The organism is Aminobacter sp. Y103A, assembly GCF_030294925.1.
Taxonomy (GTDB): domain Bacteria; phylum Pseudomonadota; class Alphaproteobacteria; order Rhizobiales; family Rhizobiaceae; genus Aminobacter; species Aminobacter ciceronei.
The window spans coordinates 4,725,001-4,779,888 of record NZ_AP017986.1; the positions used below are offsets into that span (position 1 = coordinate 4,725,001).

The 54,888-nt window shown below is 63.8% G+C and carries 59 protein-coding genes and 1 tRNA gene (2 of these 60 cut by a window edge); 25 read left to right on the plus strand and 35 right to left on the minus strand.

Annotated features, from left to right (window positions below):
* A protein-coding gene (locus Amn_RS23085; RefSeq protein WP_067957839.1) for a M23 family metallopeptidase crosses the window boundary here: on the plus strand, positions 1–1,102 show its 3' portion. It extends 869 nt beyond the left edge of the window; only the last 1,102 of its 1,971 coding nucleotides appear in the window; its start codon lies off the left edge, out of view; the stop codon is at positions 1,100–1,102.
* Between the two features lie 93 nt (positions 1,103–1,195).
* On the opposite strand, the gene Amn_RS23090 is transcribed toward Amn_RS23085, so the two are convergent.
* Positions 1,196–2,716, minus strand: coding sequence for an MFS transporter (locus Amn_RS23090; protein ID WP_286292235.1), 1,521 nt, complete (start codon positions 2,714–2,716; stop codon positions 1,196–1,198).
* Between the two features lie 281 nt (positions 2,717–2,997).
* On the opposite strand from Amn_RS23090, the gene Amn_RS23095 reads away from it, so the two are divergent.
* The 3 genes from Amn_RS23095 (at position 2,998) to Amn_RS23105 (ending at position 4,607) form a co-directional block, all read left to right on the plus strand.
* On the plus strand, positions 2,998–3,678 hold the full coding sequence (locus Amn_RS23095; RefSeq protein WP_154386169.1) for a glutathione S-transferase family protein: 681 nt from the start codon (positions 2,998–3,000) through the stop codon (positions 3,676–3,678).
* A gap of 123 nt (positions 3,679–3,801) precedes the next feature.
* Positions 3,802–4,140 carry an ArsR/SmtB family transcription factor gene (locus tag Amn_RS23100; RefSeq protein ID WP_154386168.1) on the plus strand — a complete coding sequence of 113 codons (339 nt, stop codon included), beginning with the start codon at positions 3,802–3,804 and terminating at the stop codon, positions 4,138–4,140.
* Positions 4,137–4,607, plus strand: coding sequence for an SRPBCC family protein (locus Amn_RS23105; protein ID WP_154386167.1), 471 nt, complete (start codon positions 4,137–4,139; stop codon positions 4,605–4,607). Before Amn_RS23100 ends, Amn_RS23105 begins: the two co-directional genes overlap by 4 nt.
* A gap of 20 nt (positions 4,608–4,627) precedes the next feature.
* Here Amn_RS23105 and Amn_RS23110 read toward each other — a convergent pair whose 3' ends face one another.
* The 10 genes from Amn_RS23110 to Amn_RS23155 form a co-directional block, all read right to left on the minus strand.
* Positions 4,628–5,122, minus strand: coding sequence for a GNAT family N-acetyltransferase (locus Amn_RS23110; RefSeq protein WP_067957822.1), 495 nt, complete (start codon positions 5,120–5,122; stop codon positions 4,628–4,630).
* Positions 5,123–5,182: 60 nt separating this feature from the next.
* Positions 5,183–6,031, minus strand: a complete 849-nt coding sequence (locus tag Amn_RS23115) for a phosphotransferase family protein (RefSeq protein ID WP_154386166.1) — start codon at positions 6,029–6,031, stop codon at positions 5,183–5,185.
* A 102-nt stretch (positions 6,032–6,133) separates the two neighbouring features.
* The gene (locus Amn_RS23120) at positions 6,134–7,510 is read right to left on the minus strand and encodes a L,D-transpeptidase family protein (RefSeq protein WP_067957813.1); all 1,377 of its coding nucleotides are present in this window, start codon (positions 7,508–7,510) and stop codon (positions 6,134–6,136) included.
* A gap of 177 nt (positions 7,511–7,687) precedes the next feature.
* Positions 7,688–8,050: an MmcQ/YjbR family DNA-binding protein gene (locus Amn_RS23125; RefSeq protein ID WP_154386165.1), complete on the minus strand. Its 363-nt coding sequence runs from the start codon at positions 8,048–8,050 to the stop codon at positions 7,688–7,690.
* 67 nt (positions 8,051–8,117) lie between these two features.
* Positions 8,118–10,724, minus strand: coding sequence for an ATP-dependent chaperone ClpB (gene clpB, locus Amn_RS23130; RefSeq protein WP_067957806.1), 2,607 nt, complete (start codon positions 10,722–10,724; stop codon positions 8,118–8,120).
* Positions 10,725–11,037: 313 nt separating this feature from the next.
* Complete coding sequence (locus Amn_RS23135; RefSeq protein ID WP_083948486.1) at positions 11,038–11,811, minus strand: DUF4167 domain-containing protein; 774 nt, start codon at positions 11,809–11,811, stop codon at positions 11,038–11,040.
* A gap of 334 nt (positions 11,812–12,145) precedes the next feature.
* The gene (prmC, locus tag Amn_RS23140) at positions 12,146–13,000 is read right to left on the minus strand and encodes a peptide chain release factor N(5)-glutamine methyltransferase (protein WP_067957801.1); all 855 of its coding nucleotides are present in this window, start codon (positions 12,998–13,000) and stop codon (positions 12,146–12,148) included.
* Positions 12,993–14,072 carry a peptide chain release factor 1 gene (gene prfA / locus Amn_RS23145; protein WP_154386163.1) on the minus strand — a complete coding sequence of 360 codons (1,080 nt, stop codon included), beginning with the start codon at positions 14,070–14,072 and terminating at the stop codon, positions 12,993–12,995. Before prfA ends, prmC begins: the two co-directional genes overlap by 8 nt.
* Entirely contained in the window at positions 14,069–16,345 is a 2,277-nt protein-coding gene (ptsP, locus tag Amn_RS23150; protein ID WP_154386162.1) for a phosphoenolpyruvate--protein phosphotransferase, read from the minus strand. Before ptsP ends, prfA begins: the two co-directional genes overlap by 4 nt.
* A gap of 76 nt (positions 16,346–16,421) precedes the next feature.
* Positions 16,422–17,696 (minus strand): aspartate kinase, encoded by a 1,275-nt coding sequence (locus tag Amn_RS23155; protein ID WP_067957796.1) that lies wholly within the window; start codon positions 17,694–17,696, stop codon positions 16,422–16,424.
* A gap of 293 nt (positions 17,697–17,989) precedes the next feature.
* On the opposite strand from Amn_RS23155, the gene ubiG reads away from it, so the two are divergent.
* Positions 17,990–18,736, plus strand: a complete 747-nt coding sequence (gene ubiG, locus Amn_RS23160; protein ID WP_067957794.1) for a bifunctional 2-polyprenyl-6-hydroxyphenol methylase/3-demethylubiquinol 3-O-methyltransferase UbiG — start codon at positions 17,990–17,992, stop codon at positions 18,734–18,736.
* 25 nt (positions 18,737–18,761) lie between these two features.
* Here the strand turns inward: ubiG and Amn_RS23165 are convergent, their stop codons facing one another.
* A complete protein-coding gene (locus tag Amn_RS23165; RefSeq protein ID WP_067966147.1) occupies positions 18,762–19,277 on the minus strand; it encodes a flavin reductase family protein in 516 nt (171 codons plus the stop codon).
* A 14-nt stretch (positions 19,278–19,291) separates the two neighbouring features.
* The gene (locus Amn_RS23170) at positions 19,292–20,416 is read right to left on the minus strand and encodes an LLM class flavin-dependent oxidoreductase (protein WP_154386160.1); all 1,125 of its coding nucleotides are present in this window, start codon (positions 20,414–20,416) and stop codon (positions 19,292–19,294) included.
* Between the two features lie 112 nt (positions 20,417–20,528).
* Between Amn_RS23170 and Amn_RS23175 the strand changes: the two genes are divergently transcribed.
* The 3 genes from Amn_RS23175 (at position 20,529) to Amn_RS23185 (ending at position 22,060) form a co-directional block, all read left to right on the plus strand.
* A complete protein-coding gene (locus tag Amn_RS23175) occupies positions 20,529–21,107 on the plus strand; it encodes a winged helix DNA-binding protein (protein WP_286292261.1) in 579 nt (192 codons plus the stop codon).
* 103 nt (positions 21,108–21,210) lie between these two features.
* A complete protein-coding gene (locus Amn_RS23180; protein WP_286292263.1) occupies positions 21,211–21,552 on the plus strand; it encodes an MmcQ/YjbR family DNA-binding protein in 342 nt (113 codons plus the stop codon).
* Between the two features lie 130 nt (positions 21,553–21,682).
* Positions 21,683–22,060, plus strand: a complete 378-nt coding sequence (locus tag Amn_RS23185; protein ID WP_286298140.1) for a VOC family protein — start codon at positions 21,683–21,685, stop codon at positions 22,058–22,060.
* Positions 22,061–22,134: 74 nt separating this feature from the next.
* Here the strand turns inward: Amn_RS23185 and Amn_RS23190 are convergent, their stop codons facing one another.
* From Amn_RS23190 to Amn_RS23210, 5 genes are all read right to left on the minus strand, one after another.
* Positions 22,135–22,728, minus strand: coding sequence for an endonuclease V (locus tag Amn_RS23190; protein ID WP_286292267.1), 594 nt, complete (start codon positions 22,726–22,728; stop codon positions 22,135–22,137).
* A gap of 107 nt (positions 22,729–22,835) precedes the next feature.
* Positions 22,836–23,261 carry a DUF1178 family protein gene (locus Amn_RS23195; protein ID WP_286292270.1) on the minus strand — a complete coding sequence of 142 codons (426 nt, stop codon included), beginning with the start codon at positions 23,259–23,261 and terminating at the stop codon, positions 22,836–22,838.
* Positions 23,258–24,121, minus strand: coding sequence for a carbon-nitrogen hydrolase family protein (locus Amn_RS23200; protein ID WP_286292274.1), 864 nt, complete (start codon positions 24,119–24,121; stop codon positions 23,258–23,260). The genes Amn_RS23195 and Amn_RS23200 overlap by 4 nt, the downstream gene beginning before the upstream one ends.
* Positions 24,122–24,136: 15 nt before the next feature.
* Positions 24,137–24,400 (minus strand): glutaredoxin 3, encoded by a 264-nt coding sequence (gene grxC / locus Amn_RS23205; RefSeq protein ID WP_067957776.1) that lies wholly within the window; start codon positions 24,398–24,400, stop codon positions 24,137–24,139.
* A gap of 26 nt (positions 24,401–24,426) precedes the next feature.
* The gene (locus tag Amn_RS23210; RefSeq protein WP_067966144.1) at positions 24,427–25,212 is read right to left on the minus strand and encodes a ComF family protein; all 786 of its coding nucleotides are present in this window, start codon (positions 25,210–25,212) and stop codon (positions 24,427–24,429) included.
* Between the two features lie 56 nt (positions 25,213–25,268).
* On the opposite strand from Amn_RS23210, the gene Amn_RS23215 reads away from it, so the two are divergent.
* The gene (locus Amn_RS23215; protein ID WP_182575195.1) at positions 25,269–26,141 is read left to right on the plus strand and encodes a methyltransferase domain-containing protein; all 873 of its coding nucleotides are present in this window, start codon (positions 25,269–25,271) and stop codon (positions 26,139–26,141) included.
* Positions 26,142–26,266: 125 nt separating this feature from the next.
* Here the strand turns inward: Amn_RS23215 and Amn_RS23220 are convergent, their stop codons facing one another.
* The 6 genes from Amn_RS23220 to Amn_RS23245 all read right to left on the minus strand — a co-directional run bounded on the left by Amn_RS23220 (position 26,267) and on the right by Amn_RS23245 (position 29,725).
* On the minus strand, positions 26,267–26,428 hold the full coding sequence (locus Amn_RS23220; protein WP_083948485.1) for a Flp family type IVb pilin: 162 nt from the start codon (positions 26,426–26,428) through the stop codon (positions 26,267–26,269).
* Between the two features lie 102 nt (positions 26,429–26,530).
* Entirely contained in the window at positions 26,531–26,845 is a 315-nt protein-coding gene (locus tag Amn_RS23225) for a hypothetical protein (RefSeq protein ID WP_286292281.1), read from the minus strand.
* 110 nt (positions 26,846–26,955) lie between these two features.
* Complete coding sequence (locus Amn_RS23230) at positions 26,956–27,369, minus strand: (deoxy)nucleoside triphosphate pyrophosphohydrolase (protein ID WP_154386154.1); 414 nt, start codon at positions 27,367–27,369, stop codon at positions 26,956–26,958.
* A gap of 1 nt (position 27,370) precedes the next feature.
* Positions 27,371–28,144 (minus strand): GNAT family N-acetyltransferase, encoded by a 774-nt coding sequence (locus Amn_RS23235; RefSeq protein ID WP_286292284.1) that lies wholly within the window; start codon positions 28,142–28,144, stop codon positions 27,371–27,373.
* Position 28,145: 1 nt separating this feature from the next.
* Positions 28,146–29,387: a bifunctional glutamate N-acetyltransferase/amino-acid acetyltransferase ArgJ gene (gene argJ / locus Amn_RS23240; RefSeq protein ID WP_286292286.1), complete on the minus strand. Its 1,242-nt coding sequence runs from the start codon at positions 29,385–29,387 to the stop codon at positions 28,146–28,148.
* Between the two features lie 104 nt (positions 29,388–29,491).
* Positions 29,492–29,725 (minus strand): putative antibiotic biosynthesis monooxygenase, encoded by a 234-nt coding sequence (locus tag Amn_RS23245; RefSeq protein ID WP_286292288.1) that lies wholly within the window; start codon positions 29,723–29,725, stop codon positions 29,492–29,494.
* A 97-nt stretch (positions 29,726–29,822) separates the two neighbouring features.
* Here Amn_RS23245 and Amn_RS23250 point away from each other — a divergent pair, with 97 nt between their 5' ends.
* Together Amn_RS23250 and Amn_RS23255 are read left to right on the plus strand one after the other, a co-directional pair.
* Entirely contained in the window at positions 29,823–30,422 is a 600-nt protein-coding gene (locus Amn_RS23250; RefSeq protein WP_286292290.1) for a TetR/AcrR family transcriptional regulator, read from the plus strand.
* 6 nt (positions 30,423–30,428) lie between these two features.
* Positions 30,429–31,355 (plus strand): glycosyltransferase family protein, encoded by a 927-nt coding sequence (locus tag Amn_RS23255; RefSeq protein WP_286292292.1) that lies wholly within the window; start codon positions 30,429–30,431, stop codon positions 31,353–31,355.
* An 84-nt stretch (positions 31,356–31,439) separates the two neighbouring features.
* Here Amn_RS23255 and Amn_RS23260 read toward each other — a convergent pair whose 3' ends face one another.
* Entirely contained in the window at positions 31,440–32,354 is a 915-nt protein-coding gene (locus tag Amn_RS23260) for a peptidylprolyl isomerase (RefSeq protein ID WP_286292294.1), read from the minus strand.
* Between the two features lie 240 nt (positions 32,355–32,594).
* Between Amn_RS23260 and secA the strand changes: the two genes are divergently transcribed.
* On the plus strand, positions 32,595–35,318 hold the full coding sequence (secA, locus tag Amn_RS23265; protein ID WP_286292296.1) for a preprotein translocase subunit SecA: 2,724 nt from the start codon (positions 32,595–32,597) through the stop codon (positions 35,316–35,318).
* A gap of 59 nt (positions 35,319–35,377) precedes the next feature.
* Here the strand turns inward: secA and mgtE are convergent, their stop codons facing one another.
* Both mgtE and Amn_RS23275 read right to left on the minus strand, forming a co-directional pair.
* A complete protein-coding gene (mgtE, locus tag Amn_RS23270) occupies positions 35,378–36,766 on the minus strand; it encodes a magnesium transporter (protein WP_263006046.1) in 1,389 nt (462 codons plus the stop codon).
* Positions 36,767–36,994: 228 nt separating this feature from the next.
* Complete coding sequence (locus Amn_RS23275) at positions 36,995–37,222, minus strand: helix-hairpin-helix domain-containing protein (RefSeq protein WP_154386149.1); 228 nt, start codon at positions 37,220–37,222, stop codon at positions 36,995–36,997.
* Positions 37,223–37,511: 289 nt separating this feature from the next.
* Between Amn_RS23275 and Amn_RS23280 the strand changes: the two genes are divergently transcribed.
* Positions 37,512–38,732 (plus strand): lipopolysaccharide biosynthesis protein, encoded by a 1,221-nt coding sequence (locus tag Amn_RS23280; RefSeq protein WP_376769266.1) that lies wholly within the window; start codon positions 37,512–37,514, stop codon positions 38,730–38,732.
* Positions 38,732–40,015 (plus strand): GNAT family N-acetyltransferase, encoded by a 1,284-nt coding sequence (locus Amn_RS23285; protein WP_286292309.1) that lies wholly within the window; start codon positions 38,732–38,734, stop codon positions 40,013–40,015. The genes Amn_RS23280 and Amn_RS23285 overlap by 1 nt, the downstream gene beginning before the upstream one ends.
* Before the next feature lie 17 nt (positions 40,016–40,032).
* Here Amn_RS23285 and Amn_RS23290 read toward each other — a convergent pair whose 3' ends face one another.
* Positions 40,033–41,664: an AMP-binding protein gene (locus tag Amn_RS23290; protein WP_286292312.1), complete on the minus strand. Its 1,632-nt coding sequence runs from the start codon at positions 41,662–41,664 to the stop codon at positions 40,033–40,035.
* A 264-nt stretch (positions 41,665–41,928) separates the two neighbouring features.
* On the opposite strand from Amn_RS23290, the gene Amn_RS23295 reads away from it, so the two are divergent.
* The gene (locus Amn_RS23295; RefSeq protein WP_286292315.1) at positions 41,929–42,945 is read left to right on the plus strand and encodes a rhamnan synthesis F family protein; all 1,017 of its coding nucleotides are present in this window, start codon (positions 41,929–41,931) and stop codon (positions 42,943–42,945) included.
* 28 nt (positions 42,946–42,973) lie between these two features.
* Here the strand turns inward: Amn_RS23295 and Amn_RS32650 are convergent, their stop codons facing one another.
* The 3 genes from Amn_RS32650 to Amn_RS23310 all read right to left on the minus strand — a co-directional run bounded on the left by Amn_RS32650 (position 42,974) and on the right by Amn_RS23310 (position 45,173).
* A complete protein-coding gene (locus tag Amn_RS32650) occupies positions 42,974–43,828 on the minus strand; it encodes a rhamnan synthesis F family protein (protein ID WP_067957740.1) in 855 nt (284 codons plus the stop codon).
* A 218-nt stretch (positions 43,829–44,046) separates the two neighbouring features.
* Positions 44,047–44,131: transfer RNA gene (locus Amn_RS23305), tRNA-Leu, on the minus strand.
* Positions 44,132–44,213: 82 nt separating this feature from the next.
* Entirely contained in the window at positions 44,214–45,173 is a 960-nt protein-coding gene (locus Amn_RS23310; protein ID WP_286292318.1) for a LysR family transcriptional regulator, read from the minus strand.
* 99 nt (positions 45,174–45,272) lie between these two features.
* Between Amn_RS23310 and Amn_RS23315 the strand changes: the two genes are divergently transcribed.
* The 3 genes from Amn_RS23315 to Amn_RS23325 all read left to right on the plus strand — a co-directional run bounded on the left by Amn_RS23315 (position 45,273) and on the right by Amn_RS23325 (position 47,230).
* Positions 45,273–45,890 (plus strand): DUF6506 family protein, encoded by a 618-nt coding sequence (locus Amn_RS23315; RefSeq protein ID WP_286292320.1) that lies wholly within the window; start codon positions 45,273–45,275, stop codon positions 45,888–45,890.
* 199 nt (positions 45,891–46,089) lie between these two features.
* Positions 46,090–46,677, plus strand: coding sequence for a YqaA family protein (locus Amn_RS23320; RefSeq protein ID WP_286292322.1), 588 nt, complete (start codon positions 46,090–46,092; stop codon positions 46,675–46,677).
* 37 nt (positions 46,678–46,714) lie between these two features.
* Entirely contained in the window at positions 46,715–47,230 is a 516-nt protein-coding gene (locus tag Amn_RS23325; RefSeq protein WP_182575187.1) for a disulfide bond formation protein B, read from the plus strand.
* Positions 47,231–47,305: 75 nt separating this feature from the next.
* Here the strand turns inward: Amn_RS23325 and Amn_RS23330 are convergent, their stop codons facing one another.
* Together Amn_RS23330 and Amn_RS23335 are read right to left on the minus strand one after the other, a co-directional pair.
* The gene (locus Amn_RS23330; RefSeq protein WP_067966138.1) at positions 47,306–47,863 is read right to left on the minus strand and encodes an HNH endonuclease; all 558 of its coding nucleotides are present in this window, start codon (positions 47,861–47,863) and stop codon (positions 47,306–47,308) included.
* A gap of 118 nt (positions 47,864–47,981) precedes the next feature.
* The gene (locus tag Amn_RS23335; protein ID WP_067957728.1) at positions 47,982–48,635 is read right to left on the minus strand and encodes a DNA-3-methyladenine glycosylase family protein; all 654 of its coding nucleotides are present in this window, start codon (positions 48,633–48,635) and stop codon (positions 47,982–47,984) included.
* Positions 48,636–48,710: 75 nt separating this feature from the next.
* Between Amn_RS23335 and gluQRS the strand changes: the two genes are divergently transcribed.
* Positions 48,711–49,625 carry a tRNA glutamyl-Q(34) synthetase GluQRS gene (gene gluQRS / locus Amn_RS23340; protein ID WP_286292328.1) on the plus strand — a complete coding sequence of 305 codons (915 nt, stop codon included), beginning with the start codon at positions 48,711–48,713 and terminating at the stop codon, positions 49,623–49,625.
* Positions 49,626–49,691: 66 nt separating this feature from the next.
* On the opposite strand, the gene Amn_RS23345 is transcribed toward gluQRS, so the two are convergent.
* A complete protein-coding gene (locus tag Amn_RS23345) occupies positions 49,692–49,988 on the minus strand; it encodes a hypothetical protein (protein WP_067957722.1) in 297 nt (98 codons plus the stop codon).
* 198 nt (positions 49,989–50,186) lie between these two features.
* Between Amn_RS23345 and Amn_RS23350 the strand changes: the two genes are divergently transcribed.
* Positions 50,187–51,080 (plus strand): DMT family transporter, encoded by an 894-nt coding sequence (locus Amn_RS23350; protein WP_192314426.1) that lies wholly within the window; start codon positions 50,187–50,189, stop codon positions 51,078–51,080.
* Here Amn_RS23350 and Amn_RS23355 read toward each other — a convergent pair.
* Positions 51,047–51,898: a YihY/virulence factor BrkB family protein gene (locus Amn_RS23355; protein WP_182575183.1), complete on the minus strand. Its 852-nt coding sequence runs from the start codon at positions 51,896–51,898 to the stop codon at positions 51,047–51,049. The two genes, Amn_RS23350 and Amn_RS23355, sit on opposite strands and share 34 nt — an antisense overlap.
* Positions 51,899–52,046: 148 nt before the next feature.
* On the opposite strand from Amn_RS23355, the gene Amn_RS23360 reads away from it, so the two are divergent.
* The 5 genes from Amn_RS23360 to Amn_RS23380 all read left to right on the plus strand — a co-directional run.
* Positions 52,047–52,889, plus strand: coding sequence for an SDR family oxidoreductase (locus Amn_RS23360; protein ID WP_067957716.1), 843 nt, complete (start codon positions 52,047–52,049; stop codon positions 52,887–52,889).
* 27 nt (positions 52,890–52,916) lie between these two features.
* A complete protein-coding gene (locus tag Amn_RS23365) occupies positions 52,917–53,111 on the plus strand; it encodes a twin transmembrane helix small protein (protein WP_286292334.1) in 195 nt (64 codons plus the stop codon).
* Positions 53,112–53,123: 12 nt separating this feature from the next.
* Entirely contained in the window at positions 53,124–53,705 is a 582-nt protein-coding gene (locus tag Amn_RS23370) for a cob(I)yrinic acid a,c-diamide adenosyltransferase (RefSeq protein ID WP_067957709.1), read from the plus strand.
* 39 nt (positions 53,706–53,744) lie between these two features.
* Complete coding sequence (locus Amn_RS23375) at positions 53,745–54,533, plus strand: rhomboid family intramembrane serine protease (RefSeq protein ID WP_067957706.1); 789 nt, start codon at positions 53,745–53,747, stop codon at positions 54,531–54,533.
* A 221-nt stretch (positions 54,534–54,754) separates the two neighbouring features.
* On the plus strand, positions 54,755–54,888 hold the 5' portion of the coding sequence (locus tag Amn_RS23380) for an electron transfer flavoprotein subunit beta/FixA family protein (RefSeq protein WP_067957703.1). It continues 616 nt past the right edge of the window; 134 of the gene's 750 nt are visible here — the first part of the coding sequence; it begins with the start codon at positions 54,755–54,757; its stop codon lies off the right edge, out of view.

Below are 54,888 nucleotides of genomic sequence, written 5' to 3' on the forward strand. Positions count from 1 at the left end.
CTATTCAGGCGAGGACGCCCAAGGCATGGCCAATGCGGTGTCACGGCTGCTTAATGCGACCGCGCTCAAGGCCGGCACCGTGCTGCGCGTCGGCCTCGAGGTCCGTGGCGACGTCGGCAAGATCGTTCGCACCAGCGTCTACGACCGCTCACAGCACATCCTGACCATCGCGCTCGACGACCGCGACCAGTTCGTTCCCGGCGATGAGCCAGAGCCGAACCCCGAGATCGCCACCGCTTTCGAGGACACGCCGACGGTGCCGACAACCTCGCGCGGCGCGCTGCCGACCGTTTATGACGGCATCTATCGGGCGGCCTATTCCTACGGCATGTCACAAGACATGACCAAAAAGCTGGTCCGGCTGCTGTCGTCCGACGTCGACTTCCAGTCGCGGCTCAATCCGTCAGACCGCATCGAGGTGTTCTTCTCGCAGCCCGATGGCGACGACAAGGCCTCGGCCGATTCCGAACTGCTTTATGTCTCGGCGAATTTCGGTGGCAACACGCGCAACTTCTACCGCTTCCAGATGGGCGACGGCGCAGTCGACTATTTCGACGAGGACGGCCGCAGCGCGCGCCAGTTCCTGCTGCGCAACCCGCTGCCCAACGGCAAGTTCCGCTCCGGTTTCGGCGGCCGCAAGCATCCGATCCTCGGCTACGTCAAGATGCACACCGGCGTCGACTGGGCCGCCCCCACCGGCACGCCGATCATCGCCTCGGGCAATGGTGTCGTCGAGAAGGCCGGCTGGGCCGGCGGCTACGGCAAGCAGACCATCATCCGCCACACCAATGGCTACGAGACGTCGTACAATCACCAGAGCCGCATCGCACCCGGCGTCGTCCCCGGCGCCCGCGTCCGTCAGGGCCAGGTCATCGGCTATGTCGGCACCACCGGCCTGTCGACCGGCGCGCATCTGCATTACGAGCTGATCGTCAACGGCACCAAAGTCGACCCGATGCGCGTGCGCCTGCCCACCGGCCGCGTGCTCAAGGGCGAGGAACTGGTCGCCTTCAAACGCGAGCGCGAGAGAATCGACGACCTGCTCAAGGACGAAAACAAGGACGCACTGAAGGTCGCGAGCACCGCCAAGGTCAGCGGCTAGAGTATCCGTGTTGGTCAAGGGAGGGATATGGACCATTTCAAGCAACTCCAGGAAAAATGCGCGGCGGTTTTCCCAGGAATTGCGTAACGACAACTAGGCTTTTTCCTGCCTTTTCCACGACGGCTGGGTGAACCAGGCGACGGCTGCCGCGACGAAGCACATCGCGGCCGCAATCGCCGCGATCGCCGCAAAGGCGCTGTTTGTCGCCGAAACCCGCAAGGCTTCCGCACCCGCGTCGAGCGGCGCAGCCACGTAAGCGCCGAACTCGACGCCCGGTGCAGCCGTTCCCAGGACATTCGCAAAGACCACACCTGCAACGGCACCAAGCGAGGCCACCGCCATCAGGCCGGCGGCCCGGGCGAGCGCGTTGTTGATGCCGGAGGCAAGCCCGGTGTCCTCCTCCGGTGTCGCCCGCATCACCGCCGCCGACACCGGCGAGACGACGATGGCCATGCCGAGGCCCTTGAGCAGCAGGATAGGGAACGTCACCTGCCAGAGCATCATCAGCGGCATTGTCAGCGCAAGGCCTGCATAAGAGATGCCGACGATTGCCGCACCCACGGTCAGCGGCCAGCGCGGGCCGATGGCGTCGGACAGCCGGCCCGAATAGCTCGACAAGCCTGCGATGAACAAGGACAGCGGCAGGAACAGCAGGCTCGCCTCCCATTCCTTGGCACCCCAGCCGGAAACGACGGTCATCGGCAGGAAGAACAGCACTGCATTGAAGGCGAAGAACAGGATCAACGTGTAGAGATTGGCGCCGGTGAAGGCACGTGAGGCGAACAGCTCGAGTTTGACCATCGGCGCCCGCGCCCACTTCTCCCAGACAATGAAGCCGGCGAAGATTGCACCCCCGACCGCGATCCACAGCCATGGCGAGACAGAACGAACGTCTGCGGGCAGGCCGAAGGCGGTCAGGCCCCAGGCCATCAGGCCGAGGCCGACGGTTGCCAGCATCGCACCTGCAATGTCGAGCCGACGCTTGGACGACGGCCGGTCCTGTGGCACCTTGCTGAGCAGCATGGTGAGGGCGACGAGCCCGATCGGTACGTTGATGGCGAAGATCAGCCGCCACATCCATTCGGCGCCGAAAGACAGCACCATGCCGCCGACGAACGGCCCCATCGCGGTTGTCAGCGACGAGAACGCCGCCCATTGGCCGATGGCCTTGCCGCGCGTCGCGTTGGGATAGGATTTGGCAATGATGGCGAGGCTGCCCGGCACCATCAGCGCGGCACCGATGCCTTGTGCCGCGCGCATGATGATCAGCATCTCGGCGTCGACAGCGAGCGCGCAGGCCGCCGAAGTGACCATGAACAGGATGATGCCGGCAGCAAAGATGTTGCGCACCCCAAAAACATCGCCGGCAGCGCCGCCGAGCAGCACCAGCGCCGACAAAAACAGCATGTACCCGTTGCTGATCCACTGTGCGTCGACGAGCGAGGCGCCGAGATCAGCCCGGATGACCGGCATCGCCAGCGACACCACCGAGCCGTCGATGAAGCCCATGCTGGAGGCAAGGATCGCCGAGATGAGCACATAGCGCCGCGCATCGGGCGGACAGAAGACGTGGCTGTTGTTGGCCGGGGTCGGTGCGGTGTCGGAAATGTCCATGGCTGGAGACTATGTGGGCAAGCTTTGCGCAGGAAGCGACCAGGGGGACGAATTCTGGAAGCCAGGCGACATGGGCTTGCCGTATCGTGGCGCTCGGCAGCAGGTCAAGCTCGTCATCCGGGCGAGCAAAACGAGGCCCGGGACCCTCTGCCCCCGTGGAAAAGCTCTCCCTCTTCGATCTCCAGCTCCCTGCGAATAGTTTCCACATAAGGAAACTTTCTCTTGCGCAGTCGAACTCGCTGCAATAGTTTCCGAGTATGGAAACTATCTGGAGCCCTGCAATGGCGCTGACGCTTTATTCCCACCCTCTCGCTGCCTTCTGCCACAAGGTGCTGATTGCGCTTTATGAGAATGGGACCGAATTTATCCCTGTGACAGTGGACCTCGGTGAACCGGAAGAGACGGCGGCGCTGGCGGCGAAATGGGCGGTGGGCAAGATTCCGGTGCTGCGCGACGACTTCCGCGATCGCACGGTGCCGGAGACCAGCATCATCATCGAATATCTCGATCGGCATTATCCCGGGCCGGCGCCGATGCTGCCGGCGGATGCCGAGCGCAGGCTTGACGCCAGGCTGTGGGACCGCTTCTTCGATCTTTATGTCAGCGTGCCGATGCAGAAGGTCGTCACCGACAGGATACGGCCCGAAGGCGGCAACGATCCGGTCGGCGTGGCCGATGCGCGGCGGACGCTCGACACCGCCTATGTGATGATAGAGCGCCAGTTGGCGGACAAGAACTGGGCGGCGGGCGAGGACTTCACCATTGCAGACTGCGCGGCGGCACCGGGCCTGTTTTACGCCTCGATCGTTCATCCCTTCGCCAGCGACCAGCACAATCTCGCCGCCTATTTCGAGCGGCTGATGGCGCGGCCGTCGGTGCGACGGACGGTCGGCGAAGCGCGGCCCTATTTCCGTTTCTTCCCCTATCGCGAACTGATGCCGGAGCGCTTCCTTCATGACTAGAGCGTTTCCGCTTTTCTTCGAATCGCGGAATCTCTCTATCTCTCTGTTTTCGAGCAATTCCGGACGCAGAACCGCTGCACACTTTTCCTGGAATTGCTCTGAGCACAGCAAGGGGACAGGCCGATGATCGAGGCACAACGACTGGACCGCGTTTTCACCGCCCTTGCCGACGCCGGCCGGCGCGGCATGGTCGAGCGGCTGAGCATGGGTCCGGCAACCGTCAAGCAGCTGGCCGAACCGCAAGGCATGCGGCTGCCCTCGGCGTTGAAACATCTGAAGGTGCTCGAGGACGGCGGCATCGTCGCCTCGCGCAAGGTCGGCCGGACCCGCACCTACACGATCGAACCCGCGGCACTGTCCGAGATAGACGACTGGGTGAGACAGCGGCAGACTGCGATGAACGAGGAATTCGACCGCCTTGTCCAGGCAATGAAGGATTTTCCCGGGGAGGAAGGTGAATGACCGACGTGGCACACAAGACCTTCGTCGTCGAGCGCAAGCTGCCGGCGTCGCCCAGGCACGCCTTCCGCTTCTGGTCGGACCAGGCGCTGAAGCGGGCGTGGAACGACTGCCATGCCGACTGGGTGACGCTTGAGGACAGTTTCGATTTTCGCGTCGGCGGCATCGAGGCCAAGCGCTGGCGTATGCCCGACGGTGCCGAGTTGGCATTCCGCGCCGACTACTTCGACATCGTGGCCGGCGAGCGCATCATTTATGGTTTCGAGATGAGCCATGGCGGCAAACGCATCTCTGCATCGCTGGCCACGATCCAGCTTTTGCCCGAAGCCGGCCAGACGCGGATGCGGTTCACCGAGCAGCTGGCTTTTCTCGGCACCGCCGAGGCGATGGCGGCGCGGATTTCGGGCACCGGAACTGGCTTCGACCGGCTGGTGGACATCCTCAGCAGGGAGACGGCGAGCGTACACTGAGTGCTCGTAGCCCGGCTGGCTCAGCTCGCTTCGAAGCCGGCGTGGTAGACGATCTCGCCGCGGGGGACGGCGTCGCCGAAGGCCAGCCGCTGGACATATTGCGGCGGCAGGCCGGCATAGGTGACGGCGGGGTCGGCGACGAAATCGAAACGGCTGTAATAGGCCGGGTCGCCGATGAGGACGCAGCCCTTGGCGCCCATCCCACGCAGCGCGTCGAGCCCGAGGCGGATCAGCGCCTGGCCGATGCCCTTGCCCTGGTTGTCGGGCCAGACCGACACCGGCCCGAGGCCATACCAGCCTGCGTCACCGCCGACGGTGACGGGCGAGAAGGCGACATGCCCAAGGATCTTGCCGCCGTCCTCGGCTATCAGCGACAGCGTCAGCGCACCGGCATCGCGCAAGGCATCGACGATCGCCGCTTCGGTCTGGCTCGAATGCGGGGCGTCCGCGAAGGCGGCACGGGTGAGCGCGCGGATCGTGTCGACGTCGGCCGGCTGTTCGGAACGGATGTACATCTCGCTACCTCGATTCTCCGGACACTTGTCGGCAGCCATGGCCCAAATGCAAGGCGCAAGTCAGGCCGGTACGTTGCCGGCCGTCAGGGATCGCAGCCCGGCGTCGAGTGCGACCGCATCGCCATGGTCGACACCGAACAGAACGTCGAGCAGCGGAAAAGTGCTGCGGTAGAAGGTGATGCGATCCCGCATCCCGGCGATGCCGGAATAATGCGGCGCCATCAGCGCGAGGACATCGTCGCCCAGCCCGGCCGACAGGCTGGCGAGATCATAGGCGGGATCGCCCGCCCCGCAGCCGGCGAAATCGATGACGCCTGAAACCCTGCCCTTGTCGACGAGGATGTTGCCGGTGCCGAAATCGCCATGCGTGATGGTGCGCGGAGCGTCGGGGACACGCCCTAGAAACCTGATGAAACTGTTGCGGATGGAATTGGCGACGGCAGCCGGCAGCAACGGCAGCGCCTTGGCTTCAAGCCGCTCAAGAAGATCGCGCCACTCGGCCATGGGGTCAGCGGGAGCGGCGTCCCTCAGCATGTCTTGTGGGAGCGCATGAAGCGCGCACAGGAACAGCGCGAGGTCTCGGGCCAGTTCCTGCGCCTGCGCAGCAGTCATTCCATCGAGCGACAGCAGCGGCTCGCCGGGCAGCTTGCGATGGACGGCGACGACATACGCGCCGACGTTTCTCAGCTCCGGCGCGGGCACCGGCACGGGAAGCATCGGCGCCAGGACGGCGAGCACGTCGGCCTCGCGGGCAAGATCGCGGCGCGCCTCGTCGTGCCGGGGTATCCGCACGATGACCTTGCCCGTATCGAAGATGCGGTTGTTCTGGCCGCTGTCGATGACGGTTGCGGACAGGAATTCGGGCTGATGCAGGGCCTCGGCGATTTCCCGAGCTGTCGGCTGGATCATCGAAAATCGTCCGTCGGCAATGAGCCGGAACCGTGTCGCCGCAGGTGGCAAAAGTTCCGAGCCGCGGAGGGTCTCTCCACGGCCATTGCGGCACTAGCGGAGCTACTCCATGAATTCGACCGGCACGCCTGCCTTGACGATCTTGGCGAGTTCGCGCGCGTCCCAGTTGGTCAGGCGCACGCAGCCATGGCTTTCGGTCTTGCCGATCTTGGAGGGATCCGGGGTGCCGTGGATGCCGTAGGTCGGCTTGTCCAGCGCGATCCAGACCGAACCGACAGGGCCGTTCGGGCCCGGCGGGATGGTCAGGACCTTGTTGTTTTCGCCCTGCTTGAAATTGATCTTGGGATTGTAGGTGTAGTTGGGGTCGAGCGCGACGCGCGACACCGCATGAATACCGGTCGGCGACGGCGTGTCGCCCGAGCCGATGGTCGCCGGATAGGCGGCGACGAGCTGGCCGGCCTCGTTGTAGGCGCGAACCTGCTTCAGCCCCTTGTCGGCAACGATGCGCGACACCGGCTTGTTCACCAGCTTGCCAAAATTGGCGACCTTCACGATGGTGCCCGGGCGGTTGAAATTGACGTCCGGATTGATCGCCTTGAGATAGTTCTCGTCCATGTGGAAACGCTCGGCGAGCATTTCGGTGACCGAGGTGAAGGCCATGCGCTCGAGCTGGGCCTTCTCGCTGTAGTCGGCCGGAACCGAGGCGATGTAAGGGCCGGCGGCGTCCTCCGGCGTGATGGTGTAGGAGCCGAAGGCGTCGCCGCCTGTTTCGGCAAGCGCCTGCTTGATGCCTTCGGCGTCAGTCGACTTCAGGCTGGCGCCGGTCATCTCGTTATAGGCGACAAGCGCCTTGTCGACGTTCGAACCGAAACGCCCGTCGATGACACCGGGCGAAGCGCCGAGGCGATCGAGAAGTATCTGCAGCGAAGCGACGTCCTCGCGGCCCTTGACCGCGATGGACGGCTCGAGCGGCCGATCGGTGATGCGCGGGTTGGCCGGCAGCGCCGGCTGGTCGTCCGGGCTCTGGAGCGGTTCGCGCGAAACGACACGCGGCCCGCTTGGCGCCTCGGGGAAGGCGTTGGGATCGCTGTTATAGTAGTCGTCACCATTGGGTTCGGCCGGAACGGCAAGCGCGTCGTCGCTGTAATAGCCGTCATCCGCCGGTCCGATCAGCACGTCGCCCTGGCGGTAGTCGCGGCGCAGCTCCTGGCGGCGCAGTTCGCGGCGCAAGGCCTGGCGGTTGAGGCGGCTCTCCGGCGGCTGCACGGCGATGACCTTGCCGGTGTAGGGATCGACGAGCACACGGTTGCCGCGGCTGTCGTAGAAGACCTCGACCTCGCTCTGGGCAAGCTGGAGCAGGTTCTGGCCAACCCGCACGCGTGGCGAGACGGGCTCGCCTGACGGCACGATCGCGGCCGCTGCCTGGAGCGCCGACAGGCCGGTGGCCATGGCCGAAAGCACAACGATCTTGCGCAACATGGTCGCCACATCTCTCCGAATCTCGGCCGCCCACAGGCCGGCCGCCGTGAATCACTGTTATCCACTGACATCCAATAACGATCTGCTAACCCTTCCAACATGAACGGGGCATGAAAATGACCGTGTTAGCAGGATTTTGAGGCCTTGGCAGACCGCGCGGCGCCTGAGAATCGCGGGTCAGGCGGGAAGGCCGAGCTGCTTGCGCATTGCCTTCGGCAGCTTGGCCGCGATCATCCGGTGGCTCTCGCCGATATAGTCGCGCAGCCCCTCGTCGTCCATGGTTTCGCCGTTCTGGCGCTGGATCCACTTCATGCCGCGCGAGGCAAGATAGGGCGCTGGCCGGAGACCGGGCTGCTCCTTCAAAATGTCGAATGCCATCTCGGACACCTTGAAGGTGACGGCGAGCCCGGCACCATCGCTCCACCCGGCGATGGCGAAGACCTTGCCGCCGACCTTCCAGACATGCGCCCCGCCCCACTGCACGACATGGGTCGTGTGTGGCAACGAGGCGCAGAAGCCGTTGTAATCGTCGAGTGTCATCGCAGCTCCCCCAGGCGGCCGATAAGAAAAAGCCCTCCCCAGGAAGGGGGAGGGCTTTTGTCGCTGCTCAGGCAGCCGCCTCTTCGCTCACCACCGTTGGCTTGGAGCGGAAGTTGAGCCGGTCCGAGCCCGAGGTGATCTTGACGGTCGAGCCGTCGAGAATGTCGCCCATCAGAATCTTCTCGGCGAGCGGGTCCTGCAGCTCCTTCTGGATGACGCGCTTGAGCGGGCGGGCGCCATAGGCCGGGTCGTACCCCTTGTTGGCGAGCCAGTCGATTGCGTCCTTGTCGAGCGACAGCGTGATCTTGCGATCGGACAGCAGCTTTTCGAGCCGCTTGAGCTGGATCTCGACGATCCGGCCCATGTCCTGGCGACGCAGGCGATGGAACAGGATGACCTCGTCGACACGATTCAGGAACTCCGGCCGGAACGACGCCTTGACCACGCCCATGACCTCGTCACGGACCTTGTCGACATCCTCGTCCTCGCCGAGCGCCACGAGATATTCGGCGCCGAGATTGGACGTCATGATGATCAGCGTGTTGCGGAAGTCGACGGTGCGGCCCTGACCATCGGTCAGGCGGCCATCGTCGAGCACCTGCAGCAGCACGTTGAAGACATCAGGATGCGCCTTTTCGATCTCGTCGAACAGCACGACCTGATAGGGCCTGCGCCGCACGGCCTCGGTCAGCGCCCCGCCCTCCTCGTAGCCGACATAGCCGGGAGGTGCGCCGATCAGCCGGGCAACGGAGTGCTTCTCCATGTACTCGGACATGTCGATACGCACCAGCGCATGCTCGTCGTCGAACAGATAGTCGGCGAGCGCTTTGGTGAGCTCGGTCTTGCCGACACCGGTCGGGCCCAAGAACATGAACGAGCCGATCGGCCGGTTCGGATCCTGCAGGCCGGCACGGGCACGGCGGACGGCCTTGGACACCGCCTGGACGGCTTCGCCCTGGCCGACGACGCGAACACCGATCTCGTCTTCCATCCGCAACAGCTTCTCGCGCTCGCCTTCGAGCATCTTGTCGACCGGGATGCCGGTCCAGCGCGAAACAACATGGCCGACATGGTCGGGCGTGACGGTCTCCTCGACCATCGTGCCGCGGCTTTCCTGCGCCTCGGCCTCGACGAGCTTCTTTTCGAGCTCGGGGATGCGGCCATAGGCAAGCTCGCCCGCCTTCTGGAACTCGCCCTTGCGCTGGGCGATGGCGAGTTCGTTGCGGGCTTCCTCGAGCTGGCCCTTGAGGTCGGCGGCGAGACCGAGTTTTTCCTTCTCGGCCATCCACTGGCTGGTCACCCTGGTCGACTCTTCCTCGAGCCCGGCCAGCTCCTTCTCGAGCCTTTCGAGCCGGTCGCGGGAGGCGTCGTCCTTTTCGAGCTTGAGCGCCTCGCGTTCGATCTTCAGCTGCATGATGCGGCGGTCGATCTCGTCGAGGGCTTCCGGCTTGGAATCGATCTGCATGCGCAGCCGCGAGCCGGCCTCGTCGACGAGGTCGATTGCCTTGTCGGGCAGGAAGCGGTCGGTGATGTAGCGGTTCGACAGCGTGGCAGCCGCGACCAGTGCCGAGTCCGAGATACGCACCTTGTGGTGCTGCTCGTATTTCTCCTTCAGGCCACGCAGGATCGAGATGGTGTCCTCGACCGTCGGCTCGGAAACGAACACGGGCTGGAAGCGACGAGCAAGGGCCGCGTCCTTTTCGACATGCTTGCGGTACTCATCAAGCGTGGTGGCACCAACGCAATGCAGCTCACCGCGCGCCAAGGCCGGTTTCAGCAGGTTGGACGCATCCATCGCGCCATCGGCCTTGCCGGCGCCGACGAGCGTGTGCATCTCGTCGATGAACAGGATGATCCCGCCGGCAGCCGCAGTGACTTCCGACAGAACGGCCTTCAGCCGCTCCTCGAACTCGCCGCGATACTTGGCGCCGGCAATCAGCGCGCCCATGTCGAGCGCCATCAGTTGCTTGTCCTTGAGGCTTTCGGGCACGTCGCCATTGACGATGCGCAGGGCCAATCCTTCGGCGATGGCGGTCTTGCCGACGCCCGGCTCACCGATCAGTACGGGATTGTTCTTGGTGCGCCGTGACAGCACCTGGATGGTGCGACGGATCTCGTCGTCGCGGCCAATGACCGGATCGAGTTTGCCGGCGCGGGCATCGGCGGTGAGGTCGCGCGCGTATTTCTTCAACGCGTCATAGCCCTGCTCGGCACTAGCCGAGTCGGCGGTGCGGCCCTTGCGGATATCGTTGATCGCAGCATTGAGCGCCTGCGCCGTGACACCTGCCTTGGCGAGGATGTCGGCGGTCTTGGCCGACTTCTCGACGGCAAGCGCAGTCAGCAGACGCTCGACGGTGACGAAGCTGTCGCCGGCCTTCTTGGCCAGGTCTTCTGCGGTCGAAAACACCTTGGCGAGCGGCTGCGCCAGATAGAGCTGGCCGCCGGCGCCCTCGACCTTCGGCATCGCCTTGATGGCGGCCTCGACGCCGAGCCTGACATCCCGGGCGTTACCGCCGGCGCGCTCGATCAGCGACGAGGCAAGGCCTTCGTCATCATCCATCAGCACCTTGAGGATGTGCTCGGGCGTGAACTGCTGGTGATTGTTGGAAAGCGCATAGGTCTGGGCCGACTGGATGAAGCCGCGGACGCGCTCGGAATACTTCTCAAGATTCATTCGGTGTCTCCATTCCGTACCGGCCCGCTTTGCGGCACCGGCCAGGTTCAAGGTGACGGACCCGCCCGACCGGGCCGGATCCAACTGAGGCTGATATGGTGCGTAGGACGATATACCTCAAGGCACACCTGGAGTGCTGGGCGTCATTTTTTGACGCCCAAATGATACGGGGTTTTCCGGAGTCTGCGCGTCGTGCGTTGCGAAAGCAAACCCGATTTGCGGGCCGGCACGCCTGGCCGACGTCAAAGCAAAAACGGCGGGATTTTCATCCCGCCGTTTTCAAATGGCTTGAAGCCCGTGGTTACGAAGGCGATCAGCCTTCGACGGCGGCAGGCTCGGCTGCCGGCGTATCGCCAGCTTCGCCCTGCACCTCGGTTGCGGCGCGCTCGCCACGGCGCGGACGACGGCCACGACGCGGTGCCGCGACAACTTCGCCCTCGGCAGCCTCAGTGGCAGGGGCAACTTCAGCAACGACGGCCTCGGTGACCACGACGTCAGGCTGCGGCTGTTCGACCACGGCGACGACGTCCGTCGGTGCAGTTTCGGCCTGCTGCTCCTGATGGCGCGGGCGGCGTTCGTTGCGGTTGGGACGACGTTCGCGGCGGCCTTCGCGCGGCTGGCCTTCGGCGGCTTCCGGATTGAGAGCGACCTCGGCCGGCGTGCCTTCGATGTCGGGCTGCGGGCCAGTGCCGTTGACGACCGGCTGCGGCTGAGGCTGCTGGACCTGGACCTCGGCAACGTTGTTACCGATGCTGTCCTCGTCGCGCTCGTCGTCCATGTCGGCGTCGAAGTCGTCGCGGCTCTGCTGCTGCTGCTGGATCGGCATCTGCGCCATGGCGGCGGCAATGATGCGATTATAGTGCTCTGCGTGCTGTAGGTAGTTCTCGGCCATCACGCGGTCGCCTGAGCTTTGCGCATCGCGCGCCAGCGTGGCGTATTTTTCGGCGATCTGCTGCGCGGAGCCGCGAATCTTAACGTCCGGACCGTTGCTCTCGTAGTTACGCGTAAGCGGGTTTGGACCCTTGCGGTTGTTATTGCCGTTGTTGTTATTATTGTTGTTATTATTGTTGTTATTCCGACCGCGCATGCGCCTATTCTGCTGTTGTGGCCTCATCAGATTCTCTTTGTGTTGAAGTATCCGAACGGGGGCACTTAGGCGGCCTGCCGTTTCGTATCTTTCCGCCGGTGATCGCCCGCAGCCTTGCTGCGTCGGCGCCACATGCCATCCTGTTTCGGTTCATGTCACTTGCCGGACGATCCCCGCACGAAGCTAGAGCGTCGTCTACGCAAGAAGGCAGCTAGTTTCGATGGAAACCGAATCTTGTAACAGCACTGCCTGCTTCGTCTCATCCGGTTGCCGGGAACCTAGCGGCATTCACTTTCCTTGCCAAGCGGTTTTTTGCAGTGCCCAAAAGCCTTGCTCAGCAGCTGAATACGAGCACCCGGTCATTGCCACCCAAGTCCTTGTAATGGGCGGATAAATGGTAGCCGGCTTGCTCGAATATCACGGTCACGTCGTGGCGCTGGTCGTGCCCGATTTCGAGCCCGATAAGGCCACCTTCTTCAAGGTGGCGCCCGGCACCCGACGCGATCATCCTGTATGGCTCAAGACCGTCCGGGCCACCGTCGAGCGCGCGGCGCGGATCAAAATTGCGAACCTCGTTCTGCAAATCGTCGATCTCTGAAGTGGATATATAGGGAGGATTTGAGACGATTAAATGGTGGCGGCCCTGAATCTCGGCAAACCAGTTGGATTTTTTTGCCGAAAAGCGTGATGACACGCCAAGAGCTTCGGCGTTGGCCGCGGCGGTCGCCAGTGCATCCTCCGAGACGTCGACGCCGATGGCCTCGGCCTTTGGCTCCTGGGTGACCAGCGCCAGTGCAATCGCGCCTGTGCCGGTGCCGAGATCGAGGATGCGGCAGACACTCTCACGCACAGCGGTCGCATGGACGAAAGGCAACACGGCGTCGACGAGTGTTTCAGTATCGGGGCGCGGTTCGAGCGTCTCGGTGGAGAGACTGAGCCGCATGCCATAGAAATCGCGGTAGCCGAGGATGCGATGCACGGGCTCGCCGGCGATACGGCGATCGAGCGCCGCCTCGATCTCGGCCACCTGCGCCACAGGCCTGTCGGGCGAAGCAATTGCGTCGCTGCGCGTGGTGCCTGAAAAGTGCTCGACGAGCAGCCGCGCGTCGAACGCCGCGTCGGCGATGCCCGCACCGGCAAGGCGCTGGCGCGCGTGGCGCAGAAGTTCGCCGAGCGGACGCTCAGCCATCCGAGCCCATGTCGGCCAGCAGCTTCGACTGGTGATCGGAGATCAGCGCGTCGACGACCTCGTCGAGTTCGCCCATCATCACCCGGTCGAGCTTGTAGAGTGTCAGGTTGATGCGGTGGTCGGTCAGGCGCCCCTGCGGAAAATTATAGGTGCGGATGCGCTCGGAGCGATCGCCGGAACCCACCTGTGACTTGCGCGACGACGAGCGTTCCTCATCGGCACGGCTGCGCTCCAGGTCATAGAGGCGGGCACGCAGGATCTGCATCGCACGCGCACGGTTCTGGTGCTGCGATTTTTCCGCCTGCACCACCATGATGCCGGTGGGCAGATGGGTGATGCGCACCGCCGAGTCGGTGGTGTTGACGTGCTGGCCGCCGGAGCCCGAGGCACGCATGGTGTCGATGCGGATGTCTTCGGCGCGGATATCGATGTCGACCTCCTCCGCCTCCGGCAGCACCGCGACTGTGGCGGCGGAGGTGTGGATGCGGCCGCTGGCCTCGGTTGCCGGCACGCGCTGGACGCGGTGCACGCCCGACTCGAACTTCAGATGCGCGAACACGCCCTTGCCCGAGACACCCGCAATGACTTCCTTGAAGCCGCCGGCATCGCCGTCGCTTGCCGACACGACCTCGAACCGCCAGCCCTTGGAGGCAGCATAGCGTTCGTACATGCGGTAGAGGTCGCCGGCAAAAAGCGCGGCCTCGTCGCCACCGGTACCGGCGCGGATCTCGAGGATGGCGTTCTTGTCGTCCGCAGCATCCTTGGGCAACAGCAGGATCTGGATTTCGCGCTGCAGCGCCTCGATACGCTCCTCGACCTCGGGCTTGTCCATCTCGGCCAGCGCCCGCATCTCGGCGTCGGTACCCTTGTCGGATAGCATCGCATCGAGATCGACGAGCTCCTGCTCGGCGGAGCGCAATTCGCGGATCCTGGCCACGAGGTCCTGGATGTCGGAATATTCGGAGGCGAGCTTGACGTAGACGTCGGGCGCCGGACCGGCGGCCATCTGCGCTTCGAGCATGTCGAAGCGTTTGACGACTTGGTTCATTCTGTCGTGGGGCAGGCTGATCATAATGGTATGGAACGGTCGTCCGCAAAGGCCTGGAGCAGCGCGCGCATCGGCAGGCGGGCGGCAGGACCGGCAAGGTTATCGTCGAGGAAGGCGGTAAGTTCGCCAAGCGGCAGTTCGGTCAGCATCGCCTTGACCGGACCGATGGAAGCAGGCGACATCGAGATAGAGCGGTAGCCGAGGCCAAGCAGCGCCATCGCGGAGATCGGCTTCCCGGCGAGCTCGCCGCACAGGGTCACCGGCGTGTGGTTGCGCAGGCCGGCATCGGCGATCTGCTTCAGCACGCGCAGGAACGGCACCGACAGCGTGTCGAAGCGGTCGGCAAGCTGAGTGTTGCCGCGGTCGGCGGCCATGACGAACTGAAACAGATCGTTTGAGCCGACCGAGACGAAATCGACGGCCTGCATCAGCTCGTCGAGCTGCCACAACAGCGACGGCACCTCGATCATCGCGCCGAGTTTCAGGCTCGTCGGCAAATGGTGCGCGAAGCGGGAGAGGTGGCGGACCTCGCGGTCGATAATCTCGCGCGCCTGGGCGATCTCGCCAAGCTCGGTGACCATCGGCAGCATGACCTTGAGCTCGCGTCCGCCAGCGGCTTTGAGCAGCGCCCGGATCTGGGTACGCAACAGGCCGGGACGGTCGAGCGTGAGGCGGATGGCGCGCCAGCCAAGTGCGGGGTTTTCTTCTTCCTGCGCCGAGCCCTTGAAATAGGGCAGCACCTTGTCGCCGCCAATGTCGATGGTGCGGAAGGTGACGGGACGGCCACGCGCAGTGTCGAGCACGTCGCGGTAGAGCTTCTCCTGCGCTTCGGCGCGCGGGAACGTCGAGGCCACCATGAACTGCAGCTCGGTGCGGAACAGGCCGATGCCGGCAGCCCCCGCCTCGGCGAGCTGCGGCAGGTCGACGGCGAGGCCGGCATTCATCAACAGGTCGACCTTGACGCCGTCCTTTGTTTCGGACGGCTTCTTGCGCAGTTCGCGGTAGAGTTCCTGGCGGCGGGCGCGAAAGCGCACCTTTTCAGCATAGGCTGCTTCGAGATCGGGCTGCGGCCGAAGGTGGACAGCGCCTTCGACACCGTCGACGATGATCGGATCGCCGTTCTCCGACATGGAAACGACGCCCTTCATCTGTCCGGCGACGGGGATGCCCATGGCGCGCGCGACGATGACGACGTGGGACGTCGGCGCACCGTCTTCCAGCACCAGGCCGCGCAAGCGATCCCGCGGATAGTCGAGCAGCTCGGCCGCCCCCATCGAACGCGCAACGATGATGGCGTCCTTGGGCAGGCTCTCGGCGATGGTCTCGGGGCCGCGACCCAGCAGCTGGCGCAAAAGGCGGTTGGCGAGGTCGTCGAAATCGCTCATCCGCTCGCGCAGATAAGGATCGGTCATGTGCATCATGCGCGCGCGCATGTCGCTCTGCACCTTTTCGACCGCAGCTTCCGCCGTCAGGCCGTTGCGGATCGCCTCTTCGAGACGGCGCACCCAGCCACGGTCGTTGGCAAACATCCGGTAGGCTTCGAGAACCTCGCGGTGCTCGCCCTCGAAGGCGACGTCGCGGCGTTCGAGCATGTCGTCGATCGACAAGCGCAGGGAACCGAGCGAATCCTCGAGTCGGCGCAGCTCCTCGTCGCTGTCTTCGTTGAACAGGTTGGTGACGACGATGCGCGGCTCGTGCAGCACGACATGGCCGAGGCCGACACCTTCGTTGAAGGCAATGCCGGTGAAGCTCGCCGGGCGCGACAGATCGAGTTCGAGGCCGGGACGGCTGAGGCGACCAATGTCGCCCGAGGCGATCATCTCGGCAATCACCATGGCGGTGGTTTCGAGCGCCTCGATCTCATCGTCGCGGTAGTGCCGCATGGTCTTGTTCTGGACGACCAGAACGCCGAGCGTGCGCCCTGCCCTGAGCACCGGCACGCCGAGGAACGAATGGTAGATCTCCTCGCCTGTCTCCGGCAGGTAGGCGAAGGCGGGATGTTCCTGGGCGTTGGACAGGTTGAGCGCGCGGGCGCTGGCAGCAATCGTGCCGACCAGACCCTGGCCGAGACGCAACTGCGCCAGGTGGACGGCGTTGGGATTGAGACCGACGGTCGCATAGAGCTCGAGCACCGAGTCGGCGCGGAGCACATAGAGCGAGCAGACTTCGGCCACCATGTTGGCGGCGATATCGCGCACGATCCTGTCGAGCCGTTCCTGTGGCTCGAGGGGCTCCGCCATCAATTCGCGGAGCCGTTTCAGAAGTACGCGCGGCCCGGCGGCCATGTCACGTATCATTCACCGTCTCCATGGTTGGACCCGGCGCGGCACGTGCTTGCCACGCCGGCAACGCGGTGACGCTCGACTCCTAATACTACTGCTTATCCAGACCGTAGACGGAATGCAAAGTCCGAACCGCAAGTTCAGTATAAGGCCCGTCGATAAGGATCGAAATCTTGATCTCGGAGGTGGTGATGGCGCGGATGTTGATGCCCTTCGATGCCAGTGCCTGGAAGGCCGTGGCGGCGACGCCGGCATGGCTGCGCATGCCGATGCCGATGACCGACACCTTGGACATGCCCTCGTCGTGCTGGACGGCATCATAGCCGATGTCGGGGCGGATCTTCTCGAGCACGGCAAGCGCCTTGTTGACGTCGCCCGACGGCACGGTGAAGGTCATGTCGGTGAACTTGCCGTCCTCGGAAATGTTCTGGACGATCATGTCGACATTGATGTTGGCCTCGGCCAATGGGCCGAAGATGCCGCCGGCAACGCCCGGCCGGTCCGCGACACGGCGCAGCGAGACCTGGGCTTCGTCCTTGGCATAGGCAATTCCGGTGACGACCTGCTGTTCCACGATTTCATCCTCGTCACAAATGAGAGTACCAGGCGGGTTGAGGAAATCGCCCATGCCGGGCGCATCGGGATCCTCGAAGGAAGAACGCACAAAGGTACGGACCTTGTGCACCATGGCCAGTTCGACCGAGCGGACCTGCAGCACCTTCGCGCCGAGCGAAGCCATTTCGAGCATTTCTTCAAACGAAATGCGCGACAGGCGACGCGCCTTGGGCTCGATGCGCGGGTCGGTCGTATAGACTCCGTCGACATCGGTGTAGATATCGCAGCGATCGGCCTTGACCGCTGCCGCGATTGCGACAGCCGACGTATCGGACCCGCCACGGCCCAGCGTGGCGATGCGGTTGTCCGGGCCGATGCCCTGGAAACCGGCGACGACAGCAACCTGGCCTTCCTGGAAACGCTTGATCAGGAACGAGCCGTCGATGTCGAGGATGCGGGCGGCACCATGGGCGTTGTCGGTCTTGATCGGAATCTGCCAGCCCTGCCAGGAGCGTGCATTTATCCCCATCGCCTGCAGCGCAAGTGCCAGCAATCCCGACGTCACCTGCTCGCCCGAGGCGACCACAGCGTCATATTCGCGGGCGTCGTAAATGTTGAAATTGGCGCCTTCGGCCTTCGAAGCCTCCTGCACCCAGCCGACCAGCTCGTTGGTCTTGCCCGACATCGCCGAGACGACGACAGCGACTTCGTGGCCGGCGTCGACCTCGCGTTTGACATGACGCGCCACGTTGCGGATTCGGGCGATGTCGGCGACGGATGTCCCGCCGAATTTCATCACGATGCGCGCCATAGAAGCGAAATGCCCTTGCCATATACGCCGGCCCCGACGGGGCCGGAAAATGAATGAAAACACCGATGAATTGCACGGTGTCGAATGCGCGGCCTGCATAGCCAAAACCCACGCATTCCGCAAGGACGCCCGGCCAGACAAATCATCGCGACTTTTTGCCGGCACAGCGCCATGGGTACGGCTCGCGGGGCAGTGCATGGGTGCTCGCGGAAATGTCACCTTGACAATCGGGACGCCAGACACGACTTCCTTGCGCTCGCCCAACTTCCTTGCGCCCGACGGAGACCACAGCAATGCCAGATCCCCGCCCATCGACGATCGATGCCGGAGAAGTCGAGCGGTTCTCGGCGCTCGCAGCCGAATGGTGGAACCCCAACGGCAAGTTCCGTCCGCTGCACAAATTCAACCCCGTCCGCCTCGGCTACATCCGCGACCAGGTCGCCCAGCGTTTTGGCCGCGACACTCACGCCGCAAGGCCCTTCGAGGGCCTGCGCATCCTCGACATCGGCTGTGGCGGCGGCCTGCTGTGCGAGCCGATGGCACGCCTGGGCGCCGAAGTGGTCGGCGCCGACGCCTCCGCCACCAATATCGAGGTAGCCAAGATCCATGCCGCCGAAAGCGGCGTAAAGGTGGATTACCGCGCCACCACGGCCGAGGATCTCGCTGACGCCGGCGAGAAGTTCGACATCATCCTCAACATGGAAGTTGTCGAGCACGTCGCCGACGTGGAGCTGTTCGTCAGCAAGTGCGGCGAGATGGTCAAGCCCGGCGGCATCATGTTCGTCGCCACCATCAACCGCACCTTAAAGGCGCTCGGTCTCGCCATCGTCGGCGCCGAATACGTGCTGCGCTGGCTGCCGCGCGGCACTCACCAGTACGGCAAGCTGGTGCGCCCCGAAGAGCTGGACAAGGCGCTGACGGGCGCCGGCCTTGCCACCATCGATCGCACCGGCGTGATCTACAATCCGCTGGCCGACCGCTGGCAGAAATCCCGCGACATGGACGTCAACTACATGGTGCTGGCGGAAAAGGCGGCCTGAGGCCGCCTCTCCCGTCGGTCCGACATCAGGCGTCGAGCGGCCGGTAGCCGCCGCGCCAGTAGAGCAGCGCCTGACCGGCATCCTGCGTCCTGACCGCCTCGACCGAGCCGATGATGATCGAATGCGTGCCGCGATCAATCATCTCGTCGAGGCTGCAATCGAAAGCGGCGACCGCATCCGACAGCACCGACGCCCCGGTCTTCAGCGTGAGCCAGTCAGCACCTTCGTAGCGTTCATTGCCCTTGATGCCGCCGAAGCCGGAAAAACGCTCGGCGACCTGCTGATGCTGCGGCCCAAGCGAATTGACGGCGAAATGGCCATGCCGCTCGATGACCGACCAGGTCGACGACGACCGGTTGACGCAGGCGATGACCTTGGGTGGCTCGGCCGACAGTGAAACGACCGAAATCACCACCAGTCCTGAGCGGTCATCGCCGACGCCGGCGGTGATGACGCTGACATTGCCGACGATGAGCCGCATGGCGGCGCGGAAATCAGCGCCCCCCACGGGAACGAGAGGAACAGAAATGGGGATCGTCATGACCTCGTCGCCCTTCACGCCGCCGAACGCTTCGCCAGAGGCGGGATGCGTATGCCTCGCGCCTCCAGGATCGGCAGGACGTTGTCACGGAAATAGGGGAATTCCTCGGCGTAATCGACGAACGACAAGGTGGTTCCGCGGAAGCCTGTTTCATGAAGCGCGGTGATGCCATCCGCCACCTGCTCAGGCGTGCCGACAAGCGGGAAGCCGCCATGACCCGCCGCCATGCGGTCGCGGATGAGTGCGAGCAGATCGTGCGGGAAGGACTGTGCATGGGCGAACTGTAGCCGGACGAGATTGTCGACGGCCTCCCAATCGGCGTTCTCCCGGGCCGAATAGTTGAGGAAGTCGAGCGCCTCCCTTTCAGTCGGACGGCAGACGACATGCGAGAAGGTCAGCACATCGACTGCGCGGCTGGCCTGCTTCGACTGCGCCTTCAGCGCGGCGATCTCGTCCTTCGAGCGGGCCAGGTCGATCGCCGGGGTGAACAGGAAGTCGGCGTTCTGGATCGCGAACTTGCGGCCATGATCGGAGCCGGCAGCGTTGAGGATCGGCAGGCGCGCCGAAGGCCTTGGATCGCCAAGAACCTGCTTGAGCTTGAAATAGGTGCCGTCCCAGTCGAAGGCCTCGGCGCGGCTCCACAATGCCCTGACCACGTCGAACCATTCCTGGGCATAGCCATAGCGGGTGACGTGATCGTCGGGCAGCGTCAGGCCAAGCGCTTCATATTCGGGCTTGTTCCAGCCCGCAACGATGTTGAGGCCGACGCGTCCACCGCTGATCTGGTCGATCGTTGCCAGTTGCTTGGCAACGACAACAGGATGGTTGGCGACAGTGTGGATGGTGGCGAAGACCGTGATGTTGCGGGTGTGGGCTAGAAGCGCCGTCGCCCAGGTCATCGTCTCCAGCACGTTGCCGTGGAAATTGGTCTCGCCGCCATAACCGATCCAGCGGGCGATCGGCAGCATGAAGTCGATGCCGGCGTCGTCGAGAAGCTTGCCGAGGCGCAGATTGTTGCCCCAGGAATTGTCCCAGCGATCCGGTATCTTGGTGACGGTCATGCCGCTGGAACAGTTGGACGCAAAGGTGCCGAGAAAGAAGGGTTGCACTGCGGATGCAGTGGCGCCGAGCATGCTCATGTTTGGGTCTCCTCCCCATAACATGAACTTTATAATAGAAAGTCTATCATAAATTCATGTAGACGCAATGTGCCACGGCAAGGCATGGTCCGAAGGTTCAGGAGGGCGAAGAATGAGCAAGGAAAACAAACCTGTACCGGGCTCCGAACTGCTTGATCGCGGCTGGCATCTCGCCCGGACGCCGCTCGAAATCGACGTCACCGAAGTGGAATATGCGTTGATGCGCTCCTACGAAGCGTTCGGACGCTGGCAGGCGGAATGCCTCGCCACGGTGATCGAATTTTCGGCGACGGGTGCAGAGAACGCCTTGCTGCACGTCATCCGAATGAACGATCGGCCAAAGACCATCCATGACCTCGCCCACATGACCAATCGCGAGGACATTCCCAACATCCAGTACAGCCTGCGCAAGCTGATCAAGGGCGGTTTCGTCAAGCGCACCGGCAGCGGCAGGACCGGCGTGACCTATGAGGTGACGCCGCTCGGCCATCGCGTCACAGAGCGCTACGCCGACATCCGCTCGGTGTTGCTCATCGATGCTGTGACCCGCGTGCCCGACCTGGCCGCCAAGCTGGCCGACGCAGCACACACGCTGGAATTGGTGACAGGCATCTACGAACAGGCTGCTCGCGCCGCCGCCACCCACCGCCGCCGCCATCCGCAGCTCGATCCCGAGGCTAATGGCTACTGAGAGCGTCCTCGGCTGCGATTTGGTCGCGACGCGCCCCTGCGCAACTTGCGCTGCTCGCGGCGATCCTCGACATTAAGGGCAGACAATTACGGGTTCGAACACCATGACACCTGAAGATGTCAGACGCATCGCCCTGCAACTGCCGGGGGCAAGCGAGAAATCGCATTTCGGCAAGCCGGACTTCCGTGTCCGCGACCGCGTCTTCGCCACCTTGCCCGAGGACGGCGACGCGGTGATCAAGCTTTCGCGCGACCAGCAGGAGATGATGTGCGGAGCCGAAGCGGCGGTCTTTTGTCCCGTCGACGGCGGCTGGGGCAAGCAGGGCTGGACGCGGGTGACACTGGCAGCCGCAGACGAACACACGTTGCGCAGCGCACTGGTGACCGCCTGGCGCAACATTGCACCAGCGACCCTGCGCAAGGCGTTCGACCTGGCGGGTGGGTGATGTGGCCGCGTCCGCCACGGCCCGGCGGGACTTTTCTTTCGACCATTTCCATGCGAGCCTGATCGCAAGGACACCGCTCCTCACCAGGCATGCGCATCGCCGCCCCTGCCGTCGATATCAGGAGCATGCGATGAACCCATCCCCCATTGATGCGATCACTTTCGGCCGGGCAGCGCCGGGCCTTGCCGTCCGCGACATCCATGCGGCATACCTCTTCTACTCCGAGGTCCTCGGCCTGCAGAAAGTGTTCGAAAACGGCAGCCCCGTCGGCTTCATGGTGCTGAAGAAGGACGCCGCCGAGATCCATCTCAGCCAGAGCAAGGAGCACCGGCCCTCGACCGTCAATGCGTTCCACATGTTCGTCGACGACATCGACGCGCTTTATGCGATCTGCGAGGCGGCGGGCGTCCGCATCATCAAGTCATTGAAAGACAAGGATTACGGCCTGCGAGCCTTCGTGTTCGCCGACCCCGACGGCAACCGGATCGACGTCGGCGAGCGGATCTGAGTTAGCCCCGCTTGTGTGGGGCGCTACTCCGGCAGCATGCAAGCCCCTGATTTCCAGTCATATTCCGGCCGGACTCAGCGAGTACCGGCCGATTTTCTTCGTCGACGGCGATGCAGCCAACTGCTAGTCGAGACGAAGAAACCGGCTAACCAGCCAGGCATTCCAAGTCGCAGAAAAATCGCGCGAAAATCTTCGCCACGGCGCCGAGCGAACCCGTCGTTGCTCAAGTCAGGCAAGGAATGGAGGATGGCCTCCGCATCGTGATTGTCGATTCCGCCTGGGATCTTGGCGGCAAACGCCAGCTCTCGTCGCAGGCAGATATGTTCGACGCGTTCCCGGATGGCTTCCTCGTAACCGAAACCCATCCGATACAAGCGCGCGTGGGTTGCTTCGTGCACGATGGCCGAGGCGATCAGTTCGGGCGTTGCCGTTTCCACGAACGGCTCGTCCAGGTCGCAGGTCCAGTCTGAACGCCGGAAGCGTGCAACGCTGCCGGGAACAACTGACACCCAAATCCGCTCCAGATCTTGAACAAGATGCCTGTAGCGTATGGGATCGTGGTCGCCGATCAGGCGTAAAGCGCTTTCAATGCGATCGATGTTGACGGGCTCGAACGCGACGACAAGCACACCGTCGATACGACGGACATGATGGAGCTTATGTTGCAACCATCGCACCAGCCGAAGGGCGGTGCCCGGACGCAAGTACGCGGGCTTACAGGCAGCCGGTGAGCGTCGAGGTTTCCCCGTTTCCCTCGCGCCTTCGACCATGAAAGTCAGTTCCGGTCTTCGGGGAACACCGGAAGCGGCATGAATTCGATGCCGTCTTCGGCAAGACCCTTGGCCTCGTCGAGGGTGGCGGCGCCGTAGATGCCACGGGCTTCGGTCTCGCCAAAATGGATCTTGCGCGCCTCCTCGGCGAACTTGTCGCCGACATTCTCGGCGTTCTCGCGAACCTTCTGGGACAGGTCCTTGAGAGCAGCCATCATCTTGCGCTGCTCTTCGCCCATGGCCAGCGCCACCTTTTCCTGCTTGCGCGAGGTCGAGACGGCCGGCGCCATCAGCGCCTTTTCGACCTTTTGCGAGCCACATTCCGGACAGGAGACGAAACCCCGCTTGCGCTGGGTTTCGAAGTCGTCGTTGCTGCGGAACCAGCCCTCGAAGTCGTGCGCGTGGTCGCAATGCAGCGAAAAGCGGATCAAGATGCGGCTCCCCGGAGCGCTCCCTGGCCCGCGCGGAGCGCGACGCCGAATTCGCGAGCGTTCTTGAGATTGGGGATCTTCTTGCGTGCGTCGGCCGAATGCTGGGTGTCGATCTCGGCGATGATGACGCCCGGCTCGTCGTGGTCGGCTTCGGCCAGGATGCGGCCCCACGGATCGATGATCAGCGAATGGCCGAAGGTCTCCCGGCCGTCCTCATGCTTGCCGCCCTGGGCGGAGGCGATGACGAAGGCGCCGTTTTCGATGGCGCGCGCCCGCAGCAGCGGATGCCAATGGGCAAGGCCCGTCTGGCGCGTGAAGGCGGCGGGAACGGTGAGCAACTCGGCACCGGCCAGCGCCTCGGCGCGGAAAAGTTGCGGGAAACGCAGGTCGTAGCAGATGGCAAAGCCGATCTTTGCCAGCGACGTGTCGGCAACGATGGCTTCGGTGCCCGGCTCATAGGCCGAGGATTCGCGCCAGCTTTCACCATTGTCGAGGTCGACGTCGAACATGTGGATCTTGTCGTAGGAGGCGAGCGTTGAGCCGTCGGGGCCGAACAGGAAGGCGCGGTTGGCGAGTTTGCCATCGGCGCGCACGATCGCGGTCGAGCCGACATGCAGATGGATGCCAAGCTCGGCTGCAAGTTTGCGGCCCAAGGCGACGATCAGGTCGCGGTCCTCGGAGGTGAAAGCCGCGGCGCGCGCATCCTTGTCGCCGACGATGGCGCCGGTCATTTCGGGCGTCTGCACATAAGTGGCGCCGAGACCGGCAGCCTCGCGCACCAAAGCCTCGAAATCGCGCGCATTACGCTCCGGCTCCTTGCCCGAACGCATCTGCACCGCTGCCGCCTTGAAAATCGCCATTGTCCGTCCTCAGGTCTATGCGCCGGCGGCAAGAAGTTGGTCGAGCCTGCCTTGCGCGTCGAGGTCATGCAGGTCGTCGCAACCGCCGACATGGGTGTTGCCGATAAAAATCTGCGGGAAGGTCGCGCGGCCATTGGCGCGCGTGATCATTTCCTGCCGAAGCTCGGGCGAGAAGCTAGCGTCATGCTCGGTGAATGCAACGCCCTTGCGCTCGAGAAGGCGCTTGGCCGCAGTACAGTAGCCACACATCATGCGCGTATAGATAGTCACATCGACCATGACGAAAATCCGTTGTCCTTGGTCGACTATATAGTGTCCGTATCGTCGGGCCGGAAGTCCCCTGGCAAAACCCTGGCGAAAGTCAGCACGTCGACGGCGCCGGCGCCGCCTTTCCTGAGCGCACGTGTCACCGCCGCGACAGTGGCGCCTGTCGTGTAGACGTCGTCGACCACCAGCACCCGCCTGCCTCTGACGTCGATCTCGGCTTCGGGCGGGACCAGGAAGGCCGCACGCACATTGTCCTCTCGCTCGCGCTGGCCAAGGCCGATCTGCTGGCGCGTGCGCTTGGTGCGGCGCACCGCCATCGGCGCAAACGGCAGGCCGGAGAGCGACGCTATGGCACGGGCGAGTTCCGCCGACTGGTTGTACTGGCGCCAGAAGAAACGCCGCCAGTGCAAGGGCACGGGCACGACGACCTCAGCATCGGCAACGAGCTCGGCGCCCGCTCGCAGCATCCAGCGCGCCATCCACGGCGCGAGGTCGGTGCGGTCGTGGAACTTGAGGCCCTGGACCATGCGCCGGGCGATGCCGGTATAGGCGACGGCGGCGCGGGCCCTGCTAAAGGGCGGCGGGTTGGCGATCGCCTCGGCGGACAGGAAGCCGGTGCCGAAATCATGGCTGAACGGCGTGCCCATCACCTCGCACCAGGGCTTTTCGAGGAAGCGCAATTGCGGCCAGCAGGCACCGCACAAGGCACCGGGTTGCGTGACCTGGCGGCGGCAACCGGCGCAGACAGGCGGGAACAGCATCCGCGCCGGCCAAGCGGCAACTGACAATGCGAGGCTCTTGATCTCAGGCATAGGATCGGCCACGACAGGTTCGGGTCGGGCGACCATAGCAGAAACCCGGCAAACAAGGACATCTCGACGTGCAAGCCATTTTCGACGCCAGCCTCGTGATCGCGCACCGGCGCCGAGCCCTGGCGCAAGCTACACCAGGCGCCGACTTCCTGATGGCCCGCGCGGCTGAAGACCTCGGCGAACGTCTCTCGACGGTCGAGCGCAAGTTCACGCGCGGCGCAGCGATCTTCTCGGTCAGCCCGGCGGCAACCGCGGTTCTGGCTGCCAGCGGCAAGGTCGACGAATTGCTTCGCGTCGAAGCCGACAGGGCCTTTCTCGGCGGCGGACCGGGCGTCGTGTCGGATCCCGAGACGATCGCGCTGGATCCGGCGAGCATCGACATCGCCGTATCGCTTCTGGCGCTGCAGGAAGCCAACGACATCCCCGGCCAGCTGATCCAGATCCGCCGCGCACTGAAGCCGGACGGGCTGTTCCTCGGCGTGCTTGCTGGTGCCGGCACGCTCGTCGAACTGCGCGAAAGCCTGCTCGCCGCCGAGACGGAGCTTTCGGGCGGCGCCAGCCCGCGCGTTATCCCCTTCACCGACGTACGCGATGCCGGCGGGCTGCTGCAGCGGGCGGGCTTTGCCTTGCCGGTCGCCGATGTCGAGACGGTGACGGTGCGCTACGACACGATGTTCGGGCTGATGCAGGACCTGCGCGCGATGGGGGCGACCAGCGCGCTTGCCGACCGGTCACGGAGACCTGCGACACGCCGGCTGTTCCAGCGCGCGGCCGAGATCTACGCCGAGCGATTCTCCGATCCTGATGGACGGGTGCGGGCGAGCTTTTCGTTCGTCTGGTTGTCAGGCTGGGCGCCTGATGCCTCGCAGCAGAAGCCGCTCAAGCCGGGTTCGGCGCAGGTGTCGCTGACAAAGGTGCTTGGCGAGGACGGCAAGCAATAGCGGTTACAATTCCATGAAAAATGTACGGCGGCTTTCCGTCCGGAATCGAGTAAAAACAAAGAGATAGAGGGATATCGCAAATCGAAGAAAAGCGGAAAACCTCTAGTGCACTAAGCGGAAAACCTCTAGTGCACGGCGACCTTGGTGCCGATGTTTTCCCAGTAGAGCTGAAGGGCTGTGCCGAACTGGCCCAGGCCGCCGATGATCCCCAGGGCGATGAGCGTCGCGATCAGGCTGTATTCGATCGCCGTAGCGCCTCTTTCGTTCCTGAGAAATCGCCTGATCATCGGTCGCGTCCACCCGTCATTGTTGACCGACCATAACGCCGACGTCTTAAGAAAGGTTAACGGTGCACGCTTAACAGGCGGTGAAGCGATAAGCGGGTATCGTCAGCAGTCGCCGGTATGCTCGCCGTGCGGATGAATGACACACACCGACTGCGGCGTTTCCTGCAGCACCGAACGGCGTAGCGTGTAGGTGTTGGTGCGGCGGACCGATCCTGTGGCGGTGTAGTCGAGCCCGTCAAGGCGCAACTGGCCGAGGATTGGACGCGCCCTGTCTTCCAGGAACGGCGTGGCGAACAGGGTCAGGGCTATCGCGATCAGGCCGAACAGCAGCGAGACGCGCAGGATGCCGGCCCGCGCCCTCGCAGTCGGGGACGATCGCTCTGGGCGGATGAGGTCCCACTCGTTGTCAGCTTGCATTGGCAACGTCCCTCGCGAAAAGCCGTGTCGATGCGCAGCCGAGGCGGGCGGCGGCCATTCAATTTTTCACGATTGGATAAACTTTGGCTTAACGCTGGCAGACATGCCCATCAAAGCAGGTCGATGAGGAACGGGATCAGCGGCTCGTCGGCAGGCGGCATGGGGTAGTCGCGCATCTGCTTGGGCCGCACCCATTTAAGGGTCTGGCCTTCCTTCGGCTCCGGAATGCCCCAGAAGCGGCGGCAGACATAGAGCGGCATCAGCAGATGAAAGTCGTCATAGGTGTGGCTGGCGAAGGTCAGCGGTGCCAAGCACGCCGTCTTGGTCTCGATGCCGATCTCCTCGCGCAGCTCGCGAATGAGGGTTTCTTCCGGCGTTTCGCCCTGCTCGACCTTGCCGCCGGGGAATTCCCACAGGCCGGCAAGCGACTTGCCTTCGGGACGCTGGGCCAGAAGCACGCGACCATCGGCGTCGACGAGCGCGCAGGCAGCCACCAGAAGCAGGCGTTTTCCCTGATGGGTCAAGTCAGGCCTCCGGCGGGCGGCGGTAGTGGTAGCGATAGACTTCCTTGAAGCCCATTTTCTCGTACAGGCGGATGGCGCCCGCATTGTCAGCCTCGACCTGCAGCCACGCCTGGCGCGCGCCACGCAGGCGTGCCCATTTCAGCGCCGACAGGATCAGCCTGCGGCCAAAACCCTTGCCGCGTTCGGCCTCGGTGGTGGCGATCTCGAACAGGCCGGCAAGGTCGGTGTCGTGGACGCAGATCGCCGCCGTCACCGGCTGCTCGTCCTGCTCGAGCACGAACATGCCGGCTTCCGGCTGAATGGCGCCGATGATCTCGGACAGGCCGGGCCTGAGCGATGCGTCTAGCCCGTGCACCACCATGGAAGCGCTGACGAAGCGGCCGATGTCCTTGAGCGGGATCTGGTCCATCGCATGCTCGACGACGCCGTCGTCGAGCGACAGCCGCATCACCATCGATTCCGAAAACGTGCTCCAGCCCTCGCGGTCGAGATGGGCGGCGATCGCCGGCCCCGACAAGGGCGACATGCGAAAGGTGAGCGGCCGGCCATAGGCCTCGAAGCGGCGGCTGGCGCGGGCGATGCGGTCGGGAATGTTGCGGATGTCGGCCGGATCGAGCGGATTGACCGAGTTGAGCCGCTTGGCCGGATGGCCCGCCGTCAGGCGAACCAGCCAAGTGCCGTCGTAATGAACGGCCGCCGCCGGCCAGGCGCGAAAACCCGCCGCCTCGTAGCGGCGGACGATCGCAAGTTCGTGCGACGGGCGGTTCTGGTTCACGTCAGCTCCGGTAGTCGCCGTTGATGGCTACATATTCCTTGGTCAAGTCGCAGGTCCACACCGTCGCCTTGCCACGGCCAAGGCCGATGTCGGCGCGGATGACGATGTTGTCGCCCTTCATATAGGCCGAGGTCGCCGCCTCCGAATAGCCCGGATCGCGCTCGCCATTGTGGGCGAGGCGATTGTCGCCGAACCAGATCGACAGGAGATCGCGGTCGGCCGGTTCGCCGGCCTTGCCGACGGCCATGACGACGCGGCCCCAGTTGGCGTCCTCGCCGGCAACCGCAGTCTTGACCAGCGGCGAGTTGGCGATCGACAGCGCGATGCGCTTGGCCGAACGCGCCGACTTGGCACCGGTGACGGTGACCTCGACCTGCTTGCGCGCGCCTTCACCGTCACGCACGACCTGGAGCGCCAGCGTCTTCAGCATCTTGTTGAGCGCGCGGCGGAAGGAACCGAGGCGCGCATCCTTGGGGTCGGAAATGGCAGGCGCGCCACGGTTGGCAGCAGCCCCGGTGGCAAAAAGCATCAGCGTGTCGGAGGTCGAGGTATCGCTGTCGACCGTCACGGCATTGAAGGTCTTGGTGGTGCCGCGCGACAGCATGTCCTGCAGCACGTCGGCCGCAATGGGTGCATCCGTTGCAACGAAGGACAGCATCGTCGCCATGTCAGGCGCGATCATGCCCGCGCCCTTGGCGATGCCGTTGATGGTGACGTCGGTATCGCCGAGCTTGACGGTCGCAGTGACCACCTTGGGATAGGTGTCGGTGGTCATGATCGCCTTGGCTGCTTCGGTCCACTGGTCGGGCCGGGCATCCTTGACCATGCCCGACAGCAGGTGGCTGAACTTGCCTGCGTCGAGCGGCTCGCCGATGACACCGGTGGAAGCCAGGAAGACTTCGCTCGACTTGCAGCCGGCTGCCTTGGACGCCGCCTCACCGGTCAACGTCGTGGTCTCGCGGCCCTTCTTGCCGGTGAAGGCATTGGCGTTGCCGGAATTGACGACAAGGATGCGTGCCTTGCCGCCCGTGAGGTTCTGGCGACAGAAATCGACCGGAGCCGAGGGGCATTTCGAGCGCGTGAACACGCCGGCAGCCGCCGTGCCCTCATCGAACACCATCGCCAGCACGTCGGTGCGGCCCTTGTATTTGATCCCGGCTTCGGCGGTGGCGATGCGCACGCCCTCGATGGCAGGCATCTTAGGGTACTTTTTGGGGGCGAGCGGGGAAACGGCAGTCGACATGAAGGAACCTCTGCGGGCTCGGGAAACGGTTGAAGTTGGCACCGTTTGCCCGATAGCGCGAGGCTTCGCAAGGCGTTTTCACCTCACGAAGATGTGGGCCAGCCTCAGCTGACGACCGGATTGAGGAAACCGCGGAAGACGCGCTGGACGGCCGGGATCAGGCCCCAGATCATCGCAGAGACCATCAGCGGTGCAATCAGCAGCGTGCGCTGCCAGATCGTCCAGCCGTCGGTCAGCGGCATGATGACGTAGAGCAATGCGGTGATCAGCGGGTAGACGCCGATCAGGACCATGAGGGCGAAACGCGGACGGGAAAAGCGGGTTTGGGAGGCAGTCACCTTCAACTCCATCGGAACGAAACGTTTCGTTATATAAAACGGGCCGTTTCGTTTCGTCAAGAGGTGGTGTAGAGATAATCCAGCAATGGAGACCGGAATGAGCATTGAAGCCGAAGCCGCACGCAAATCGATCGGCGCCAAACGCAGCCTGGAAAGCGCGGAAGCCATCCTCGAGGCGGCCGAGGCGGTTTTGATCGAGAACGGCTATTCAGGCTTCTCGATCGAAGCGGTGGCGCGGCGGGCCCGGGCCGGCAAGCCAACGATCTACCGCTGGTGGCCGAGCAAGACGGCCCTGCTGCTCGAGGTCTACCAGCGCCAGAAGCGCGACATCACCTATCCCGACACCGGCGACATCGAGGAAGACCTGTTCATTTTCGCCAGGAGCCTGTTTGCGCAGTGGCGGGAGACGCCGGCCGGCGACATCTTCCGTTCGCTGGTCGCCGAGGCGCAGCAGGATCCAGCTGCCGCCGAGGCGCTGGCGACCTACTCCGCTGGCCGCCGCGCCCATACCGGCAAGCTGATCGAGCGGGCTAAGGCGCGCGGCGAAGTGGCTGCCGACGTCGACCCCAGTCAGGTCGCAGATATGGTCTCGTCCTACGCCTGGGTGCATCTCCTGACGGGACGGCTCGATGAAGACGAGGCTATGCTGAGGCAGGCTATCCGGCATATCGTGCACGGCATCGCTGTCAGGGGGTAGCCGACCATGAACGACATCAGGCCGCTGGTATTGCCGATAAGCCTGATCGTGGTTTCCGACTATCTTTCGGATGACGGCGATGGCGAACTGCGCCAGTCGCTTCAAGCCTATCTGCACGACCGCGCGGGCGTGCCCGCCGAAACCATCGTCATGCTGCCCGCCGGGAGCACTTTTTCATACAGCGCAGATCCGGGCAGGGCGCCGGTCGCAATTGTCACCCACGACAGCGACGAATCTTCCCAACTCAAGGATGCGGCCCTGCCCTACTGCCACCAGCCGCTGATCGCGGTTGTCGAGGCCGACTGCCTGCCGCTACCGGGCTGGATGGCCACGCTGCACAAGGCCCTCGACGAGAACCCCGCTGTGGCCGCGGTCTCGGGACGGACCTCCTATGGCCACGGCAGCATGATGAAACGCGTGATGTCGCTGCTCGACCGGGGCTTCATCGAATGCCCCGACCGTCATGGCAAGATGATCCACGTATCCAGCAACGGCGCCATCTACAGGCGCGCCCTGCTGGAGCGCTATCGTTTTCGGCCTGGGCAGGGACCGTTCGTCAGCGCTCACCTCAGGCAAGACGCCATGAACGAGGATGGCGTCGAAATGGCGGTGGACCCGCGCGCCGTCTCCATCCACGCCTATGAAGGGCTCGGATTCATCTGGGACGTGCGGCGCAACAAGGGGTACCAGTTCGCGCTGATGAAGCTGCGCAAACGCAGCGATCGTACGCGGCTGGGACTCGCGGTCAGCGCGGTGATGGCATCGTTCCGGGAAAACCGGCGGACCATCGACGCTGTGGGTGACCAATTCTGCCGCGCAACCGACCGGCCGCTGCTGTGGTTGATGATGCTGGCGGTCCGCGTGCCCGAGTTCTTCGGCGCGCTCGCTGCCGGCGACCCGGCTGCATTCAAGGCCTCGACCCGCTACCGTTGACCGCCTCCCGTGGAGAAAAGGTGCACGCAAACAAAAAGGGCGGCGCCGTCAGGCACCGCCCTTTCCTGATCTCTGGTGAGAAGATTACTTGGAGGCGTCGATGGCGTCGATCGCCTTCTTCAGCGCCGGATCGGTGATCTCGATCTTGCCGGCGCCGCGGACCTGCTTGACCAGCTTGATGTACTTCTCGCGGATCAGCAGCGAGCGGACCTGGTCCTTGACTGTCTCGAATGCCGGCGGCTGCTGGGCGCGCTTGTCCTCGACCTTGATGATGTGCCAGCCGAACTGCGTCTGCACCGGCTCCTTGGAATAGGCTCCGACTTCGAGAGCCATCGCGGCCTTCTCGAATTCCGGCACCATCTGGCCGGGACCGAAGAAGCCGAGATCGCCGCCCGAGGTCTTGCCGCTGGGGTCGGTGGTGTTTTCGTTGGCGAGCTTCTGGAAGTCTTCGCCGCCGTCGAGCTTCTTGACGATCACGTCGGCCTCTTCCTTGGTCTTGACCAGGATGTGGCGGGCGTGGACCTCGTTGACCGGCTTCTGGGCCGCGATTTCCTTGTCGTAGCGGGCGCGGATCTCGTCGTCGGTGATCTTGCCGGCGACTTCCTTCTCCACCAATTCGCCGTGCAGGGCGCGCTGGTCGAGGAAGGCGACGCGACGCTGGAAGTCAGCGTCCTTGTCGAGGCCCTTCTCGACCGCTTGCGCGGCCATCAGGCGAATTTCGATGATCGACGACAGGGCGGCGGCGCGGCGCTGCTCCGGCGGCAGATTGCCGAACTGCTGACCAAGGTCCTGCTCGGCAAGGGTGATGTCGGCTTCGGTGACATTCTCGCCGTTGATCGTCGCCACGATCGCGTTCGGATCGACGGCAGCGGCTGCAGGGGCAGCCGCCTGGGGTGCAGGTGCTGTTTCCTGTGCAACCAGCGGCAGCGACGACAGCGCCACAAGCCCGGCGGCAAGCCCGACGCGGGCAAGCGAGGCGCTACGGAACGAAAAAGACATCTAAACTCTCCGGTGGGGTGATGACCGCACTTCCAAATCAACCTGAATGTGGCGGAATTTGGCGTCTCCGGCAGGCTCGCTGCAACGTTGACATAAGGTGTGCCCCCTCTTATCTGTCCATCGTCTTCGCGTCCAGAAGGGTTTTTCCGGGCGCTTTTCGTGTTGAGTCTGCCTCCTTACGTTCCCCGGCAGGTTCGGCCGGCGGACAGTCGGCTTCATTCGAATTGAAAGGACCACTTGATGGTCAGTCTCGGCGGTCTCGCCCGTAAGATTTTCGGTTCCTCCAACGACCGCCGGGTCAAGTCGACCCGGCCCCGGGTGGAAGCGATCAACGCACTGGAAAATGAACTGCAGGCGCTGACCGACGACCAGCTTCGGGCGCGGACCGAGCAGTTCCGCCAGGACATCGCCAACGGCGCCTCGCTCGACGATCTTTTGGTCCCGGCTTTCGCCACGGTGCGCGAAGGCGCCAAGCGCGCGCTCGGCATGCGTCCCTTCGACGTCCAGATGATCGGCGGCATGGTTCTGCACGGCCGCGGCATAGCCGAGATGCGCACCGGCGAAGGCAAGACGCTGGTCGCCACCCTGCCCGTCTACCTCAATGCCCTGACCGGCAAGGGCGTGCATGTCGTTACCGTCAACGACTACCTGGCCCGCCGCGACGCCGAATGGATGGGTCGTCTCTACAGGTTCCTCGGCCTATCGGTCGGCATCATCGTGCACGGCCTGTCCGACGAAGAGCGCCGCGCGGCTTACGCCTGCGACATCACCTACGCCACCAACAACGAACTCGGCTTCGATTACCTGCGCGACAACATGAAGTACGAGCGCGCCCAGATGGTGCAGCGCGGTCACTTCTTTGCGATTGTCGACGAAGTCGACTCGATCCTGGTCGACGAAGCCCGCACGCCTCTGATCATTTCCGGTCCGCTCGAGGACCGTTCGGAAATGTACAACACCGTCGACGCCTTCATGCTGCAGATGATTCCGTCCGACTACGAGGTCGACGAGAAGCAGAAGACCGCCATCTTCACCGAAGAAGGCACCGAGAAGATGGAGAACCTGCTGCGCGCGGCGGGGCTGCTCAAGGGCGAGTCGCTCTACGACATCGAAAACGTCGCCCTGGTCCACCACGTCAACAATGCGCTCAAGGCGCATCGCCTGTTCCAGAAGGACAAGGATTACATCGTCAAGGACAACGAAATCATCATCATCGATGAGTTCACCGGCCGCATGATGCCGGGCCGCCGCTTCTCGGAAGGCCTGCACCAGGCGCTGGAAGCCAAGGAACACGTGGCGATCCAGCCCGAGAACCAGACGCTGGCCTCTGTCACTTTCCAGAACTACTTCCGTATGTATGAAAAGCTCGCCGGCATGACCGGTACGGCACTGACGGAAGCCGAAGAGTTCGGCAACATCTACAATCTCGACGTCACCGAGGTTCCGACCAACCTTCCCGTCAAGCGCATCGACGAGGACGACGAGGTCTACCGGACGGTCGAGGAGAAGTACAAGGCAATCGTCCGCGAGATCAAAGAAGCCAACGCCAAGGGCCAGCCGACGCTGGTTGGCACGACCTCGATCGAGAAATCCGAGCAGCTGGCCGAACGACTGCGCAAGGACGGCTTCAAGAATTTCGAGGTGCTGAACGCCCGTCACCACGAGCGCGAAGCCTCGATCGTCGCCCAGGCCGGCAAGCCGGGCTCGATCACCATTGCCACCAATATGGCCGGCCGCGGTACCGACATCCAGCTCGGCGGCAACGCCGACATGCGCATTGCCGAGGAACTGGCCGACATGCCGGCCGGCCCCGAGCGCGACGCCAAGGAGAAGGCGATCCGCGAGGACGTCGCCCGTCTCAAGGAAAAGGCGCTGGCTGCCGGCGGCCTCTACGTGCTTGCCACCGAACGCCATGAAAGCCGCCGTATCGACAACCAGCTGCGTGGCCGCTCCGGCCGCCAGGGCGATCCGGGCCGTTCGAAGTTCTTCCTGTCGCTGCAGGACGACCTGATGCGCATCTTCGGTTCCGAGCGCATGGATGGCATGCTCCAGAAGCTGGGCCTCAAGGAAGACGAGGCGATCGTCCACCCCTGGATCAACAAGGCATTGGAGAAGGCGCAGAAGAAAGTCGAGGCGCGCAACTTCGACATCCGCAAGAACCTGCTCAAATATGACGACGTGTCGAACGACCAGCGCAAGGTGGTGTTCGAGCAGCGCATCGAGCTGATGGATGCGACCAGCCTGACCGATACCGTCGCCGAGATGCGCCACGACGTGATCGAAGATCTCGTCTCCAAGCACATTCCCGAAAACGCCTATGCCGAACAGTGGGATGTCGCAGGCCTCAAGGAAGGCGTGATCCAGCATCTCAACCTCGACCTGCCGATCGAAGAGTGGGCAAAGGAAGAGGGCATCGCCGAAGAGGAAGTACGCGACCGCATCACCGCCGAAGCCGACAAGGCGGCTGCCGACCGCGCCGAACGCTTCGGCCCCGAGGTGATGACCTATGTCGAGCGCTCCGTGGTGCTGCAAACCATCGATCATCTCTGGCGCGAGCATCTGGTCAATCTCGACCATTTGCGTTCGGTCGTCGGCTTCCGCGGCTACGCCCAGCGCGACCCGCTGAACGAGTACAAGGGCGAGGCCTTCGAACTGTTCCAGGCGATGCTCGGTAATTTGCGCCAGGCCGTGACCGCGCAGCTGATGCGCGTCGAGTTGGTGCGCCAGGCAGCGGATGCGCCGCCACCGGAAGCGCCCGAAATGCACGGCCACCACATCGACGGCACCACCGGCGAGGACGATTTCGGCGAGGGCTCGGTTGCCGTGCTCGAGGACAGCCGCGTTGTCGCCGCCGAAGACCGCAACCCCAACGACCAGTCGACCTGGGGTCGCGTCGGCCGCAACGAAGCCTGCCCTTGCGGCTCGGGCAAGAAGTACAAGCACTGCCACGGCAGCTTCGCCTGAGTTGATCGGAAAACGAAAACGGCGGCCCAGCGGGCCGCCGTTTTCGTTTGTGCTTTGGCTTACAGCAGCGTGCCGTGGAGGATCACCAGCGCGATGCTGAAATAGATCACCAATCCGGTGACATCGACCAGCGTCGCGACGAACGGCGCCGAGGCAGTCGCCGGGTCGAAACCAAGTCGCTTCAGCACAAACGGCAGCATCGAGCCGGTCATCGAGCCGAAGGTCACGATGCCGACAAGCGTGGCGCCGATGGTCAGGGAGACCAGCTGCCAGTGCGGACCGTAGTCGTAGAAGCCGAGCATCTGCCAGGTGACGATGCGCACCATGCCGATGACGCCAAGGATCGAGCCCAGCGTGAGGCCGGCCGGCAACTCGCGCAACGCCACCTTCCACCAATCGCCCAGGCGCACTTCGTGCAGCGCCAGTGCCCGGATCAGCAGCGAGCTTGCCTGGCTGCCGGAATTGCCGCCCGAGCTCATGATCAGCGGAATGAACAGCGTCAGCACGATGGCCTTTTCGAGCTCGCCCTCGAAACTCTGCATGGCAGAAGCCGTCAGCATTTCGGACAGGAACAGCACGCTCAGCCAGCCGGCCCGCTTTCGGATCATCCTGAGGAAGCCGATGTCCATATAGTGCTCGTCCAGCGCCTCCATGCCGCCCATGCGATGAACCTGCTCAGTGTCGCGCTTGACCATGGTGTCGATGACGTCGTCGACGGTGACGATGCCGATGAGGTGGTTCCTGCTGTCGACAACCGGTACCGCCAGCAGGTCGTATTTGGCAATCAGGCGCACGGCCTCCTCACGCGGCGCCAGCGCGGACGTCTTGATCAGCCGGCGCTTCGGAACGGCTGACAGGATAGAAGCTCTCGGATCAGCCGAAATGACGCGCCGCAGCGGCACCGCATGGACAAGGGTTTGCCGCAACGGATCGACAACGAACACGGCATAGACGGTTTCGCGCGTGTTCTCGACCGCCCGCACGTGGCGAAGTACCTCGGCCACCGTCCAATTGGACGGCACCGAGACGAACTCCGTGGTCATCATGGCGCCGACGCAGCCTTCCGGATAGGCCAGAAGCCGTTCCAGCGCCGCGCGCGTTTCGCCGTCGAGGCCGGTCAGCAATTCGGCCCGTACGCCGGGATCGATCTCGCGCAGCGCATCGGCGGCACGGTCGGCCGACATGCCCGCAAGCAGGCGCGCGGCCGTATGCCCCGGCAGAATCGAAAGCAGTTCGGCCGCGTGGTCGAATGCCGGCTGGTCGAGCACTTCGACAGCCCGCTCCACCGGCATCAACTCAAGCAGTTGGGCGGTTTGCCCAATATCGCAGGTGTTGAGCACCTCGACGACGTCGGGTGCGGTTTCCTCCGCAAGACGCGAAGCGATGGCCGCGTTGTCGCGGATGACTGCGTCGTCGCGCAGCTCTTCGATGATGGTGGGATAGCTCATTTCTCACCCCTTCAGTCGCGCCGAAAGCCATCGGCGGCGACCCGGGGGAGCGATCAACCGCGATCAGTCCCTTCGGTCGGCGTCGACGGCTTGGTCGATCGACTATGACTGTCGCTGTTCATGGTTGTTTCCTTGGGTTCATGCGGCGCAGTCCGTTGGTTAAACTGCCCACGCGCCTAGATGGCTCCGACAAGCGAGCCAGTCAACCCCACGCGCCCGGCTTCCCGATCAAGCCTTGGTGTTCGCCAGTTCGATGAGGTTGCGCAGCGCCGCCACGCCCAGGCTGTTCATGTGCTTGCGCCCGACTGATATGTCGATGCGCATCACGATCTCAAGCGGATCGGCACCCTTGAGATCATCGAGACGCGTGATGCCGATGTCCTGGAGATAGCTGATCATCTTCGGGCCGATCGAATGCGCCCGCAGCATCGATTTGCGTTCGTCGTCTGAGATCATGCCGCCCCTCTCCTCCCGGTTGTCTGGTCCACCCAACCGTTTCTTAATCGCTATCGGCTACATGCTGTGAGCGAAATCGCGGAAGATGGAGTGTATCAAGTTGCGTTTTTCCGCAGCGATGACGGCCGAACGGTGGCTGCCGGGGCAGATCGCCTCGCGCATCATGCCGCTGTTGCGCCGCGTCGACGCAGTCCTGTTCAGCAGCGACGAGCGCGGCGAGGCCGGCCGCATGTCGCTGTTTGCGTTCGCCGTGCGCATCGTCAGTGCTGCCATCGCCTTCGTCAGCCAGGTGCTGCTGGCGCGCTGGATGGGCAGCTTCGAATACGGCATCTTCGTCCTGGTGTGGGTGACGATGATCATCGTCGGCTCGCTGTCCTGCTTCGGCTTCCACACCTCGATCATCCGCTTCATGTCCGAATACCGTGAAAAGGGCCTTCTGGACGATCTGCGCGGCGTGTTGGTGGCGAGCCGCCTGTTGGTGATCATCGCCTCGACAATCATCGCAGCACTTGGCATGGCCGGCGTCTGGGCATTTTCCGGCCGGATCGAGAGCTACTATATCGTGCCGTTCTTCCTCGGGATGATCTGCCTGCCAATGCTGGCCTTGTCAGACGTGCTGCAAGGCGTCGCCCGGGCCAATTCCTGGGCCTTCGCCGCGCTTGTGCCGACCTACATCACACGGCCGGTGCTGATCCTGGTGTTCATGGCCGGAGCCGTCGCCACAGGCTTTGCGCCGACGGCCGAGACCGCGGTCATGGCCTCCATCCTCGCCACCTATGTGACGACGCTCAGCCAGCTCGTCCGCATCACCTCACGCGCCGACAGGCGCATCCCCGCTGGCCCGCGCAACTACCGGCTCGGCTACTGGCTGAAGATCTCGCTGCCGATCTTCCTGGTCGAGAGCTTCTTCTTCCTGCTCACCAACGCCGACGTGCTGATGGTCGGCGCCTACATGGAGCCGGACAAGGTGGCGGTCTATTTCGCCACCGTGAAGACGTTGGCGCTGGTGCATTTCGTCTATTTCGCGGTCAAGGCGGGCGTCGCCCAGCGCTATGCGCGGATCGCCCATGGCGACACCGAAAAGCTCGACGGCTTTGCCCGCGAGACGGTGTCGTGGACGTTCTGGCCGTCACTGGCGATGGGCATCGTGGTGCTGCTGCTCGGCGAGCCGCTGCTCGCCATGTTCGGCCCCGGCTTCAGCGATGGTTACCCGCTGCTGTTCCTGCTGGTTTCAGCCGTCGTCGCGCGTTCGGCGGTAGGCCCATGCGAGAGCCTTTTGACGATGAGTGGTCACCAGAATGTCTGTGCCATGGTTTATGCCGCGACGCTCGCACTCAACATCGGCCTCAACGTGCTGCTGATCCCGACGCTCGGACTGTGGGGCGCGGCGATCGCCACCTCGGCGGCGATGATCTTCGAGGCCACCGCCCTGTCTTTCACCGTCTGGCGCAAACTCGGTATCGTCATGGTCCTGTTCATTCCCACGAAACGCACGGTAGAGAACGCCTGATGGCAGCCATACCGCTTCTCGAGGAAACAAGTGGCGGCCCGGCGGGCTCGCTGATCGCCGGCATTGCCGGCGTGCCGACCGACGCCGCCGAAGCAGCCCATCTCGAACTGACATCGGCCGAAAGACCGCTGCGCAGGCTGGCGATCTATCCGGCCTCGGCCGGCTTCGACCTCGTCGAGGAGCTCGACCATCTCTGCGCCCGCACAATCGAGCCCAACGTCTTTTTCAACCCGCGTTTCCTGGCGCCCGCCATGCCGCGGCTCGAGGACCGCGAGGTGCGCCTCGCTGTGATCCGCGACGGTACCGAGTATCGCAGCCGGCTGCGGCTGCTGGTGCCCTATTCGGTGGAGAGGCCGGCGGTGCCGCTGGGCATACCTGTCATGCGGACATGGTCGAGCCCGTTTGGCCCGCTTGGCACGCCGCTGCTCGACCGCGACGATCCTGAAGGGGTGATCGCCGACTTCTTCGCCATGCTGGCACGGCCGCATCTCAAGCTGCCGAAAGTGTTCGTCATGCCCGACATGCGCCTCGACGGCGCCGTGGCGCGGATGCTGAGCGCAACGGCCGAATCGCGTAACCTGCCGCTGGTGGTGACCGGTCAGTTCGAACGGCCCTTCCTCGAAAGCGACGCCGAGGGCGAAGACTATTTCAAGGAGGCGCTCGGCAGCCGCCACTACAAGGAATTCCGCCGGCTGGGCCGCCGACTCGCTGATCAGGGCGTCGTCGAGCACAAGGTTGCCCGCACCCAGGACGACGTTCGCCACGCCATCGAACAGTTCCTGACGCTGGAAGCTTCCGGCTGGAAGGGACGCCAGCGCACCGCCATGGCGATCGACCGCTACCGCGCCGCCTTCGCCCGCGAGGCGGTGCACCGCATGTCGGAACAGGACATGTGCCGCATCCATTCACTGACGCTCGACGGCCGCACCATCGCCAGCCTTGTCGTCTTCGTCGAGGCCGGCGTCGCCTACACCTGGAAGACCGCCTATGACGAGACGCTGTCGGCTTGTTCACCGGGCGCGTTGCTGATGATGGCGGTGACCGGACATCACCTCGACGACCCCAACATCATGATGACCGACAGCTGCGCTGTGCCCGACCATCCGCTGGTCGGCAAGATGTGGAGCGAGCGCAAACCGATGGGCACCTTCGTCGTCGGGCTGACGCCGGACGCCGACCGCGTTACACGGCAGGCGGCCTCGCAGTTGCACCTGTACCGCGAGACACGCAAGCTCGCCGTCAGGCTGCGCGACCGCGTGCGCAGCCTGCTCAAGAAGCGCTAGAAGGCTCCGGATCAAGCTCAGCTTGTCTTCGTTTCGCGCTTTGCCCGGTCGCGGAAGATGCGGCGAATGACCTTGCCGGTGGTGGTCAGCGGCATGGAATCGACGAACTCGACCTCGCGCGGATATTCATGTGCCGACAGGCGCTCGCGCACCCAGAGCTTGATCTCGTCGGCGAGTGCCGCGTCGCCCACAAGCCCATCCTTGAGCACGACATAGGCTTTGACGATCTCGGTGCGCAGCGCGTCGGGCTTGCCGACGGCGGCTGCAAGCGCCACCGCCGGGTGGCCTGTCAGGCAGTCCTCTATCTCGCCGGGGCCGATGCGGAAGCCGGCCGAGGTGATGACGTCGTCGTCGCGACCGAAGAAGGAGACGTAGCCGTCCTCGTCCTCGATGCCCTGATCGCCCGTCGTCATCCACTCGCCGATGAACTTCTTCTGGGTCGCCTCGGGGCTCTGCCAATATTCGAGGAACATGACAGGGTTCGGCCGGGCAATGGCAATCTGGCCCGACACGCCCGGCGGCACGCGGCGGCCGTCGCCGTCGATGATGGCGACGCGATGGCCTGGTACCGCCTTGCCGATGGCCCCACCCTTGCTGATGCCGAGGCCGGCGCAGGAGGCGAGCACCGCATTGCATTCGGTCTGGCCGTAGAACTCGTTGACGACAAGCCCGAGCTCGGCTGTGGCCCAATCGTAGGTTTCGCGCCCAAGCGACTCGCCGGCGGAGCCGACACTGCGCAGGCTGAGCCGGAAGCGCTTGCCGATGTCGGGCACGACCTTGAGCATGCGCAGCGCCGTCGGCGGGATGAAGGCGTTGCGCACCGCCATCTTTTCCATCAGCAGCAGTGCGGCCTCGGGTGCGAACTTGTCGAAGCGGGCAGCGACCACCGGCAGGCCGAAATAGAGCCCGGGCAGCAGCAGGTTGAGCAGGCCGCCGGCCCAGGCCCAGTCGGCCGGGGTCCACAACAGGTCGCCCGACTGCGGCATGAACTCCTGCGCCATCTGGATACCGGGGAGATGGCCGAGCAGGACTCGGTGGCCGTGCAGCGCGCCCTTCGGCGGGCCCGTCGTGCCGGAAGTGAAGATCATCATCGCCGGATCGTCTGGGCCAGTGTCCTCGGCTGTAAAGTCAGGCGAATGCGCGGCGAGCAGGCGATGGAAATCGTCGACATCGCCGCCGCTGACAACGACGATCGCTTCGAGCTCGGGCAGCCGGCCGCTGACCTGGCTGACCTTTGCGAAACCTGCCTCGTTGGTGACGATCGCCCTGACGCCAGCTGTCTGCAGCCGGTATTCGAGCGCCTCGACGCCGAACAGCAAGGCCAGCGGCACGACGATCGCGCCGAGCTTGTAGATCGCGACATGGGCGATCGCCGTCTCGAAGCTTTGCGGCAACAGCAGCGCCACCCGGTCGCCACGGCGTACGCCCCTGGCCCGCAAGGAATTGGCGAATGCGTTGGAGCGGCGCGAAAGCTCGCCGAAAGAAAGCTCTTCGGCTGCACCGTCGATGCGGTAGTCGAGCAGCGCCGTTCGGTCAGGGTCGACGGCTGCCCAGCGGTCTGAAACAGCGGTGCCGATGTTGAACTTTTGCGGAATCTGCCAGCGGAAATCGCGATAGAGGGCGTCGTAAGTGTCGCGCCGTTCGAGCATGGACGGTCGTCTCCGCTCCTCCGCGAGGGATTTCATTGTGGCTGGATCGGGGTTGACCTACCAACCAACAGAAAGCCTGCCTAATATCGGAAGCGCTCGGCGTCAAGAAAACGGTCCAGAGCGCCGCGCCTCGGCAGGCATTCCATTGCGTCTGCCGGTGTCCGGCCGCCAAAGCAACACCAGATCGGGATCGGAATGCCGAAATTGCGACTTCTGCGGTCCCTCAAGAAGCGTGTTGCCAAGATCCGCTACCACGAATTCGAGGTGATCAAGTCCAGGTTCAATCGAAGCCTCGGCAGGGACGAGCCATATCAGGTTCATCAGGGCAGGCGGCATCACCCGGGCAGCGTGTACGCCATCTTCCTGGTCTGGCAGCCCAACAAGACGCCATGGTATGTCGACAATGCACTGGCATCGTTGGACGAGGCCCAGGCGAACGTCGTCCTGGTGGTCAATCACGGCCTGGACGCCGAGCGACTGGCCGATCTCAAGCAACGCTGTTCGAAGCTCATCGTTCGCGACAATGCCGGCCTCGACTTTGGCGGTTATCGGGATGCGACACTTCACCTGCTCGAAAATGCCGAGGCAACGCGCCTGCTCTACCCGAATGACAGCGTGTACTTCTTCAGCAACGGGCTCACTCCGCTGTTCAGGGAGTTGGCAGACGCGGAAGCCGACATCGTCGGTTCGTTCGAAAACCGGGAACATGGCTACCACATGCAGTCCTTTTGCTTCTCCGTAGGGCATAGGATCGTTGCAAGCTCCGAATTCGCGCGCTTTTGGAAGCAATACCTGCCGGTGAATTCGCGGCTATGGGCGATCCGAAAAGGGGAAATCGGTTTCTCCGCGGCAATCCTGCCGATCGCAAGATCCGTTACCACCGTCTACACGCCGGACAAGCTCAGGCTGCGGCTGACCGAAATTGACGGCGGGGATGTTGGGGCGATGAATGGCCAGATCTGTCGGGATCTCAGGCTTCCGGCGGCGAGCTTGGGCAGCGAAAGCTGGGCCGCAATCATCGCGAAGATATGCGAACGCATCGCCATGCGTTCTCAGATTCACACGGCCGGGTTCCTTTACAAGAAACATCTCAACTGCCCGCTGATGAAGCGCGACCTTGTCTACCGCCTGCAGTTCGACATCGGCGAGATCGAACAAAACCTTATCGCGGTCGGACACGAGGGACACCTGGCCGACATCCTTTCGGACATGACGAGGAAAGGTTCGGGGGACCAGTTGCGTTCAACGAGAAGGCAGCTCTTCGACCAGGGCATCATATAGAGCAACGTGCGCTGCGGCGGATGCTCGTTCAACCGGGCCGAACGAGCATCCGCCGCAGCGCATTTCCGAATTTGCCTTGGGCGGCCTTGAAGCCCGATTTCAGGCGTGCCGACGCGGATGGGCGGCGTGGCTGTCTTGTAAAGGCGTAGCTGTCGTTGAAGCCGGCATGTCCAAACGGATCGGCGCTCGAGGCGATGCGGCGGCCAAGGGCGACGCCCCCCAGACCCAGACAGCGTTCGAACGCATGCGCCATCGTCCCGTCAACCTGGTTGGCCTCCGCCTCGAAGGCCTTGGCCGTGAAGCCGAGATCGGCCAGTGGCGCGATGACGTCTGTACGCGCCATGAACATCGTTCCAGCGCAATAGCCGGCATCAAGCAGCTGCGCCCGACCCAGGCCAAGGCGCTGGGCGATGGCAAGGACACGCGCTTCGTTTCCGCCCATGTAGCGGTCGAGCGAGAGGAAATGACCTTCGGGACAGACAATGCCCAGCGAAGCGTCGGCCTGAAATGCCGAAGTCAATTGCTGCAGCGCCTGGGGCTGCAGCAATGCAGCGACCAACATACGGCGCCAGCCGTCACCATCCTTCAGATGCGGCGATTTCTTGGTGTGAACCTTGATGACGACGTCAAAGCCCTCGGCGCGAACAGCTGGAAACATGCGAAGGAAAGGCAGGATGTCGCGGCCCCGATTTTCGAAGACGCCAAGGCTGTAGTCTCGCTCCGCGGCATCGAGCCGCGAGCGCACCAGCGCCTCGTGAACCGGAACGGTCGTTACGAAGAGCTTGTGTTGTGCCGGGAGAGCTTGGGCGAGGTCGAGGATTTCATCGAATGCATCCATGTAGAATGCATGGATGACAATCGCGACCCGAAGCTCTCCGCGCATGTGCAAAGCCTGTTAATAGACGATAAACGCTTCAATGGCCGATTTTGTACACCGTGACAAACGCGCAAACGATCTATTTTTGGTAGTATTTGAAAGGCGCTTGCGACCTTGCCTGCCGGATTTTTGCCCGAAGGCTCACCTCACCGCGACGGCACAATGCAAGGCATGATCGAGCAATCAAAGCCGCCTTCCGCGCCGCAGTGCTGCGTAAAGGTCAATGGTGCCCCTAGCCGGGATCGAACCAGCACTCCTTGCGGAACTCGATTTTGAGTCGAGCGCGTCTACCAATTCCGCCATAGGGGCCTGCCCTAAACGGACAGAATGGTCGCGGACTATACGGTCGGGCGGCCCTTCGTCAACTGGGGAGCGGCGCCTTTGCGCAACTTCATGCCGGTACGGCGTTCGCCGGCGCAGCGAAAGCGGTCGCGCGCAACCACCTGCCTCCGTCAAAATGTGCCAGCAGCCGTTCGCGCAGGTGGCACGCGGCGGGGCCTGGGGGCTGGTCGATGCGCCAGAGCAAATAGGCGGACAGCGCTGTCTCGGACTGTGAGCCCAGGGCGGTGGCAGTGACGCGCACAAGGGCGCCATGGGCGAGGTCGACGTCGACCATCCAGCTGGGAAGATTGCCCCAGCCGATGCCGGCCCGGATCAGTGCCAGCTTGGTCGCGAGATCGCTGACACGCCAGGTGCCGGGTGACAGCACGCCGAAATCCAGCCCTTCGCTCACCGGCGAGGGATCGCTGACGACGATCTGTAGGTGGTCGGACAGGTCGACCGCCGACCAACCGGCTGCGGGCGGCGCCGCGAGCGGGTGATGGGCAGCACACACGGCGACGAAGGGCTGCGCCGGGCCAAGGCACTCGGCTTCGACGAGGCTGTCGCGCTGGGTATCGGTGGTGATGGCGAGCGTGCAGTGCCGGTTGATGAGCGCATGCAATGCCGCGCGCATCGGCAACGACTTCAGTGCGACGCCGACCGAAGGGTGCTCGGCCCTGAGGTCGAGAAGCGCGCCGGCCAGGATGCCGGCAGGGATGACCGGATCGACGGCTATTGCGAGCGAAAGCTCCAGCCCCTGCCCCTGCCCGCGCGCCCGGGCGCGCATGGCGTCGACCTTGATCAGGATCGCCCTGGCATCAGTGAGCAGCGCCTGCCCTTCGGCGGTCAATTCGGGCTTCCGGCCGGTGCGGGTGAACAGCGCCACGTTGAGCTCGGCTTCAAGGTTGCCGATGGCATGGCTGATCGCCGATTGCACCCGCGACAGCCGCGCAGCACCGGCGCGAAAGCTGCCACCTTCGACGACGGCAACGAAGGTTCGGATCTGGTCCAGCGTCAGATTGTCAAGCACAGTTCGATTTCTTCGATCAGTGGCTGCAGAACTATGGCAATTACCAAGATCAGTGTTCTGTCGCAACTTGTCGCTATCGAAGACAACCGAGGACACAACATGCATATCGACAAGGCCCTGATCTATGAAGCTCCCGGCGCCGACCCGACCATCGACCGAAGCGTGCTGGAGACGCCGGACGGCAGGATCACCATCATTGCCCTGGGCGATCCGATACAGGCACCGGCGGTGGCGCATGAGCTCGCCGCGCAGGGAGCCAAGCTGATCGAGCTGTGCGGCGGCATCTCGCCGGCGTGGCGCCCCAAGGTCTCGGCCGTCGTCGGACACGACGTCAAGGTGAGCTCGGTGACCTTTGGCATCGAATCCCTGCAGCCGGCGGCTGCCTACAATCAGGCCTTCATCGATGGCAAGCCGCCGCTGGCGGCCTTCATCATCCTGAAGCGGGATGCCGAACCGGAGCGTGACAGGTTCGTGACCAGTTTTCCGCCGCTCGACACGCATTTCATTGCCGTTCCGGATGGGGCAACGGCCGCCGAGGTTGCAGCACGGCTCGCCCGGGAAGGATTTGGCCTGATCGAGCTCTATGGCGGGTTTTCGACCGAGGACGTGGCCGAGATCATCCAGGCGGTGGGCGGGTTGGCCCCGGTAGGCGTGGGCAGTTTCGCGCTCGATGCGCTGCAGCCCGGGCAGCATGTGGCGGCCGGGCGCGCCGCATAGCACCCATGATCGGAGGCCACGGCCGCCGATTGCGTGCCATCACGCTTCATCTGCAGCGATGGCCCGGGCAAGTACGTCTCAAGCGTGATCACGCGACAGAATGTAACGTTGCCCCGGCTTTCACATTCGTGAAGACCCCAAGCATTGTGCGCCACAGCAATTCTTCCTAAACAGGCAGCGCATATCTCAAGGGGGCCAGATGCTTCGCCGACTCTACGACTGGACCTTGTCGCTCGCGGCAAGGAAATCCGCCGAATGGTGGCTGGCCTTCATCGCCTTCGTCGAAAGCTCGGTCTTCCTGGTACCGGCCGACGTGCTCTACTTGCCGATGGCGCTGTCGCGACCGGACAAGGCCTATCGTTACGCAATCATCGCCACCCTGGCCTCAGTGCTCGGCGGCATCGCCGGTTGGTATATCGGCCACTACGCCTTCGAGGCGGTGGCAAAGCCGGTGCTCGAGTTCTACGGCAAGTATGACGAGTTCGAAGCGCTCAAGGTCTCGTCGGGCGCCGGCATCATCCTGTTGATGCTGGTCACCTCAGGGCTGTCGCACCTGCCGCCGATCAAGGTGGTGACCATTCTCGCCGGCGTCGTCAGCTTCCCGCTTGGCTGGTTCATCGTCTCGGCGATCGTCGCCCGCGGCGCCCGCTTCCTGTTCCTGGCCTGGCTGCTGCGCACCTATGGCGAGCCGATCCGCGAATTCATCGAAAAGCGCCTCGGGCTGCTCGCCGGCCTCGCCGCCGCTGCCCTTATTTTGCTCTATCTTCTCGTCAGATACCTCCACTGAACGGCGAATGCCGGTAACAACAGCTGGGCACCCAAGAATGACCTCCCTCGCCTCTCCGACCGGCCGCAGCCAGACGCTGACCGCAATCTTCCTCACCGTCGCCATGGCAGCCGTCGTCGGCACAGCGCTCGGCTTCCAGCACATCGGCGGCTACCTGCCCTGCAAGCTCTGCCTCGAGCAGCGCACGCCCTATTATGTCGGAGTGCCGCTGATGGCGCTGGCGGCGCTGTCGTCGGCGCTGCACTGGCCGGCATGGATGACCCGCGCGCTCCTGGCCGTCGGTGGATTGCTGATGCTCTACGGGCTCTATCTCGGCGCCTACCATGCCGGCGTCGAATGGCGCTGGTGGGCCGGCCCGACCGATTGCGCGGCCGTCAGCGGCACGATCGACACCGGCGGCAAGGGCCTGCTCGACGTGCTCAACAACGTCGTGCCGCCACGTTGCGAGGATGCCGCCTTGCGCGTGCTCGGCCTGTCCTTCGCCGGCTGGAACGTTCTCGCCAGCGCTTTCCTGGCGGCGGTGGCGTTGCGTGGGGCTTTCAGGAAGGGGTAGCGCCTCGGGGGTCGCGATGCTTCGCCCCCTCTGTCCTGCCGGACATCTCCCCCAAAAAGGGGAGATCGGCCGTCATCAAGGCTCGAGCTCAACGTCCCAGTAGAGATAGTCCATCCAGCTTTCGTGCAGATGGTTGGGCGGAAACAGCCGGCCATTGTTGTGCAGGTCGTGCACCGTCGGCTGGAACGGCTTCTGCAGCGGCCACATCTTGGCCTGCGACGGCATCATGCCGCCCTTCCTGAGATTGCAGGGCGAGCAGGCCGCGACGACATTTTCCCACGTGGTCGCCCCGCCGCTGTGGCGAGGGATGACGTGGTCAAAGGTCAGATCCTCCGGGGTGCCGCAATATTGGCACTGGAAGCGGTCGCGCAGGAAGACGTTGAAACGGGTGAAGGCGGGATAGCGCGACGGCTTCACATAGTGCTTCAGGCTGACGACGCTGGGCAGCTTCATCGAAAAGGTCGGCGATGAGACGGCGTGCTCGTATTCGGCGACGATGTTGACGCGGTCGAGGAACACCGCCTTGATCGCGTCCTGCCAGGACCACAACGACAAGGGGTAGTAGCTGAGCGGACGATAATCCGCATTCAGCACTAGTGCTGGGAGCCCATCCGGAGACACGGCAACCGTCACTTCCTGCACCTCCTTGGTCCTCGAACCTAACGGCACGAATACTGTAAGCCCGAGGTGACAGGAATGTGAAGCGTCTGGCCGGTCACATAACCCGTCAAAAAACCGCGATTTTGCGGATTTACGCAGGATTTCCAGCCGGCGGCGCGCCATCGCGACCACGGGTCTCGCGATAATACGCCCAGAACAGCCTCGATGCGACCCCTCGCCACGGCGCCCATGATTCGGCAAGCCGAATCAGTGCCTTCTCACCGGGGCGCGGATCGATGCCCAGCGCATGGCCTACGGCCGATTGCAAGGCGACATCGCGGGCCGGAAAAATATCGGGATGGCCGGCGGCGAACAGCAGATACACCTCCGCCGTCCACGGGCCGATACCGGGAATTGCGATCATCGCCGCCATCGCTTCTTGGGCGTCGAGCCGGCAGAGGCCGTCGAGGTCGAGGCCGTCGGTCGCTGCCTGCGCCACCGCCAGAAGCGTGCGCTGCTTTGGCCGTGACAGGCCGGCCTCGCGGAACATGCCCTCACCGGCGGCAAGCAGGCCTTGCGGCGTCAGTGGATCGACCAGAGCTGTCAAGCGGCCGAAGATCGCCTTGGCACTTGCCGTCGACACCTGCTGCGAAACGATGATCGAGGCGAGGCTGGCAAAGCCCGGTTCGGTCAGCCTGAGCGGCACCTCGCCGGCCATGCCGCGAACCGCCAGCAGGCGCGGATCGATCGCGCATAACGCGTCGAGGCCGAAATTCACGTCGTCGAGATTGGAGATGCGGCGCATGCGTCACTTGTTAGGTTGCGGCAGGCAACGTAGCAATCGGCAAGGCACACCTTCAATCCGGCACCAGCAACGCTCATGACGGCTCCTGTCTTTCGCTTCGCGCCCAGTCCCAACGGCGAATTGCACCTCGGCCACGCGCTATCGGCGTTGACCAATGAAAGGATGGCGGCCAGTGCCGGCGGCCGGCTGCTGCTGCGCATCGAGGACATCGACGTAACTCGCTGCAATCCGGAGTTCGAGGCCAGCATCTTCCGCGACCTCGCCTGGCTGGGTGTCGCCTACGAGCGGCCGGTACGGCGCCAGTCGGACCATTTCGCCGAATACGAGGCAGCGCTCGAACGGCTGAAGAAGGACGAACTCGTCTATCCCGCCTTCATGAGCCGGGGCGAGATACGCGGCGCGATCATGGACCATGAGGCGTCGGGAGAAAGCTGGCCGCGCGATCCAGACGGAGCGCCGGTCTATCCCGGCGCAGACAAGCAGATGTCGCAGCGGGAGCGCCGGCGCCGCATCAATGCGGGCGCACCTTTTGCCTGGCGGCTCGATACCGCCGCAGCACTGGCGCGGCTGGACGGCCATTTGAGCTGGCGCGAATGGGCCGACGAGGCGATGGATGGCGTAGCGGAAATTGCCGCCGACCCGCTGCAATGGGGCGACGTGATCATCGCCCGACGGGAGATCCCGACGAGCTATCATCTGTCGGTGGTGCTCGACGACGCACTGCAGGGCGTGAGCCATGTCGTGCGCGGCAAGGACCTCTATTTCGCGACCTCGGTACAGCGCCTGCTGCAGCAGGTGCTCGGCCTGCCGCAGCCGGGCTATTTCCACCACCGGCTGATAACAGGTCCTGATGGACGAAAGCTGTCGAAAAGCCAACGCGACACCGGCCTCGCCGCATTGCGGGAGGCCGGTGAGACGCCAGAATCGGTCAAGGCGATGCTGGAGCGCCGTGCGTCCGATTGGCCGCACAAGGGACGCTCGAGTCCCTAAGAATCTGTGCCTCGTGCGTTCCGAAGATCGATGCCGATTTTCGAGCCGATGCACCAGGCCAATGCACTAAGGTTGTAGCATCCGGGCGATCGCCGCCTTGATCAGCGCAAGCACGCTGATGAAGATGAAGGCGCCGCCAAGCCCCCAGGCGGTCGCCAGTTGCAGGTCGCGCAGCGTGATGCCGTAGCTGTTGGCGACGAGCACCGCGCCGAAGAAGCCAGTGGTGAACAGCAGCATGTTGCCGGTCGGGCCGAAGCCGTCGTCCTTCATGATGGCGTCGAGTGCAGCACCAAAGAAGAAGGCCATGACGGCGACGAAGGCGACCGCCATCATCAACCAGCCCGGATCGAGATTCCACAGCATGCGCGGTCCTTTCAGAGGCCGACTGTGCAGTTCTCCCAGGCCCCCTCCCGGGCAAGCTTCTCCCAGATCAGGTCGTCAGATCAGGTCCGGTGAATCTATGGATCAATCGTTTCATTTTGATTGTCCTAATGTTCGGCATTAGAGCGATCCCGGTAAGATTCCTTCCGGAAGCGGCGTCCGGCGGCGCCAGGGGTATCCATGACATCTTCTCCAAAGCGGCTGATTCCGGCCACCTTCGTGCTGCTCTGGGCGACGGGCTTCATCGGCGCGCGCTACGCCATGCCTTGGGCGGAGCCGTTCACCTTCCTGGCCGTGCGCTTCGTCCTCGCCTTCCTGCTGCTCGGCGCAGTGATGCTGGCGCTCGGCTCCACCAGGCTCACGCGTCGGGCCGCCCTGCACTCCGTACTCATCGGCATGCTGCTGCATGGGGTCTATCTCGGCGGCGTGTTCTGGGCGATCCACCAGGGCTTGCCGGCGGGCCTGTCGGCGCTGATCGCCGGGCTGCAGCCGCTGGTCACCGCCGTACTTGCAGGAAAGCTGCTCGGCGAGGAGATCAAGCCCAAGCACTGGGTCGGGCTTGCCATTGGCTTCGTCGGCGTGGTGATCGTGCTTTCCCCCAAGCTCGGCGCGATCGGCGGCGGCGTGACCTGGCAGACGCTGACTGCGTCAGTGATCGCCATGGCCGGCATCAGTGCCGGCACCATCTGGCAGAAGCGCGTCGGCGCGGCCAGCGACCTGGTATCAGGTACATTCTGGCAATATGTCGGCGCTGCGATCCTGATGACCATCGCCTCCTTCGCCTTCGAACACCAGCAGGTGACGATCAATGGCGAGCTGATCTTCGCCATGGCCTGGCTGGTGTTCGTGCTGTCGATCGGCGCGATCTTCCTGTTGATGGTGATGATCCGCGACGGCGCCATGTCGAAGGTGGCATCGCTTTTCTACCTCGTGCCGGCGGTGACCGCTGTCCTTGCCTGGCTGCTGTTCGGCGAAGAACTGTCGGCGATCCAACTGGTTGGCATGGCGATCGCCACGCTCGGCGTCGGCCTGGCGACGGCTCAACCCGGCACGCGGGCGCGGGCTTCGAGATAGCGGCTGATCGCGGCATTGAGCTCGCCGCCGAGGATGAAGATCGCCGAGACGATGTAGAGGAAGACCACCGCGATCATGATCGAGGCGAGGCCGGCATAGGTGGTGACGTAGGACGAGAAGGTATCGAGATAGGCGGCGAAGATCGTCGAGCCGACAACCCAGGCGATGAGCGTGAAGACGATGCCGGGGATGATGCTGAGGAAGCGACGGCGGCCGGCCGGCAGCCACATGTGCACGGCAAACAGGCCGAAGACGATGACCGCCGAAGCGATGGTGAAGCGCCAGACGGTAATGGTGCCCATATAGGGCTGGATCCATTCGAACTTGGCTTCGAGGATGCGCGCGATGATCGGCGCGAACACCAGAAGCACCGAGATGGCGACAAAGCTGATCGTGGCGATGAGCACGAAGAAGATGCTCTGGATACGCCGGAACCAGAAGGTGCGGGTCTCGGTGATGCGGTAGGCACGGTTGAGCGAGGTACGCAGCGCCTCGACGCCGTTTGAGGCAAAGTAGGCGGCAAGCACGACGCCGTAGGTCAGAAGATCGGTGCGCGGCACGGTGAGAACATTGACCACCTCGCGGGCGATGGGGGCCGCGATCTGGTCGGGCCAGGTGTCGAAGACGAGATGCACGGCCGTTTCGGCGAACGCATCTGCGCCCAGAAAGCTGGCGAGCGTGGTGGCGAAGATCAGGAACGGGAACAGCGCCATCAGCGCCGAAATGGCGAGATGACTGGCCATCGCCCAACCGTCGTCATCATGGAAATGGCCGGCTGCGTCGAAGAGCACGCGCCTCGTGGCGACGATCTTGCGCATCAGCTCCAGTTTTCCGCTCCGTCCGTTGGGTCCTGGCCAACTACCTAGCGGCCGACAGTGACACGGCCAATCATGAATTGGCCAATTGTTTCGTGGCGGCGAATATGGGAAGGCTTTGCCCTCATTTGCAAGGCCGGGCAAAAACGAAGTGAACCCGATCAACGAGTTACGCACGATAATCGTGACCGGCGCGTCGTCGGGCATCGGCGCTCATTGCGCCCGCGCACTGAAGGCCGAGGGCTGGCGCGTGTTCGCCACGGCGCGCAAGACCGAGGATCTGGCGGCACTCGAGACCGACGGTCTCGAGGCGCTGTTCCTCGACTACGCCAAGCCGGAATCGATCGAGGCGTTGGTCGAAACCGTGCTTGAACGTACCGGCGGCAGGCTCGACGCGCTGTTCAACAATGGTGCGCACGCCCAGCCGGGCGCAGTCGAGGATCTGCCGATGGCGGCACTGCGGGACCAATTCGAGGCCAACTTCTTCGGCTGGCACGACCTGACACGGCGCGTCGTTCCGGTGATGCGTGCGCAGAACCACGGCCGCATCGTCAACTGCTCGTCGATCCTCGGCCTGACGCCGGTGCCGTTCCGCGGCGCCTACTCCGCCTCCAAGCATGCGCTGGAGGGGCTTATGCTTTGCATGCGTCAGGAACTCGCCGGCAGCGGCGTCCATGTCGCGATGATCGAGCCCGGCCCGATACGCTCGAAGATCGCCACCAACGGGCTCGACTGGTTCCTGCGCTACATCGACCACGAAAACTCGCCACACCACGTGGCCTATCGCGCCCAACTCGACAGGCTGTCCAGCGGCGGCTCGAAATCGCGGCTCAAGCTGGGACCGGAAGCGGTTCATGCGGTATTGCGACACGCCCTGCTGTCGCCCCGGCCGCGCCCGCATTATGTTGTCACGACGCCCGCGAGAATCGGCGTCGTGCTGAAGCGCCTGCTGCCTGCTTCGCTGCTTTACAGAATTCTGGCCCGCCAAGCCTGACCGGCCTACGACTGAACTGGAACCAATATGGCTACCGTCTTCAACATCCTCGCCGTCGTCTTCATGTTCGCCGTGGTGGTGGTCCTGATCCGCGGCCTGATCCACATGCTGCGCGGCGGCTCCGGCAACACCTCGAACAAGCTGATGCAGGCACGCGTGCTGCTGCAGGCAGTGGCGCTGGTGTTCATCCTGCTCACCCTTTATTTCACCCGTGACGGCTGAGCGGAGCGCGGAATGGTCAAGCTCAACAAGATCTACACCCGCACCGGCGACGATGGCACCACCGGCCTGGGCTCGGGCGAAAGGCGGCTGAAATCAGACCTGCGCGTCGAAGCCTATGGCGCCGTCGACGAGGCCAATGCCTGCATCGGCATGGCGCGGGTGCATACCGCGACGGAGAACCCCGACATCGACGCCATGCTTTACCGCATCCAGAACGACATGTTCGATCTCGGCGCGGACCTGTCGACCCCCGACACCGGCAAGGACCTTGGCTACGAGCCGCTGCGCATCATCGCCAGCCAGACCGCGCGTATCGAGGCCGACATCGACGTGCTGAACGCCGGTCTCGAGCCGCTGCGCTCGTTTGTGCTGAATGGCGGATCGGCGGCGGCAGCAGCGCTGCATCTGGCCCGCACGGTTGCCCGCCGCGCCGAGCGTGTGATGGTGGCCTTGGCGCAGGACCCCGGCGAACACGTCAACCGTGAGGGCATCCGCTACATCAACCGGGTTTCCGACCTGCTGTTCGTTGCCGCGCGTGTGGTCAATGACAACGGAAAAGCCGATGTGCTATGGGTTCCCGGCAAGAACCGCTGATTTGCTGATAAGGTTGCCGGGAGGGCGGAAGCGAGCCGCATGTTCATTCCGCTCTATGATTCCAATCACCTGCGCCACATCAGGCTGCAATATGTCACGCTCAGCCTGATCGCGATCAACGTCATCGTGTATCTCCTGACCACGGTCGGCGGCGAGGACTTTGCCACCGCTGCCGTGCTCGGGCTCGGCTACATCCCCTCCGTCGTGCACGATCTGGCGGAGCTGTCGCCGGATCTGATCATCATTCCGGAAAACTTGAGCTACGTCACCTATTCCTTCCTGCATGGCGACATCTTCCATCTCGGCGGCAACATGCTGTTCCTCTGGGTGTTCGGCGACAATGTCGAAGATGCGCTCGGGCATTTCCGCTTCCTGGTGTTCTACTTGCTCTGCGCGGTCGCCGGCGCTTTCCTGCACGGGCTGATCCTGCCGGATTCGCAGACGCCACTGATCGGCGCCTCGGGCGCCATCGCCGGCATCGTCGCCGCCTACCTGATCCTCTACCCCCGGGTGAAGGTGTGGGTGCTGGCCTTCGCCCGTATCCCGCTGCGCATTCCGGCCTGGATCCCACTGATCCTGTGGGTCGCCTTCCAGTTCCTGATGATCGCCATCGGCGGCGACGACGAGGTCAGTTGGGCGGCGCATGTCGGCGGCATCGTCGCCGGTGCCGTGATGGTGCTCGTCCTGCGCCGCCGCGAGGTGCCGCTGTTTGCCGATGCCGAAGAGGCGGTGCCGAGCCCTGACAAGGCCGAGGCGCCGGCCATGCCGGAGCCCGCTACGCCCGAGCCGCCGACAGCCCAGCCGACCACGCGCTGGGGCCGGCAATAGCGGTCACTGGCACAGCTTTTTTCAAACGATTTGAGCTTCAAGCAGATATTGACGCTAAGGTTAGCCGCAACTACGGTCCCGCCGCTTGCGGCAGCCCTCCCGCCACCAAAAGCGCGAGATCAAGTCTGTTTTTCCGCCCAATATGTCGGCAATCGACAATTGCGTGGGACCAAGCGCTGCTATAGCGCGCACAATATCGCTGTTCAGAGAGGTACCAGCCCATGAAAGTTCTCGTCCCGGTCAAGCGGGTTGTCGATGCGAACGTGAAGGTGCGCGTGAAATCGGACGGCTCGGGCGTCGAGCTCGCCAACGTCAAGATGGCGATGAACCCGTTCGACGAGATCGCGGTCGAAGA

Coding starts and splice junctions, on each gene's coding strand:
- Amn_RS23180 (WP_286292263.1), top strand. CDS start 21,211: ATGACACCTGAAGATGTCAGACGCATCGCCCTGCAACTGCCGGGGGCA.
- Amn_RS23170 (WP_154386160.1), bottom strand. CDS start 20,416: ATGAGCATGCTCGGCGCCACTGCATCCGCAGTGCAACCCTTCTTTCTC.
- Amn_RS23225 (WP_286292281.1), bottom strand. CDS start 26,845: ATGCAAGCTGACAACGAGTGGGACCTCATCCGCCCAGAGCGATCGTCC.
- Amn_RS23095 (WP_154386169.1), top strand. CDS start 2,998: ATGGCGCTGACGCTTTATTCCCACCCTCTCGCTGCCTTCTGCCACAAG.
- Amn_RS23370 (WP_067957709.1), top strand. CDS start 53,124: ATGGTCAAGCTCAACAAGATCTACACCCGCACCGGCGACGATGGCACC.
- Amn_RS23155 (WP_067957796.1), bottom strand. CDS start 17,696: ATGGCGCGCATCGTGATGAAATTCGGCGGGACATCCGTCGCCGACATC.
- Amn_RS23185 (WP_286298140.1), top strand. CDS start 21,683: ATGAACCCATCCCCCATTGATGCGATCACTTTCGGCCGGGCAGCGCCG.
- ubiG (WP_067957794.1), top strand. CDS start 17,990: ATGCCAGATCCCCGCCCATCGACGATCGATGCCGGAGAAGTCGAGCGG.
- argJ (WP_286292286.1), bottom strand. CDS start 29,387: ATGTCGACTGCCGTTTCCCCGCTCGCCCCCAAAAAGTACCCTAAGATG.
- Amn_RS23115 (WP_154386166.1), bottom strand. CDS start 6,031: ATGATCCAGCCGACAGCTCGGGAAATCGCCGAGGCCCTGCATCAGCCC.
- Amn_RS23250 (WP_286292290.1), top strand. CDS start 29,823: ATGAGCATTGAAGCCGAAGCCGCACGCAAATCGATCGGCGCCAAACGC.
- Amn_RS23365 (WP_286292334.1), top strand. CDS start 52,917: ATGGCTACCGTCTTCAACATCCTCGCCGTCGTCTTCATGTTCGCCGTG.
- Amn_RS23105 (WP_154386167.1), top strand. CDS start 4,137: ATGACCGACGTGGCACACAAGACCTTCGTCGTCGAGCGCAAGCTGCCG.
- Amn_RS23325 (WP_182575187.1), top strand. CDS start 46,715: ATGACCTCCCTCGCCTCTCCGACCGGCCGCAGCCAGACGCTGACCGCA.
- gluQRS (WP_286292328.1), top strand. CDS start 48,711: ATGACGGCTCCTGTCTTTCGCTTCGCGCCCAGTCCCAACGGCGAATTG.
- Amn_RS23375 (WP_067957706.1), top strand. CDS start 53,745: ATGTTCATTCCGCTCTATGATTCCAATCACCTGCGCCACATCAGGCTG.
- secA (WP_286292296.1), top strand. CDS start 32,595: ATGGTCAGTCTCGGCGGTCTCGCCCGTAAGATTTTCGGTTCCTCCAAC.
- Amn_RS23200 (WP_286292274.1), bottom strand. CDS start 24,121: ATGGCGATTTTCAAGGCGGCAGCGGTGCAGATGCGTTCGGGCAAGGAG.
- Amn_RS23350 (WP_192314426.1), top strand. CDS start 50,187: ATGACATCTTCTCCAAAGCGGCTGATTCCGGCCACCTTCGTGCTGCTC.
- prmC (WP_067957801.1), bottom strand. CDS start 13,000: ATGGCTGAGCGTCCGCTCGGCGAACTTCTGCGCCACGCGCGCCAGCGC.
- Amn_RS23135 (WP_083948486.1), bottom strand. CDS start 11,811: ATGCGCGGTCGGAATAACAACAATAATAACAACAATAATAACAACAAC.
- Amn_RS23285 (WP_286292309.1), top strand. CDS start 38,732: ATGGCAGCCATACCGCTTCTCGAGGAAACAAGTGGCGGCCCGGCGGGC.
- Amn_RS23165 (WP_067966147.1), bottom strand. CDS start 19,277: ATGACGATCCCCATTTCTGTTCCTCTCGTTCCCGTGGGGGGCGCTGAT.
- Amn_RS23315 (WP_286292320.1), top strand. CDS start 45,273: ATGCATATCGACAAGGCCCTGATCTATGAAGCTCCCGGCGCCGACCCG.
- Amn_RS23335 (WP_067957728.1), bottom strand. CDS start 48,635: ATGCGCCGCATCTCCAATCTCGACGACGTGAATTTCGGCCTCGACGCG.
- Amn_RS23345 (WP_067957722.1), bottom strand. CDS start 49,988: ATGCTGTGGAATCTCGATCCGGGCTGGTTGATGATGGCGGTCGCCTTC.
- Amn_RS23125 (WP_154386165.1), bottom strand. CDS start 8,050: ATGACACTCGACGATTACAACGGCTTCTGCGCCTCGTTGCCACACACG.
- Amn_RS23110 (WP_067957822.1), bottom strand. CDS start 5,122: ATGTACATCCGTTCCGAACAGCCGGCCGACGTCGACACGATCCGCGCG.
- prfA (WP_154386163.1), bottom strand. CDS start 14,072: ATGATCAGCCTGCCCCACGACAGAATGAACCAAGTCGTCAAACGCTTC.
- Amn_RS23320 (WP_286292322.1), top strand. CDS start 46,090: ATGCTTCGCCGACTCTACGACTGGACCTTGTCGCTCGCGGCAAGGAAA.
- ptsP (WP_154386162.1), bottom strand. CDS start 16,345: ATGATACGTGACATGGCCGCCGGGCCGCGCGTACTTCTGAAACGGCTC.
- Amn_RS23090 (WP_286292235.1), bottom strand. CDS start 2,716: ATGGACATTTCCGACACCGCACCGACCCCGGCCAACAACAGCCACGTC.
- Amn_RS32650 (WP_067957740.1), bottom strand. CDS start 43,828: ATGCGCGGAGAGCTTCGGGTCGCGATTGTCATCCATGCATTCTACATG.
- Amn_RS23220 (WP_083948485.1), bottom strand. CDS start 26,428: ATGATCAGGCGATTTCTCAGGAACGAAAGAGGCGCTACGGCGATCGAA.
- Amn_RS23255 (WP_286292292.1), top strand. CDS start 30,429: ATGAACGACATCAGGCCGCTGGTATTGCCGATAAGCCTGATCGTGGTT.
- Amn_RS23175 (WP_286292261.1), top strand. CDS start 20,529: ATGAGCAAGGAAAACAAACCTGTACCGGGCTCCGAACTGCTTGATCGC.
- Amn_RS23290 (WP_286292312.1), bottom strand. CDS start 41,664: ATGCTCGAACGGCGCGACACTTACGACGCCCTCTATCGCGATTTCCGC.
- Amn_RS23120 (WP_067957813.1), bottom strand. CDS start 7,510: ATGTTGCGCAAGATCGTTGTGCTTTCGGCCATGGCCACCGGCCTGTCG.
- mgtE (WP_263006046.1), bottom strand. CDS start 36,766: ATGAGCTATCCCACCATCATCGAAGAGCTGCGCGACGACGCAGTCATC.
- Amn_RS23275 (WP_154386149.1), bottom strand. CDS start 37,222: ATGATCTCAGACGACGAACGCAAATCGATGCTGCGGGCGCATTCGATC.
- Amn_RS23355 (WP_182575183.1), bottom strand. CDS start 51,898: ATGCGCAAGATCGTCGCCACGAGGCGCGTGCTCTTCGACGCAGCCGGC.
- clpB (WP_067957806.1), bottom strand. CDS start 10,724: ATGAATCTTGAGAAGTATTCCGAGCGCGTCCGCGGCTTCATCCAGTCG.
- Amn_RS23100 (WP_154386168.1), top strand. CDS start 3,802: ATGATCGAGGCACAACGACTGGACCGCGTTTTCACCGCCCTTGCCGAC.
- Amn_RS23260 (WP_286292294.1), bottom strand. CDS start 32,354: ATGTCTTTTTCGTTCCGTAGCGCCTCGCTTGCCCGCGTCGGGCTTGCC.
- grxC (WP_067957776.1), bottom strand. CDS start 24,400: ATGGTCGATGTGACTATCTATACGCGCATGATGTGTGGCTACTGTACT.